The 57,179-nt window shown below is 72.4% G+C and carries 53 protein-coding genes (1 of these 53 only partly in view); 43 read left to right on the forward strand and 10 right to left on the reverse strand.

Features of this window, described 5'->3' with window-relative positions; all coding sequences use genetic code 11:
• The first annotated feature begins 103 nt into the window (after positions 1–103).
• From Sdi02f_RS29235 to Sdi02f_RS29250, 4 genes are all read left to right on the forward strand, one after another.
• Entirely contained in the window at positions 104–2,923 is a 2,820-nt protein-coding gene (locus Sdi02f_RS29235; protein WP_108934307.1) for a bifunctional acetate--CoA ligase family protein/GNAT family N-acetyltransferase, read from the forward strand.
• Between the two features lie 96 nt (positions 2,924–3,019).
• A complete protein-coding gene (locus tag Sdi02f_RS29240; RefSeq protein WP_030402578.1) occupies positions 3,020–3,616 on the forward strand; it encodes a DUF5998 family protein in 597 nt (198 codons plus the stop codon).
• Entirely contained in the window at positions 3,616–4,809 is a 1,194-nt protein-coding gene (locus Sdi02f_RS29245; protein WP_030402577.1) for an alkaline phosphatase family protein, read from the forward strand. Before Sdi02f_RS29240 ends, Sdi02f_RS29245 begins: the two co-directional genes overlap by 1 nt.
• 42 nt (positions 4,810–4,851) lie before the next feature.
• The gene (locus Sdi02f_RS29250) at positions 4,852–5,502 is read left to right on the forward strand and encodes a thymidine kinase (RefSeq protein ID WP_030402576.1); all 651 of its coding nucleotides are present in this window, start codon (positions 4,852–4,854) and stop codon (positions 5,500–5,502) included.
• A gap of 7 nt (positions 5,503–5,509) precedes the next feature.
• On the opposite strand, the gene Sdi02f_RS29255 is transcribed toward Sdi02f_RS29250, so the two are convergent.
• A complete protein-coding gene (locus Sdi02f_RS29255) occupies positions 5,510–6,313 on the reverse strand; it encodes a VOC family protein (RefSeq protein ID WP_108934308.1) in 804 nt (267 codons plus the stop codon).
• Positions 6,314–6,563: 250 nt separating this feature from the next.
• Here Sdi02f_RS29255 and Sdi02f_RS29260 point away from each other — a divergent pair, with 250 nt between their 5' ends.
• Complete coding sequence (locus tag Sdi02f_RS29260; RefSeq protein WP_108934309.1) at positions 6,564–7,415, forward strand: sulfurtransferase; 852 nt, start codon at positions 6,564–6,566, stop codon at positions 7,413–7,415.
• 77 nt (positions 7,416–7,492) lie between these two features.
• Here the strand turns inward: Sdi02f_RS29260 and sepH are convergent, their stop codons facing one another.
• The gene (gene sepH / locus Sdi02f_RS29265; RefSeq protein WP_031184970.1) at positions 7,493–8,551 is read right to left on the reverse strand and encodes a septation protein SepH; all 1,059 of its coding nucleotides are present in this window, start codon (positions 8,549–8,551) and stop codon (positions 7,493–7,495) included.
• Between the two features lie 472 nt (positions 8,552–9,023).
• Between sepH and Sdi02f_RS29270 the strand changes: the two genes are divergently transcribed.
• The gene (locus tag Sdi02f_RS29270) at positions 9,024–9,941 is read left to right on the forward strand and encodes a hypothetical protein (protein WP_108934310.1); all 918 of its coding nucleotides are present in this window, start codon (positions 9,024–9,026) and stop codon (positions 9,939–9,941) included.
• Here the strand turns inward: Sdi02f_RS29270 and Sdi02f_RS29275 are convergent.
• Both Sdi02f_RS29275 and Sdi02f_RS29280 read right to left on the reverse strand, forming a co-directional pair.
• Positions 9,865–11,214, reverse strand: coding sequence for a D-arabinono-1,4-lactone oxidase (locus tag Sdi02f_RS29275; RefSeq protein WP_108934311.1), 1,350 nt, complete (start codon positions 11,212–11,214; stop codon positions 9,865–9,867). The two genes, Sdi02f_RS29270 and Sdi02f_RS29275, sit on opposite strands and share 77 nt — an antisense overlap.
• Positions 11,144–12,412 carry an MFS transporter gene (locus Sdi02f_RS29280; protein WP_108934312.1) on the reverse strand — a complete coding sequence of 423 codons (1,269 nt, stop codon included), beginning with the start codon at positions 12,410–12,412 and terminating at the stop codon, positions 11,144–11,146. Before Sdi02f_RS29280 ends, Sdi02f_RS29275 begins: the two co-directional genes overlap by 71 nt.
• Positions 12,413–12,584: 172 nt before the next feature.
• Here Sdi02f_RS29280 and Sdi02f_RS29285 point away from each other — a divergent pair, with 172 nt between their 5' ends.
• Complete coding sequence (locus Sdi02f_RS29285; protein ID WP_053637977.1) at positions 12,585–13,712, forward strand: ferrochelatase; 1,128 nt, start codon at positions 12,585–12,587, stop codon at positions 13,710–13,712.
• A gap of 8 nt (positions 13,713–13,720) precedes the next feature.
• Positions 13,721–14,539 carry an inositol monophosphatase family protein gene (locus Sdi02f_RS29290; protein ID WP_030402568.1) on the forward strand — a complete coding sequence of 273 codons (819 nt, stop codon included), beginning with the start codon at positions 13,721–13,723 and terminating at the stop codon, positions 14,537–14,539.
• 332 nt (positions 14,540–14,871) lie between these two features.
• Here the strand turns inward: Sdi02f_RS29290 and Sdi02f_RS35980 are convergent, their stop codons facing one another.
• Positions 14,872–15,045 carry a hypothetical protein gene (locus Sdi02f_RS35980; RefSeq protein ID WP_007387792.1) on the reverse strand — a complete coding sequence of 58 codons (174 nt, stop codon included), beginning with the start codon at positions 15,043–15,045 and terminating at the stop codon, positions 14,872–14,874.
• Between the two features lie 425 nt (positions 15,046–15,470).
• Here Sdi02f_RS35980 and Sdi02f_RS29300 point away from each other — a divergent pair, with 425 nt between their 5' ends.
• The 4 genes from Sdi02f_RS29300 (at position 15,471) to Sdi02f_RS29315 (ending at position 19,047) form a co-directional block, all read left to right on the forward strand.
• On the forward strand, positions 15,471–16,124 hold the full coding sequence (locus tag Sdi02f_RS29300; protein ID WP_003993508.1) for a response regulator transcription factor: 654 nt from the start codon (positions 15,471–15,473) through the stop codon (positions 16,122–16,124).
• Positions 16,125–16,130: 6 nt separating this feature from the next.
• Positions 16,131–17,375: a sensor histidine kinase gene (locus Sdi02f_RS29305; protein WP_030402567.1), complete on the forward strand. Its 1,245-nt coding sequence runs from the start codon at positions 16,131–16,133 to the stop codon at positions 17,373–17,375.
• Between the two features lie 405 nt (positions 17,376–17,780).
• The gene (locus Sdi02f_RS29310) at positions 17,781–18,077 is read left to right on the forward strand and encodes a DUF4193 domain-containing protein (RefSeq protein ID WP_003993510.1); all 297 of its coding nucleotides are present in this window, start codon (positions 17,781–17,783) and stop codon (positions 18,075–18,077) included.
• 13 nt (positions 18,078–18,090) lie between these two features.
• Positions 18,091–19,047 carry a hypothetical protein gene (locus tag Sdi02f_RS29315; protein ID WP_108934313.1) on the forward strand — a complete coding sequence of 319 codons (957 nt, stop codon included), beginning with the start codon at positions 18,091–18,093 and terminating at the stop codon, positions 19,045–19,047.
• Between the two features lie 10 nt (positions 19,048–19,057).
• Here Sdi02f_RS29315 and Sdi02f_RS29320 read toward each other — a convergent pair whose 3' ends face one another.
• Entirely contained in the window at positions 19,058–19,519 is a 462-nt protein-coding gene (locus Sdi02f_RS29320; RefSeq protein ID WP_030402565.1) for a DUF3093 domain-containing protein, read from the reverse strand.
• Positions 19,520–19,576: 57 nt separating this feature from the next.
• Between Sdi02f_RS29320 and Sdi02f_RS29325 the strand changes: the two genes are divergently transcribed.
• From Sdi02f_RS29325 to Sdi02f_RS29360, 8 genes are all read left to right on the forward strand, one after another.
• Positions 19,577–20,161 (forward strand): PaaI family thioesterase, encoded by a 585-nt coding sequence (locus Sdi02f_RS29325; protein WP_030402564.1) that lies wholly within the window; start codon positions 19,577–19,579, stop codon positions 20,159–20,161.
• On the forward strand, positions 20,158–20,709 hold the full coding sequence (gene dut, locus Sdi02f_RS29330) for a dUTP diphosphatase (RefSeq protein WP_031082102.1): 552 nt from the start codon (positions 20,158–20,160) through the stop codon (positions 20,707–20,709). The genes Sdi02f_RS29325 and dut overlap by 4 nt, the downstream gene beginning before the upstream one ends.
• Position 20,710: 1 nt before the next feature.
• The gene (locus Sdi02f_RS29335; protein ID WP_030402562.1) at positions 20,711–21,463 is read left to right on the forward strand and encodes a DUF3710 domain-containing protein; all 753 of its coding nucleotides are present in this window, start codon (positions 20,711–20,713) and stop codon (positions 21,461–21,463) included.
• A gap of 186 nt (positions 21,464–21,649) precedes the next feature.
• A complete protein-coding gene (locus Sdi02f_RS29340; protein WP_108934314.1) occupies positions 21,650–22,342 on the forward strand; it encodes an ABC transporter ATP-binding protein in 693 nt (230 codons plus the stop codon).
• 133 nt (positions 22,343–22,475) lie between these two features.
• The gene (locus tag Sdi02f_RS29345; RefSeq protein ID WP_053637980.1) at positions 22,476–25,091 is read left to right on the forward strand and encodes an ATP-binding protein; all 2,616 of its coding nucleotides are present in this window, start codon (positions 22,476–22,478) and stop codon (positions 25,089–25,091) included.
• Positions 25,088–25,792 (forward strand): response regulator, encoded by a 705-nt coding sequence (locus tag Sdi02f_RS29350; protein WP_030402559.1) that lies wholly within the window; start codon positions 25,088–25,090, stop codon positions 25,790–25,792. The genes Sdi02f_RS29345 and Sdi02f_RS29350 overlap by 4 nt, the downstream gene beginning before the upstream one ends.
• 73 nt (positions 25,793–25,865) lie before the next feature.
• Positions 25,866–26,264 (forward strand): OB-fold nucleic acid binding domain-containing protein, encoded by a 399-nt coding sequence (locus Sdi02f_RS29355; RefSeq protein ID WP_076976707.1) that lies wholly within the window; start codon positions 25,866–25,868, stop codon positions 26,262–26,264.
• A gap of 3 nt (positions 26,265–26,267) precedes the next feature.
• Positions 26,268–27,086, forward strand: coding sequence for a DUF3159 domain-containing protein (locus Sdi02f_RS29360; protein WP_053637981.1), 819 nt, complete (start codon positions 26,268–26,270; stop codon positions 27,084–27,086).
• 130 nt (positions 27,087–27,216) lie between these two features.
• On the opposite strand, the gene Sdi02f_RS29365 is transcribed toward Sdi02f_RS29360, so the two are convergent.
• Together Sdi02f_RS29365 and Sdi02f_RS29370 are read right to left on the reverse strand one after the other, a co-directional pair.
• Positions 27,217–27,897, reverse strand: coding sequence for a potassium channel family protein (locus Sdi02f_RS29365; protein WP_030402556.1), 681 nt, complete (start codon positions 27,895–27,897; stop codon positions 27,217–27,219).
• Positions 27,897–28,568 (reverse strand): potassium channel family protein, encoded by a 672-nt coding sequence (locus tag Sdi02f_RS29370; protein WP_030402555.1) that lies wholly within the window; start codon positions 28,566–28,568, stop codon positions 27,897–27,899. The genes Sdi02f_RS29365 and Sdi02f_RS29370 overlap by 1 nt, the downstream gene beginning before the upstream one ends.
• Before the next feature lie 546 nt (positions 28,569–29,114).
• Between Sdi02f_RS29370 and Sdi02f_RS29375 the strand changes: the two genes are divergently transcribed.
• The 20 genes from Sdi02f_RS29375 (at position 29,115) to Sdi02f_RS29470 (ending at position 51,362) form a co-directional block, all read left to right on the forward strand.
• A complete protein-coding gene (locus Sdi02f_RS29375) occupies positions 29,115–31,184 on the forward strand; it encodes an APC family permease (RefSeq protein ID WP_108934315.1) in 2,070 nt (689 codons plus the stop codon).
• A 50-nt stretch (positions 31,185–31,234) separates the two neighbouring features.
• Positions 31,235–32,575 (forward strand): class I SAM-dependent RNA methyltransferase, encoded by a 1,341-nt coding sequence (locus Sdi02f_RS29380; RefSeq protein WP_030402553.1) that lies wholly within the window; start codon positions 31,235–31,237, stop codon positions 32,573–32,575.
• Between the two features lie 497 nt (positions 32,576–33,072).
• Positions 33,073–33,402 (forward strand): TcmI family type II polyketide cyclase, encoded by a 330-nt coding sequence (locus tag Sdi02f_RS29385; RefSeq protein WP_030402552.1) that lies wholly within the window; start codon positions 33,073–33,075, stop codon positions 33,400–33,402.
• Positions 33,399–34,670 carry a beta-ketoacyl-[acyl-carrier-protein] synthase family protein gene (locus Sdi02f_RS29390; protein ID WP_031082067.1) on the forward strand — a complete coding sequence of 424 codons (1,272 nt, stop codon included), beginning with the start codon at positions 33,399–33,401 and terminating at the stop codon, positions 34,668–34,670. The genes Sdi02f_RS29385 and Sdi02f_RS29390 overlap by 4 nt, the downstream gene beginning before the upstream one ends.
• Positions 34,667–35,890, forward strand: coding sequence for a ketosynthase chain-length factor (locus Sdi02f_RS29395; protein ID WP_031184969.1), 1,224 nt, complete (start codon positions 34,667–34,669; stop codon positions 35,888–35,890). The genes Sdi02f_RS29390 and Sdi02f_RS29395 overlap by 4 nt, the downstream gene beginning before the upstream one ends.
• 97 nt (positions 35,891–35,987) lie before the next feature.
• A complete protein-coding gene (locus Sdi02f_RS29400) occupies positions 35,988–36,257 on the forward strand; it encodes an acyl carrier protein (protein WP_030402549.1) in 270 nt (89 codons plus the stop codon).
• Positions 36,258–36,266: 9 nt separating this feature from the next.
• On the forward strand, positions 36,267–37,055 hold the full coding sequence (gene fabG, locus Sdi02f_RS29405) for a 3-oxoacyl-ACP reductase FabG (protein ID WP_030402548.1): 789 nt from the start codon (positions 36,267–36,269) through the stop codon (positions 37,053–37,055).
• Positions 37,056–37,089: 34 nt separating this feature from the next.
• Positions 37,090–38,037 (forward strand): aromatase/cyclase, encoded by a 948-nt coding sequence (locus tag Sdi02f_RS29410; protein ID WP_108934316.1) that lies wholly within the window; start codon positions 37,090–37,092, stop codon positions 38,035–38,037.
• A gap of 1 nt (position 38,038) precedes the next feature.
• Positions 38,039–39,373: an FAD-dependent monooxygenase gene (locus tag Sdi02f_RS29415; RefSeq protein ID WP_108934317.1), complete on the forward strand. Its 1,335-nt coding sequence runs from the start codon at positions 38,039–38,041 to the stop codon at positions 39,371–39,373.
• 11 nt (positions 39,374–39,384) lie between these two features.
• Positions 39,385–40,074 (forward strand): antibiotic biosynthesis monooxygenase family protein, encoded by a 690-nt coding sequence (locus tag Sdi02f_RS29420; RefSeq protein WP_108934318.1) that lies wholly within the window; start codon positions 39,385–39,387, stop codon positions 40,072–40,074.
• A 5-nt stretch (positions 40,075–40,079) separates the two neighbouring features.
• Positions 40,080–41,570: an FAD-dependent monooxygenase gene (locus Sdi02f_RS29425; RefSeq protein WP_108934319.1), complete on the forward strand. Its 1,491-nt coding sequence runs from the start codon at positions 40,080–40,082 to the stop codon at positions 41,568–41,570.
• Entirely contained in the window at positions 41,567–42,019 is a 453-nt protein-coding gene (locus tag Sdi02f_RS29430; RefSeq protein ID WP_031082057.1) for a nuclear transport factor 2 family protein, read from the forward strand. The genes Sdi02f_RS29425 and Sdi02f_RS29430 overlap by 4 nt, the downstream gene beginning before the upstream one ends.
• Positions 42,020–42,228: 209 nt before the next feature.
• On the forward strand, positions 42,229–43,200 hold the full coding sequence (locus tag Sdi02f_RS29435; protein WP_245962248.1) for a methyltransferase: 972 nt from the start codon (positions 42,229–42,231) through the stop codon (positions 43,198–43,200).
• Positions 43,201–43,256: 56 nt separating this feature from the next.
• Positions 43,257–44,171: an LLM class flavin-dependent oxidoreductase gene (locus Sdi02f_RS29440; RefSeq protein ID WP_108934321.1), complete on the forward strand. Its 915-nt coding sequence runs from the start codon at positions 43,257–43,259 to the stop codon at positions 44,169–44,171.
• A gap of 86 nt (positions 44,172–44,257) precedes the next feature.
• The gene (locus tag Sdi02f_RS29445; protein WP_108934322.1) at positions 44,258–45,859 is read left to right on the forward strand and encodes an ABC transporter substrate-binding protein; all 1,602 of its coding nucleotides are present in this window, start codon (positions 44,258–44,260) and stop codon (positions 45,857–45,859) included.
• A gap of 12 nt (positions 45,860–45,871) precedes the next feature.
• Positions 45,872–46,831, forward strand: coding sequence for an ABC transporter permease (locus Sdi02f_RS29450; RefSeq protein WP_078869506.1), 960 nt, complete (start codon positions 45,872–45,874; stop codon positions 46,829–46,831).
• Positions 46,828–47,700, forward strand: a complete 873-nt coding sequence (locus tag Sdi02f_RS29455) for an ABC transporter permease (RefSeq protein WP_030402538.1) — start codon at positions 46,828–46,830, stop codon at positions 47,698–47,700. Before Sdi02f_RS29450 ends, Sdi02f_RS29455 begins: the two co-directional genes overlap by 4 nt.
• A 137-nt stretch (positions 47,701–47,837) precedes the next feature.
• Positions 47,838–49,499 (forward strand): dipeptide ABC transporter ATP-binding protein, encoded by a 1,662-nt coding sequence (locus Sdi02f_RS29460; RefSeq protein WP_245962251.1) that lies wholly within the window; start codon positions 47,838–47,840, stop codon positions 49,497–49,499.
• Positions 49,490–50,539 carry an LLM class flavin-dependent oxidoreductase gene (locus Sdi02f_RS29465; RefSeq protein WP_053664074.1) on the forward strand — a complete coding sequence of 350 codons (1,050 nt, stop codon included), beginning with the start codon at positions 49,490–49,492 and terminating at the stop codon, positions 50,537–50,539. The genes Sdi02f_RS29460 and Sdi02f_RS29465 overlap by 10 nt, the downstream gene beginning before the upstream one ends.
• Entirely contained in the window at positions 50,532–51,362 is an 831-nt protein-coding gene (locus Sdi02f_RS29470; protein WP_108934323.1) for a sulfurtransferase, read from the forward strand. Before Sdi02f_RS29465 ends, Sdi02f_RS29470 begins: the two co-directional genes overlap by 8 nt.
• A 10-nt stretch (positions 51,363–51,372) precedes the next feature.
• On the opposite strand, the gene Sdi02f_RS29475 is transcribed toward Sdi02f_RS29470, so the two are convergent.
• Both Sdi02f_RS29475 and Sdi02f_RS29480 read right to left on the reverse strand, forming a co-directional pair.
• Complete coding sequence (locus Sdi02f_RS29475) at positions 51,373–52,992, reverse strand: LLM class flavin-dependent oxidoreductase (protein ID WP_108934324.1); 1,620 nt, start codon at positions 52,990–52,992, stop codon at positions 51,373–51,375.
• A gap of 117 nt (positions 52,993–53,109) precedes the next feature.
• Entirely contained in the window at positions 53,110–54,558 is a 1,449-nt protein-coding gene (locus tag Sdi02f_RS29480; RefSeq protein WP_055468979.1) for an MFS transporter, read from the reverse strand.
• Between the two features lie 135 nt (positions 54,559–54,693).
• Between Sdi02f_RS29480 and Sdi02f_RS29485 the strand changes: the two genes are divergently transcribed.
• The 3 genes from Sdi02f_RS29485 to Sdi02f_RS29495 all read left to right on the forward strand — a co-directional run.
• The gene (locus tag Sdi02f_RS29485; RefSeq protein ID WP_053637995.1) at positions 54,694–55,185 is read left to right on the forward strand and encodes a MarR family winged helix-turn-helix transcriptional regulator; all 492 of its coding nucleotides are present in this window, start codon (positions 54,694–54,696) and stop codon (positions 55,183–55,185) included.
• Positions 55,186–55,360: 175 nt separating this feature from the next.
• Positions 55,361–56,116: a response regulator transcription factor gene (locus tag Sdi02f_RS29490; protein WP_030402531.1), complete on the forward strand. Its 756-nt coding sequence runs from the start codon at positions 55,361–55,363 to the stop codon at positions 56,114–56,116.
• A 214-nt stretch (positions 56,117–56,330) separates the two neighbouring features.
• On the forward strand, positions 56,331–57,179 hold the 5' portion of the coding sequence (locus Sdi02f_RS29495; protein WP_108934325.1) for an FAD-dependent oxidoreductase. 588 nt of this gene lie beyond the right edge of the window; only the first 849 of its 1,437 coding nucleotides appear in the window; its start codon is at positions 56,331–56,333; its stop codon lies off the right edge, out of view.

Raw genomic sequence — 57,179 nt, forward strand, 5'->3', positions numbered from 1 at the left:
TGCGCCGTCCCGTCCTGAGCCCGGACCGCGGCCTCGGTCCGGTTCCCCGTTGCCCACAGACTGCCCCGCGCCGTTGTCGTACGCGAGCCGTAGTCTGGGGCCCATGCAGACCTCGTCGGACCGGCACGAGTACCCCGCCCACTGGGAAGCCGACGTGGTGCTGCGCGACGGCGGCACCGCGCGCATCCGCCCCATCACCGTTGATGACGCCGAGCGCCTGGTCAGCTTCTACGAGCAGGTCTCCGACGAGTCGAAGTACTACCGCTTCTTCGCGCCGTACCCTCGCCTGTCCGCCAAGGACGTCCACCGCTTCACGCACCACGACTTTGTGGACCGGGTGGGACTCGCGGCCACCATCGGCGGCGAGTTCATCGCCACCGTACGCTACGACCGGATCGGCCCCGGCGGAACACCCGCCGCCGCCCCGGCCGACGAGGCCGAGGTCGCCTTCCTCGTCCAGGACGCCCACCAGGGACGCGGCGTCGCCTCCGCGCTCCTGGAGCACATCGCCGCCGTGGCCCGCGAGCGCGGCATCCGCCGCTTCGCCGCCGAGGTGCTGCCCGCCAACACCAAGATGATCAAAGTCTTCATGGACGCCGGGTACACCCAGAAGCGGAGCTTCGAGGACGGCGTGGTCCGCCTGGAGTTCGGTCTCGAACCCACCGACCGCTCCCTCGCCGTGCAGTACGCGCGCGAGCACCGCGCGGAGGCCCGTTCCGTCCAGCGGCTGCTGCAGCCGGGCTCGGTCGCCGTCGTCGGCACCGGCCGCACCCCGGGGGGCGTCGGCCGCAGCATCCTCGGCAACATCCGGGACGCCGGTTACACCGGCCGCCTGTACGCCGTGAACAGGGCCTTCCCCGAGGACCTGAAGGAACTGGACGGGGTACCGGCCTGCCGCTCCGTGCGCGACATCGACGGCTCCGTGGACCTCGCCGTCGTCACCGTGCCGGCCGCGCACGTCCCCGACGTCGTCGCCGAGTGCGGCGAGCACGGCGTGCAGGGACTCGTGGTGATCACCGCCGGTTACGCCGACAGCGGCCCCGAGGGACGCGAACGCCAGCGCGCCCTCGTGCGCCAGGCGCGTTCGTACGGCATGCGGGTCATCGGGCCCAACGCGTTCGGGATCATCAACACCTCCCCCGACGTGCGGCTCAACGCCTCCCTCGCCCCCGAGATGCCGCGCCCCGGCCGGATCGGCCTGTTCGCCCAGTCCGGCGCCATCGGCATCGCCCTGCTCTCCCGCCTGCACCGGCGTGGCGGCGGCGTCACCGGCCACACCGGCGTCTCCACCTTCGTCTCGTCCGGCAACCGCGCCGACGTCTCCGGCAACGACGTCCTCCAGTACTGGTACGACGACCCGGAGACCGACGTCGCCCTCATGTACCTGGAGTCCATCGGCAACCCGCGCAAGTTCACCCGCCTGGCCAGGCGCACCGCGGCGGCCAAGCCCCTGGTCGTGGTGCAGGGCGCCCGGCACGGCGGCGTGGCGCCCCAGGGGCACGCCGTACGGGCGACACGGCTGCCGCACGCGACGGTCTCCGCGCTGCTGCGGCAGGCCGGCGTGATCCGGGTCGACACCATCACCGACCTGGTCGACGCGGGACTGCTGCTGGCCCGCCAGCCACTGCCCACCGGCCCGAGGGTGGCCATCCTGGGCAACTCCGAGTCGCTGGGACTGCTCACCTACGACGCCTGCCTCTCCGAGGGGCTGCGCCCGCAGCCCCCGCTGGACCTGACCACGGCCGCCTCGGCCGACGACTTCCACGCGGCCCTGTCCCGGGCCCTGGCCGACGACACGTGCGACGCGGTCGTGGTGACCGCCATCCCGACGGTGGGGGAGGGGGCGGCCGGGGACGCCGCGCTGGCGGAGGCGCTGCGCTCGGCGGCGGCCGCGGTCCCCACCAAGCCGGTCCTCGTGGTCCACGTGGAGCTCGGCGGCCTCGCGGAGGCCCTGTCCGCGGCGGCGAGCACCGCGCCCCAGGCCGGCCCGGAGCGCGCCGGGGACGCCGGACCCGCCGCTCCGGCCCAGCAGCCGCCCGCCGTCCGGGCCCCGGCGGGGACCCACCTGATCCCCGCCTACCCCGCCGCCGAACGCGCCGTCCGCGCCCTCGGCGAGGCCGTCGCCTACGCCCGGTGGCGGCGCGAGGCCGCCGACCCCGGCAAGGTGCCCGAGTACGAGGACATCGACGAGAAGGGCGCCGCCGAGCAGATCGCGGACCACCTCGCGCGCGGGCAGGGGCTCACGCTCGGCACGCGGGAGACCTGCGAGCTGCTCGGCACCTACGGCATCCACGTCCACCGAGCCCTGCCCGCCCCCACCCCCGAAGACGCCGCGTCCGCCGCGCGGACCCTCGGCTACCCGGTCGCCCTCAAGGCCACCGCCCCCCACCTGCGCCACCGCGCCGACCTGGGCGGGGTGCGCCTCGACCTCGCGGACGAGGAGCAGCTGCGACGGGCCTACGCCGAGCTGACCGAGCTGTTCGGGCAGCCCGCGGAACTGCGTCCGGTGGTGCAGGGCATGGCCCCGCGCGGCGTGGACACGGTCGTACGGGCGGTCATCGACCCGGCGGCCGGCGCGGTGCTCTCCTTCGGCCTCGCCGGTGCCGCCACGCAACTGCTCGGCGACATGGCGCACCGGCTGATCCCGGTCACCGACCGGGACGCCACCGCGCTCATCCGCTCGGTCCGCACGGCACCCCTGCTCTTCGGCTGGCGCGGCTCGGCGCCCGTCGACGCCGCCGCGCTGGAGGAGCTGCTGCTGCGGGTCTCCCGGCTGGTCGACGACCACCCGGAGGTCGTCGCGGTCACCCTGGAACCGGTCGTGGTCGCCCCGCACGGCCTGAGCGTCCTCGGCGCCTCCGTCCGCCTCGCGCCCCCTCCCGCCCGCGACGACCTGGGCCCGCGGACGCTGCCCGCCTACTGAGCCGCGACGCTCCGGGACGCGGCCGGTGCCCACCCCGGATACGGCCCGGGACGGGTGGCGCAGGAGCGTCCCTCGCAGTCAGTGGGTCCCCGTAGGATGGACCGCATGGCCAAGACCAGTACGACGACCCAGGGGCTGCGAGCGGCGATCGAGCGCAGCGGCTACTACCCGGCCCTCGTGGCCGAGGCGGTGGAGGCCGCCGTGGGCGGCGAGCCCGTGCGGTCGTACCTGGTCCACCAGGAGACGACGTTCGACCAGAACGAGGTGCGGCGGCACGTGACCGTGCTGGTCCTCACCGGCAACCGCTTCATCGTCAGCCACACCGACGAGCAGGCCGCCGACGACACCTCCCCGACGCCGTACGCCACGACCTCCACGGAGTCCGTCAAGCTCGGCCGGATCTCGTCCATCGTCGTCAGCCGCGTCGTCGCCAACCCGGAGCAGTACAAGCCGGGCACGCTGCCCCGTGAGATCGTGCTGACCATCGGCTGGGGCGCCGTCTCCCGCCTCGACCTGGAGCCCGCCGCCTGCGGCGACCCCAACTGCGAGGCCGACCACGGCTACACGGGCAGCTCGACCGCCGACGACCTCAGCCTGCGCGTCAGCGAGGCGGGGGACGGGCCCGAGACGGTGCGCCAGGCGCTCGCCTTCGCCCAGGCCCTCTCCGAGGCGACCGCGGACTCCGCCCGCTGATGGTGCAGCACACCGCCTGGGACACCCACCCGGAACCGCTCCCGGTCGACTCCGCGCCCGTCCCCCAGTACGGCACGGGTTCCCTCGCCGACCTCCTGCCCACCCTGGCCGCCGGGCTGGGCGTCCCCGGCATGACCGCGGGGATCGCCGAGCTGACCCCCGCCGACCGCACCTGCGTCTTCCTGATCGACGGCCTCGGCTGGGAGCAACTGCGCGCCCACCCGGACGACGCCCCCTTCCTCAGCTCCCTCCTGGGCAGCTCGCGCGGCGGCACCGGGCGCCCGATCACCGCCGGGTACCCCGCCACCACCGCGACCTCCCTCGCCTCCGTCGGCACCGGACTCCCGCCGGGCGCCCACGGCCTGCCGGGCTACACGGTGCGCGACCCCGCCACCGGCGCGCTGATGAACCAGCTGCGCTGGCAGCCCTGGACCGAGCCGGGCCCCTGGCAGCCGTACCCCACCGTCTTCGGCCTCGCCCACGAGGCGGGCGTCCACGCCGCCCAGGTCTCCTCGCCCACCTTCGCCCACACCCCGCTGACCAAGGTCGCGCTGAGCGGCGGCGAGTTCCACGGACGCCTGTCGGGCGAGGACCGGATGGACTGCGCCGCCGAGCAACTGGCCCGCGCCGACCGCGCCCTCGTCTACACGTACTACTCCGAGGTCGACGGCGCCGGCCACCGCTTCGGCGTCGACTCCGACACCTGGCGCGGCCAGCTCGGTCACGTCGACCGGCTCGCCCAGCGCCTCGCCGAGCAACTGCCGCCGCGCAGCGCCCTGTACGTCACCGCGGACCACGGCATGGTCGACGTGCCATTCGACGAGGAGCACCGCATCGACTTCGACGAGGACTGGGAGCTGAAGGCGGGCGTCGCCCTCCTCGGCGGCGAGGGCCGCGCCCGCCACGTCTACGCCGTGCCCGGTGCCCACAGCGACGTGCTGACCTGCTGGCGCGAGGTGCTCGGCGAGCAGTTCTGGGTGGCCTCGCGGGACGAGGCGATCGCGGCCGGCTGGTTCGGCCCCCGCATCGACGACCGGGTGTACGCCCGCATCGGCGACGTGGTCGCCGCCGCACGCGACGACGTCCTGCTCATCGCCTCCGAGCGCGAGCCCAAGGAATCGGCGATGGTCGGCAACCACGGTTCGATGACCCCCGCCGAGCAGCTCGTCCCGCTGCTCGAAGTACGCTCCTGACCCCCGCAAGCCTCCCCCTTGCCGAAAGGTGCCCAACCCCTCATGCCCGAGCTGGTGTTCTTCTCCGGAACGATGGACTGCGGGAAGTCGACACTGGCTCTCCAGATCGAGCACAACCGCTCGGCGCGCGGACTGGCCGGCATGATCTTCACCCGCGACGACCGCGCGGGCGAGGGCAAGCTCTCCTCCCGCCTCGGCCTCGTCACCGACGCGGTCGAGGTCGGCGACGGCCAGGACCTGTACGCCCACGTCGTCGACCACCTCTCGCAGGGCGGGCGCGTGGACTACGTCATCGCGGACGAGGCGCAGTTCCTCGCGCCGGACCAGATCGACCAGCTCGCCCGCGTGGTCGACGACCTCGACGTCGACGTGTACGCCTTCGGCATCACCACCGACTTCCGCTCCAAGCTCTTCCCCGGCTCCCAGCGCCTGGTCGAACTCGCCGACCGGGTCGAGGTGCTCCAGGTCGAGGCCCTGTGCTGGTGCGGCGCCCGTGCCACGCACAACGCCCGGACCGTGGGCGGCGTCATGGTCGTCGAGGGCGCCCAGGTGGTCGTCGGTGACGTCGCCCAGTCCCCGGACGAGATCGGCTACGAGGTGCTGTGCCGCCGCCATCACCGCCGGCGGATGACGAGCGCCACCGCGAGGGCGGCGGCGCTGTCGCCCGACGTGCTGCCCGTCTCCCCCGGCTGACGCGCTCTCAGCGGGGGCGGCGCAGCAGCGTGAACCGCGCCCCCTCCGGATCCGCCACCGCCACCGTCCGGCCGCGCGGGGTGTCCCGGGGCGGTGCGAGGACGTGTCCGCCCAGGCCGGTGAGCAGTTCCACCGACGCCTCCGTGTCGGCCACCTCGAAGTACGTCATCCAGTGCGGACCCCGGTCGCGCGGCAGGGCGTCCCCGACGCCGCGGATGCCGGCGACGGGCCGGCCGTCGAGACGCAGGGTGACGTAGTCGCGGCCGGTGGAGGTCTCCGGGACCGGCTCGAAGCCGAACACCGACGCGTAGAACTTGGCGACGCTCGTCGACTCGTACGTCAGCAGCTCGTTCCACGCCGGCGTGCCGGGGACCCCGGCGACGGCCGTGCCCAGGTGCGCGGCCGCCTGCCAGACGCCGAAGACGGCACCCGCGGGGTCGGAACCGAGTGCCATGCGGCCCGCCTCGCCCGCGTCCAGGGGGCCGACACCGACCGTGCCGCCGCACCGGCCCACCGTTCCGGCGGTCCCGTTGACGTCGTCCGAGGCGAAGTACGGCGTCCAGGCGGTGGGAAGGTGCCGGTCCGGGGGGAGCTGTCCGATGCCGGCCACCTCGCGCCCGTCGAGCAGTGCCCGCGCGTACGGGCCCAGTTGCTGGGGGCCCGGCCGGAACTCCCAGCCGAACAGGGCCCGGTAGAAGTCGTGGGCGGCGGCCGGTCCGTGCACCATCAGACTCACCCAGCAGGGCGTGCCGGGCGTGCGCCGGGCGTTCGTCTCGCCGATCCGGCTGTCCGATCCCCGTGCGTCGGTCATCGTCACCCTCTTCTCGGCCCTCCTGGGGCCGTGCGTCCGCTTCCGCTCCGACGGGCCTGCGCGGCTTGCGCCCCGAAGCCGGTACCGGATCCGGTGCGGCGCTTGGGATGGGGTCGCGCTCGTGAGGCAGCCCGCCTGCCCGGGCAGTACAGCATGTGGCCGAACCCGTACGCCTCGTGATCGGTACTGTCCGGCGGGCAGAGTAGCCCGACATCGACGCCTCGGCCACTCGGTACGTCAGGATGGGGCCATGAACGCCATCATCTCCGCATCCGAACTGGTCGACGAGCTGGCGGGCGCCCACCCGCCCGTCCTCCTGGACGTCCGCTGGCAGTTGAGCACCGCGAAGGCGGCCGGTGCCCCGCCGTTCGACGGCCGGGCCGAGTACGAGGCCGGGCACCTGCCCGGTGCGGTCTACGTGGACCTGGACAGGGAACTCGCCTCCGCGCCCGGCGCGAACGGCAGGCACCCGCTGCCCGACATGGCGGAGTTCGGCGCGGCGATGCGCCGCGCGGGCGTGTCGCAGGGCCGCCAGGTCGTCGTCTACGACGGTGGGCAGGGGTGGGCGGCGGCCCGTGCCTGGTGGCTGCTGAGCTGGACAGGCCACCGGAACGTGCGAGTCCTGGACGGCGGGTTGACGGCCTGGGAGGCGCCGCTGTCGACGGAGGTCCCGACGCCGGCGGAGGGCGACTTCACGCCGGCGCCGGGCGCCGCGGGACTGCTGGACGCGGACCGGGCGGCCGCGCTGGCGCGGTCGGGCGTGCTGTTCGACGCCCGCGCGGGGGAGCGCTACCGCGGCGAGGTCGAGCCGATCGACCGGGTCGGCGGCCACATCCCCGGCGCCGTGTCCGCGCCCACGACCGCCAACGTGGCAGCCGACGGACGCTTCCTGCCGGCCGAGGAACTCCGGGCGCGGTTCACGTCCCTGGGCGCCACGGAGGACGGCGCGGTCGGCGTGTACTGCGGTTCGGGCGTGTCGGGCGCCCACGAGGTGCTCGCCCTGGCGGTGGCGGGCATTCCGGCGGCGCTGTACGTGGGTTCGTGGTCGGAGTGGTCGTCGGACCCCGACCGGCCCGTCGCGGTGGGACCGGAGCCGCAGTAGGGCACACGGCAGAGGCCGGGGGCCGCACCCGCACGGGCGCTGCCCCTGGCCTCTTCGGCCCGCCTCGGCGGAGCCGGTTACTCCTGCTTCTTGCGCCGCGTGCCGAACACGATCTCGTCCCAGCTCGGCACCGCCGCGCGGCGGCCCGGCCGGACGCCGTCGGCCTCGGCCTGGCGGTCGGTGGAACCGGTGAGACGGTCGCGGTGGCTGGCCACCGAGCGCGGCATGAGCACGTCCGCGTAGGCGGAACCGGCCGACGCCGCGGGCGCGGGGGGCTCCTCCACCTCGGGCTCCTCGACGGGCTCCTCCACCGGTTCCGGAGCGCGCTCGGGCACCACCAGGTCGCCGCGGAAGCTCGGTACGGCCTCCAACAGGCTGGTGAGCGAGTCGCGTTCGCGTTCGCCCGAGGCGGTGGCGGCGGTGTCCTCGGCCGGTTCGGACGGCGGCGGGGGCAGGCTCGGACGCTCCCGCTGCTCCCGGTCGAGGGTGCGGTCCAGCGGCCGGTCGCGCGGCAGCCGGGCGATGCGCGGCACGAACGGGAAGCTGGGCTCGGGCGCGGCGAGGTCGTCGGACTCGCCGATCAGCGCGCGTGCCTCCGAGTCGACGGCCTGGACGAGCCGTCTGGGCGGGTCGTACGTCCAGCTCGCCGAGTGGGGTTCGCCCGCGACCAGGTAGACCAGCAGGACCTCCCAGGTGCCGTCGTCGCGGCGCCAGGAGTCCCACTGCACGGTGTCCTTGTCGGCGCCGCGCAGCAGCAGCCGCTCCTGGACGGCCTCACCGAGGGGCGGACCGGAGTTCTCACCGGGGCGACGGACGGGCGTCTTGCGGGCCCGCTCCGCCATGAAGGCGCGCTCGGCCAGCACGGGGCCCTCGAAGCGCCGTACCCGGTCGACGGGGATGCCGGCCATCTGCGCGACCTCTTCCGCGGTCGCGCCGGCTCGTATACGCGCCTGGATGTCGCGGGGGCGGAGATGGCTCTCCACCTCGATCTCGATCTGGCCGAGGCGGGGACGGTCGCCGCGAACGGCGGCCCGGAGCCGCTCGTCGATCGGAAGCGTGTACTCCGTGCTGTCCGCAGCCTTCAGCACCAGCCGTGTGCCGTCATTCGAGACGGCCACGACACGCAGTTCGGGCATGGGGACCTCCCGGGTGGTGCCTGCCGACGTCACGTGCGTCGCTGCTTCCGCTCTGTCGAGTGTGGCCTGCCCGGGTGCAGCCTGCCACAACCTTGCCGAGTTGCCCGGCGTGTCGGGCACGGGCCCTGGATCGCCGTTATGGCACGGTTACCTGTTCGCAACGCTAAGTGACCAACTCCGTCACCCTGTGCAACTAGCCCCCTCCCGGCGGTCCTTCAAGGTGCCGGACACCCTGTCGGGAGACCGGCTCCAGGGCTCGCAACAGTACTCCATTCGGGCCACGTGCGTGGATTGGCACGCCGCCCAACTTCTGGCAAGAGGGACCGTCCGGCCGTCCCCGGCGCGATTTCCGCGATCTTGGACGTGGCGTACTTCACGCAATCACCAGAAACGGAACTAATGGTTTCGGCCGCGCGTCCCTTTGTCGTGCAGTTGATCGCTCCCGTGCCGGAAAGGAAGGCAAGGTCCGAGGATGCGTGAAAGGTCCGATGGCGCAGGTGAGGCGGACGTGAGTTCCAAGGGTGAGTCCAGGCGGATCGACCTGAGCGTGCCCCAGGTCGCGGGCAGCGCCCTGGCCGCGGTGGTGGCCGCCAAGCTCGCCTCCTCCTTCGGCGTCTACGGCACGATCGTCGGCGCCGGTCTGATCAGCGTCGTCGCCACCTGCGGGGGCTCGGTGCTCCAGCACTTCTTCAAGCGCACCGGGGAGCAGATCCGGGTGAAGCGCACCGTCGCCGCGGTACGGATCGGCGGGCGAACCGCCTCCGTTCCCGCCGCGGTGCCCGCCTCGGCGCAGGGGCCGTCTCCGGTTTCCGGCCCGGGGTCGGGCGCGGGCTCGGGCTCGGGCGGCTTCACCGAGGGGACCGTCTACCGCGCGAGGGCCAAGGGGTGGCGGCGCCCGGTGATCGCGGCGGCCCTCGTCTTCGGGATCACCATGGCCGGGATCACCGTGTACGAGGTCGCCTCCGGCCAGAACCTGAGCGGCGGCCGCAGCACCACTGTGGGGAGCGCCTTCACCGGGCACAACAAGTCGGCGCCCGATTCGGGCGATTCGGGCGAGTCCGGCGGCTCCGGCGGCTCCGGCGGCTCCCAAGACACGCAGGACGGCCGGGACCCGGGGAACTCCGGCGGCCCCACCGACCCCGGGTCCGGGAACGACGCCCCCGCGTCCACCCCCTCGGCGAGTCCGGACGGCGGCGCCGCCGAGGGCGGCGGTACGCAGGACGGGGGTACGGCCACGAGCCCGGCGCCCACCCCGGACGCCACGGGCGACGACGGCACCGGTGACACCGGAGCCCCCGACCCGGGAGCCTCGGCTACGACCCCAGCACCCGGCGCAAGTAGTCGTTCTGGAACAGACGGTCCGGGTCAAGACGGTCCCGCAGCGCCGTGAACTCGCCGAAGCGCGGATACACCCGGGAGAAGTACGCGGCGTCCCGGGTGTGGATCTTCCCCCAGTGAGGCCGGCCCTCGTGCGCGGTGAAGATGCGCTCGGCGGCGGTGAAGTACGCCTGGTAGGGCGTGCCCCGGAACATGTGCACGGCGATGTAAGCGCTGTCGCGGCCCGAGGCGGTGGACAGCGCGATGTCGTCGGCCGGGGCCGTGCGCACCTCGACCGGGAAGCTGATCCGCAGCCGTGAGCGGTCGACCATCGCCCTCAGCTCGCGCAGCGTCTCGACGACGGCCTCGCGCGGAACGGCGTACTCCATCTCCACGAACCGCACCCGGCGCGGGGATGTGAAGACCTTGTAGGGAGTGTCCGTGTACGTCCGCGCGGAGAGCGCCCTGCTGGAGACCCGGGCGATCGCCGGGATGGTGCCGGGCACCGCGCGGCCGACCCAGTTGGCCGCCTGGAAGACGCCGTTGGAGAGGAACTCGTCGTCCAGCCAGCCCTGGAACCGGCCCACGGGCTGCTCCGGACCGGCACTGCGGTTGTTGCGCTTGGTGTTGGTGCTGCCGGTGTGCGGGAACCAGTAGAACTCGAAGTGCTCGTTCTCCGACCAGAGCGCGTCGAAGTCGGACAGGACCCGGTCGAGGGGCATCGGCTCCTCGCGGGCCGTGAGCAGGAAGACCGGCTCCACCGCGAAGGTGATCGCCGTGACCACGCCCAGCGCCCCGAGACCGATCCGCGCGGCGGCGAACACCTCGGGGTTCTCGTCCTCGGAGCAGGTCAGCACCGAGCCGTCCGCCGTGACCAGCTCCAGGGCCCGGATCTGGGCGGCGATCGAGGCGGAGTCGCGGCCGGTGCCGTGGGTGCCGGTACTGGTGGCCCCGGAGACGGTCTGCTCCATGATGTCGCCCATGTTGGTCAGCGACAGGCCCTCCCGCGCGAGCGCCATGTTGAGCCTCTTGAGCGGGGTGCCGGCCTCGACCGTGACCGTCATGGCGTCGCGGTCAATACTGCGGATGCCCGTCAACAGGTGAGGGCGGATCAACAGACCGTCCGTCGCGGCTATCGACGTGAACGAGTGTCCCGTGCCGACCGCCTTGACCCGCAGCCCGTCCTCGGCCGCGCCGCGCACCGCGTCGGCCAGTTCGTCGACCGAGGCGGGAGCGACCTCCCGCGCGGGGCGCGCCGAGATGTTGCCGCCCCAGTTACGCCACGTGCCGTTCCGGCCGTTCGGCCGTCCGTTCGCCCTGCCGCTCACCGTGCGTGTGGTGCTCAACGGTCCCTCCCCGACGCGGTTCCGGCCGCTTGAGCCGGCGGTACCCGAGGAAACCGACCGCGACCGCGACGGCACCGGCCACCGCCGGAACCCCGTACCCGGCACGCGCCCCGGAGGCGTCGATCACCCAGCCGCCCGCGGAGGAGCCGAGCGCGACCCCGACCGCGAGTCCGGTACTCACCCAGGTCATGCCCTCGGTGAGCTGCGTGCGTGGTACGTGCTCTTCGATGAGGGACATCGTCGTGATCATCGTGGGAGCGATGGACAGACCCGCAACGAACAGCGCCACGGCCAGAAACGGCAGGTTCCCGACCAGTAGGAGGGGGATCATACTCACGGCCATCGCACACACGCCCAGAAGCCAGCGGCGTTCCGGCGGCCCGGCGAAGCGCAGCAGCCCGAAAATCATCGCGGCCGTGCACGAACCCGCCGCGTAGAGGGCGAGGACGAGGCTGGCGGCGGCCTTGTGCCCCTCCTCCTCGGCGAACGCCACGGTGACCACGTCGATGGCCCCGAAGATCGTCCCCGTGGCCGCGAAGGTGCCGACCAGGACCTGGAGGCCCCGGGAGCGCAGCGCCGTGCCGCCGCCCTTGTGCTCGCGCGGGTGCGGTTCGGGCTCGGTGGCGCGCTGCGAGGTCAGCCAGAACACGCCCGTCGCCAGGAAGCAGGCGGCGAGCAGCGGCCCGGCCTCCGGGAACCAGGCCGTGGACAGGCCGATGGAGATGATCGGGCCGAAGATGAAGCAGATCTCGTCCACCACGGACTCGAAGGAGTACGCGGTGTGCAGTTGCGGCGTGCCCCGGTACAGCGCAGCCCAGCGGGCCCGGACCATCGCACCGAGGCTCGGCACGCAGCCGATGCCCACACAGGCCACGAACAGCACCCAGTCCGGCCATCCGTAGTGCGCGGCCACCAGCAGCAGTGCCGCCGCGGTCAGCGACACCAGGGTCGCCGGGCGCAGCACCCGGCGCTGCCCGTACCGGTCCACCAGCCGGGAGACCTGCGGTCCCGCCACGGCGGCGGCCAGCGCGACGGTCGCCGACAGGGCCCCGGCCAGTCCGTACCGCCCCGTGAGCTGGGAGATCATCGTCACCACGCCGATGCCCATCATCGACAGCGGCATCCGGCCGAGGAAGCCCGCGGCGGAGAAGGCCCTGGTGCCGGGGGCGGCGAACAGGGCACGGTAGGGACTGGCCAACGAGGTCTCCGGACGGCTCGGCGACGGCGTGGTGGCGACTGGGTAAGGTGCGATCGCAGTCGATACAGCTTACTCGTCGTCGCGGCTGGAAACACCCCCTCGGACCTGGTGAAACGCACGGTCGGTGCCCCACCGTTTCCCCGCTGTCAGTGCCGGGTGGCAGGATCGAGACATGCCAGACGTGCTCGATGCCAGCCCCTACGACGCCCTGCTCCTGCTCTCGTTCGGCGGCCCGGAGGGCCCGGACGACGTGGTCCCGTTCCTGGAGAACGTGACCCGGGGACGCGGCATCCCCAAGGAACGCCTCAAGGAAGTCGGACAGCACTACTTCCTCTTCGGCGGGGTCAGCCCCATCAACGCCCAGAACCGCGCCCTGCTGGACGCCCTGCGCAAGGACTTCGCCGAGCACGGCCTGGACCTGCCGGTCTACTGGGGCAACCGCAACTGGGCGCCGTACCTGACCGACACGCTGCGCGAGATGGTCCGCGACGGCCGCCGGCGCATCCTGGTCCTCGCCACCAGCGCCTACGCGTCGTACTCGGGCTGCCGCCAGTACCGCGAGAACCTGGCGGAGGCGCTCGCCACCCTGGAGGCGGAGGGCCTGGAGCTGCCGAGGATCGACAAGCTCCGGCACTACTTCAACCACCCCGGCTTCGTCGAGCCCATGGTCGACGGGGTCGTCCGCTCCCTCGCCGAACTGCCCGAGGAGGTCCGGGACGGCGCGCACATCGCGTTCTGCACCCACTCGATCCCCAACTCGGCCGCCGACACCTCCGGCCCCGTCGAGGAGCACGGCGACGGCGGGGCGTACGTGCGCCAGCACCTGGACGTGGCGGAGCTGATCGCGGACGCGGTGCGCGAGCGCACCGGCGTCGACCACCCCTGGCAGCTCGTGTACCAGTCGCGCTCGGGCGCGCCGCACATCCCGTGGCTGGAGCCCGACATCTGCGACCACCTGGAGGAGCGGCACGCGGCCGGTGTCCCCGCCGTGGTCATGGCCCCCATCGGGTTCGTCTCCGACCACATGGAGGTCCTGTACGACCTCGACACGGAGGCCACCGCCAAGGCCGAGGAGCTGGGGCTTCCGGTGCGCCGCTCGGCCACCGTGGGCGCCGACCCGCGGTTCGCCGCGGCCGTCCGCGACCTGGTCCTGGAGCGTGCGGGCGACGAGCGCGGACAGGAGGTCGCGCCGTGTGCCCTCGGCGCGCTCGGCGCGAGCCACAACCTGTGCCCGGTCGGCTGCTGCCCCGCCCGTGCCCCCCGCCCCGCCGCCGCGGGCGCCGACAGCCCCTACGCGTGAGGAGTCCCGTGACCGACGTGAAGCCCGACCCGCTCCATGCCGAGCTGCTGACGATCGCCCAGGAGGCCGCCGGGCGCGCGGGCGAGCTGCTGCGGGACGGTCGCCCGGCCGACCTCGCGGTCGCCGCCACCAAGTCCAGCCCGATCGACGTGGTCACCGAGATGGACATCGCGGCGGAGAAGCTGATCACCGGGCTGATCGCCGACCGCCGCCCCGACGACGGCTTCCTCGGCGAGGAGGGCGCCGCCGCGGAGGGCACCAGCGGTGTCCGGTGGGTCATCGACCCGCTCGACGGCACGGTGAACTACCTGTACGGACTGCCCACCTGGGCGGTCTCCGTCGCCGCCGAGCAGGACGGCGAGCGGGTGGCCGGCGTGGTCGTGGCCCCGATGCGGGGCGAGACGTACCAGGCGGTGCTGGGCGGCGGAGCCTGGGCGACGGGTGCCTGGGAGGGGGAACGCAGGCTCGCCTGCCGGTCCGCGGCCCCGCTGGACCAGGCCCTGGTCTCCACCGGCTTCAACTACGTCGCCGACGTCCGCGCGGAACAGGCCGAGATCGCGCGTCGGCTGATTCCGCTGGTCCGCGACATCCGGCGCGGCGGCTCGGCCGCCATCGACCTGTGCGACGTGGCCGCGGGACGCCTGGACGGCTACTACGAGCGGGGCCTGCACCCCTGGGACCTCGCGGCGGGCGACCTGATCGCCCGGGAGGCGGGCGCGCTGACCGGCGGACGCCCCGGTGAGCGCCCCACCGGCACCCTGGCCATCGCCGCCACCCCGGCCGTCTTCGAACCGCTCCAGCGGCTCTTGACGGACTTCGGAGCGTAGGTCTCCGGCGATCGGACGGACGAGGGGGCGCCGGTGCGTGCGGGGGAGCGCCGTCGGCGCCGCGCGGGCCACGCCCGGGGCGGGGCCCGCGACAGCCCCTGAGGGGAGGGACGCAGTCCTCGGGCACGGGCCGCGCAGCCCCCGAGGCACGGGCCCGCCCCGGCCGGCCGTGCCGCCCTCCCCCTTGCTCCCGCCTTGCCCCGCGCGGTCGGCGTCGGCCGTCGCGCCCCGGCAGGCCCCGCGACCGCCTCCGGGCGCCCACCGCCGGACGGCACGCACACGGCGAGGCCCCGGCGCTGGATCCCGCCGGGGCCTCGTCCTCCGTGGGCCGGTCAGGCGTTGGTCGCGCTGACCTCCACACCGTGCTCGGCAGCGAGACGGCGCAGATCGTCGAGCTCGCCCAGCTCCACCTCGACGAGGAACTCGTCGCCCTCGTCGCGGGCCCGGGAGAGGTCGGACTCCGTCGTCTTTATGCGCTGCAGAAGTCCTGCGGTGAAAGCGTCCATGCTGCGCCCCCTCGTCCTGGGTCGTGGGTCGTTGGCACGGGGGTGTGCCGATCGGAAGGGACGATCACGTCTCCGGTGGAGTGCCCAGCGCTGCCCCACCGGGCGGCGACGGTGCCGGACACCCACGCCCGCTCTGCGGAAGCGGACCGCGGCGTACCGCGCGGTAACGCGGTACAGGCAGAGCGTGATCGCGGGGTGTAAAGCCGTCCTCCCCCTGCTCCCCTTCGCGGAAACCTCAACCGCGCGAGAAAATCCCGCATTCCCGCTTCCGCAGCCTTTTCGCACCCGTCTTCGTCACCGGCCCCTCACTCGGCTTACAGCCGACTTATGGCCGAAAAGGGCAGGATGGAGGCAACACCCACCAGACCCCTGCCCCCGTGCGTCCGAGAAGCGCTACGCGGGTGGACACAGGAAGGACAAGCGACGTGCGCGTACTCGTCGTCGAGGACGAGCAACTGCTCGCCGATGCGGTGGCCACCGGACTGCGCCGGGAGGCCATGGCCGTCGACGTCGTGTACGACGGTGCGGCCGCCCTGGAGCGCATCGGCGTCAACGACTACGACGTGGTCGTCCTCGACCGCGACCTCCCCCTCGTGCACGGCGACGACGTGTGCCGCAAGATCGTCGAGCTGGGCATGCCCACGCGCGTGCTCATGCTCACGGCCTCCGGCGACGTCAGCGACCGGGTCGAGGGCCTGGAGATCGGCGCCGACGACTACCTGCCCAAGCCCTTCGCGTTCAGCGAGCTGATCGCCCGCGTGCGCGCCCTGGGCCGGCGCACCAGCGTGCCCCTGCCGCCCGTGCTGGAGCGGGCCGGGATCAAGCTCGACCCCAACCGCCGCGAGGTCTTCCGCGACGGCAAGGAGGTTCAGCTCGCGCCCAAGGAGTTCGCCGTGCTCGAGGTCCTCATGCGCAGCGAGGGCGCCGTGGTCTCCGCCGAGCAGCTGCTGGAGAAGGCCTGGGACGAGAACACCGACCCGTTCACCAACGTCGTGCGCGTGACCGTCATGACCCTGCGCCGCAAGCTGGGCGAGCCGCCCGTCATCGTCACCGTCCCCGGCTCCGGGTACCGGATCTGACCGGCCGTGGCGACGACACCCGCGCCCCCCGGGGCGCCCCCCAAACCCACGTGGGACCCGCGCTCGGCCACCCCCCTGCCGTGGCTGCGGCCCACCATCCGGATAAGGCTCACGCTGCTGTACGGCGGCATGTTCCTGATCGCCGGCATCCTGCTGCTGTCGATCATCTACCTGCTCGCCGCCCAGGCGGTGCGCACCGGCAACGAACCGCTGTACAAGATCGTCGACTTCACCGACCTCAAGGTCTCCAGCAGCACCTGCCCCGTGGTCGACAACGGCGGCCTGTCGCTGTCGGACTTCAACGCGGCGATCAGCGAGTGCATGGACCACCAGCGCAAGGTGGCCCTGGACAACCTGCTCAGCCGCTCCCTGCTGGCGCTGCTCGGCCTCGCCGTGATCGCCTTCGCCTTCGGCTACGCCATGGCCGGCCGCGTCCTGTCCCCGCTGGGCCGGATCACCCGCACCGCGCGCGCGGTGGCGGGCTCCGACCTCTCCCGCCGGATCGAGCTGGACGGCCCGGACGACGAGCTCAAGGAGCTGGCGGACACCTTCGACGACATGCTGGAGCGGCTGCAGCGGGCCTTCACCGCCCAGCAGCGCTTCGTCGGCAACGCCTCCCACGAGCTGCGCACGCCCCTGGCGATCAACCGCACCCTCCTGGAGGTGCACCTGTCCGACCCGGGCGCCCCGGTGGAGCTCCAGCAGCTCGGCAAGACCCTGCTGGCGACCAACGAACGCAGCGAGCAGCTCGTCGAGGGACTGCTGCTGCTGGCCCGCAGCGACAATCAGATCGTCGAGCGCAAACCGGTGGACCTCGCCGAGGTGGCCGGCCAGGCCATCGACCAGGTGCACGCCGAGGCCGAGAGCAAGGGCGTGGAGCTGCGCGGCACCCGCGAGGCCGCGGTGGTCCAGGGCAACGGCGTCCTGCTGGAGCGCATCGCCCTGAACCTCGTCCAGAACGCCGTGCGCTACAACGTGGCGGAACAGGGCTGGGTGGAGGTCACCACGGCCGTGGAGGGCGGACAGGCGGTCCTGGTGGTCACGAACACGGGCCCGGTCGTCCCCGCGTACGAGGTGGACAACCTCTTCGAGCCGTTCCGGCGGCTGCGCACCGAGCGGACGGGCAGTGACAAGGGCGTCGGGCTCGGTCTGTCCATCGCGCGGTCCGTGGCCCGGGCGCACGGCGGGCACATCTACGCCCAGCCGCGCGAGGGCGGAGGGCTTGTGATGCGCGTGACGCTGCCCATCTGAGATCATGACCCCGACATCTCACCGAGACCCGAGGATGTTCGCTTTGAGCGGAATTTCCAGGCCGCCGGCCCGGAAGTCGCGTGTGTGATCGATCACAACGAAGGCTTTCCCGCCCTCCACTCTCCGTGATCATGCACCCTGGCGGAAAGCCGGGAAAATCCCGGTTTTCGGGGGTCCGGATCACGGGAAGTACACGGTGAGACGCCTTTGGCGTGCGGCATTCGGACCGTGTACGGTCCCCATCGCCATCCAAGCCGATCACTCATGAGAGGTCCGGTTGGGTGTCGATTGAGTAACAGACCTTGATGTGAGGCAAAATCTCCGCCTCGGGTCGGGCACAAGTCCGGCCCCTCACGCGTTACGTGCGCTGAAGACACCGCAGACACCCAGAGGGGGAGAGCGACCATGGCAACCGATTACGACACTCCACGCAAGACCGACGACGACGTCGACTCGGACAGCCTCGAAGAGCTGAAGGCCCGGCGGAACGACAAGTCCGCCTCGGCCGTCGACGTCGACGAGTTCGAGGCCGCGGAAGGCCTCGAACTTCCCGGCGCCGACCTCTCGAACGAGGAACTGGCCGTCCGTGTGCTGCCCAAGCAGCAGGACGAGTTCACCTGCATGAGCTGCTTCCTGGTGCACCACCGCAGCCAGCTGGCCCGCGAGAAGAACGGCCAGCCGATCTGCCGCGACTGCGACTGAGGCGGGGTCGGCCGTGACCACCGGCTCGACCCCTCCCTGGAAGCGCCGTTCCTCCCGGCGAGGAGCGGACCAAGGGCCGTCCGACGGTCCGTACAGCGCGCGTGACGACGAGCGGGGCCCGACCGACACGGGGAAGGCCCCGCTCGAGCCCGTGGCCGACCGGAGTGACCTCCCGGCGACCGCGCGGCCACCGGCGCCCGCTGCCCGCCGCCGGGCAGCGGCGTTCCGCGAGAAGGCAGGACAGGGCGTCCGCAACGGCGGCGCCCGCGCCAGGGCCGCCCTGGCACACCTCGCCGACCGGGTCATCGACCTGGCACCCCGCGTCCCCGTGCGCGACCTGGCGACGCTGCGCAGCCAGTTCCCCGGCCTCGGTCCCGAGGAACTCGCCGACCGGCTCGTGGCCGGCGCGGCCAAGGCCACGGCGACCGTGGGAGCCGGCGTCGGAGCGGCGGCGATGCTGCCCGTACCGCCCGCCATGCCCACCGAACTGGCCGCCGAGATCACCGGCGTCGCTGCGATCGAGCTGAAGCTGATCGCCGAACTCCACGAGGTCTACGGCGTACGCCCGCCCGGCAGCCTCACGCAGCGCAGCACCGCGTACCTGAACGCGTGGTCCGACGAACGCGGCGTCGACGTGTCCAAGCCGTCGACCCTCGGCTCCGCGATGAACAGCCACATGAAACGGCAGTTGCGCCAGCAGATCATGAAGCGGATGGTGCGCGACCTGCCGAACCTGATGCCCTTCCTGGTGGGTGCGGCCGTCGGCGCCGTCATGAACCGCCGCGACACCAGAAAGCTGGCCGCCAGGATCCGCACCGACCTGCGCCGGCAGCAGGTCGCCTGGAGCGCCCTGGCCGGCCTTCCCGCGCTGGAACGCCCCGAGAACGTCCTGGACATGGGCGAGATCACCAGGGGGACGGGCCCCGGCCGCCCCGGCCGCTGGAAAAACTTCGGCAAAGACGGCCACTGACCCCGAGGGGCTACGCCGCCGCCTTCGCCGCCGTCAGCGCCTCGATGAGCCGCTCCGGCTCGCGCGTCGACAGGTACAGGTACGGAGTCGGGTCCTGCGGGTCGGTGACCACCACGCGCACGGCCCGCGGGATGTAGGCGCGCAGCAGCAGGAAGGCCCGGGCGTCGGCCTTGTAGGTGCGCCAGGCGCGGGCCTCCTCCGGGTCGAGGATCTCCGCCTCGCCCAGCGCCGAGACCGGCACCCTGGCCTCGCCCGCGATCAGCGAGTCGCCCACGACCCGGATGCGGACCGCGCCGTACGAACTGGCCGCCACCGCCGCCACCGCCGTACCGCCCGCCAGGCCGCCCAGCATCGGCAGCGTGCCGAAGGGCAGCAGGATCAGCGCGAACGCCAGCCCCACCAGGAAGGAGACGAGCCACCAGGAGCGGGGCGCGGTGAGGCGTTCTTCGTACGGGGCCGTGGAGAGCTGCATGAACCAAGCTTGGCACGGGATCGGCGTTCGGCCGACGCACGGGTAAGGTCTGCGCCTGTGAGTGGTACTTCCCCAGGTCTTCAGCCCCCCGCCGACGCCGTGAAACCCGTACGGCACCCCGACGCGCCCGCCCCCGGCGAGCTGCTCGGCGCGCACTACGGCCAGTGCTTCGGCTGCGGCGGCGACCAGCCCCACGGACTGCACCTCCAGGCGCGGGCGGGCGAAGGCGTGTCGATCACCGCCGAGTTCACCGTCCGCCCCGCCCACCAGGGCGCCCCCGGTCTGGCGCACGGCGGCGTGCTGGCCACCGCCCTGGACGAGACGCTGGGCTCGCTCAACTGGCTGCTGCGCACCATCGCGGTGACCGGACGGCTGGAGACCGACTTCCGGCTGCCGGTGCCCGTGGACACGACGCTCTACCTGGAGGCCGAGGTGACCGCGGTCGCCGGCCGGAAGATCTACTCCACCGCCACCGGCCGCATCGGCTCTCCCGACGGCCCGGTCGCCGTCCGTGCCGACGCCCTGTTCGTCGAGGTCAAGGTCGAGCACTTCGTCCAGAACGGCCGCGAGGAGGAGATCCGCGCCGCCATGGACGACCCCGACCAGCTCCGCCGCGTCCGCGCCTTCGAGGTGAACCCGTGAGCGGCGCCGGCCTCGAGGTCCTGATCCGCCGCGTCGACCCCGACGTGCCGCTGCCGGAGTACGCGCAGCCCGGCGACGCGGGCGCCGACCTGCGCACCACCGTCGACTGCGAGCTGGCGCCCGGAGAACGCGCCGTTCTGCCCACCGGGGTGTCTGTGGCGCTCCCGGAGGGGTACGCGGGCTTCGTGCACCCACGTTCCGGTCTGGCCGCCCGCTGCGGTGTCGCCCTCGTGAATGCCCCGGGGACGATTGATGCCGGGTACCGTGGGGAGATCAAGGTGATCGTGGTGAATCTCGACCCGCGCGAGAGCGTGCGGTTCGAGCGCTTCGACCGGATTGCCCAACTGGTCGTCCAGCAGGTCGAGAGGGTCCGCTTCCGTCAGGTCGCGGAGCTTCCCGACTCGGCGCGGGCCGAGGGGGGCTTCGGGTCCACCGGCGGCCACGCCGGGTTGGACCGTGCAAGCGGCACAAGCGGTCAGGTCGCCGACGGCGGCCCGACGGGTGGGAATCGATACGCTTCGGTCGTATCCGACCGGGAAGGACAGTGACGTGTTCGGACGTCGCAAGAAGAGGGATGCCGCCGAGGACGCGGCCGGCGAGACCGAGCAGGTCGTCGACAGCGTCGACACCGAGGCGGACGAAGAGCGCGAACGCGTGCGGCTCGAGCCCGAGCCGCGCCCCGACGGGCCCTGGGACAGCACCGAGGTCCGCGACCCGGGCGAGGGCCGCGTCGACCTGGGCGGACTGTTCGTCCCCGGGGTCGAAGGCATGGAACTGCGGGTGGAGGTCGCGGGCGACGCGATCGTCGCCGCCACCGTCGTCCTGCGCGACAGCGCCATCCAGCTCCAGGGCTTCGCCGCGCCCAAGCGCGAGGGCATCTGGGGCGAGGTGCGCGAGGAGATCGGCTCCGGCATCACCCAGCAGGGCGGCATCATCGACGAGGTCGAGGGTCCGCTGGGCTGGGAGCTGCGGGCGCAGGTCCCGGTGCAGCTCCCGGACGGCACGGGCGGCTTCCAGGTCGTGCGGTTCGTCGGTGTGGACGGGCCCCGCTGGTTCCTGCGCGGTGTGATCTCGGGCCAGGGCGCGGTGCAGCCGCAGGCCGCCGGCCTGCTGGAGCAGATCTTCCGGGACACGGTCGTCGTCCGCGGCGACGGCCCGATGGCCCCCCGCGACCCGATCGTCCTCAAGCTGCCGAACGACGCCCAGATGGTTCCCGAGGGCGTCCAGCAGGAAGAGGGCTCCCGCTTCGCCGGCGGCATGGGCCAGCTCCAGCGCGGACCGGAGATCACCGAGGTCCGTTAGGCGACGACGACGTACGGCCTCGGGCCGTACGCGCGGCACGAGGGCCGCGTCCCCGGCGGGACGCGGCCCTTTCGCCGTACGGGGGAGCGGGCCGCGCCGGAGGGTCGGGTCCCGGCCGTTGCCCCCGCTCGCCTCCGGCGGTGATACTGGCGCCGGTTCACGACGGACGGCGGGGGAGGGCACGACATGAGCCAGGTGGCCACCGAGACCATGGTGCGCGTCGAGGGCGTACGGAAGTCGTACGGTCGCGACGGCGCCGCCGTGCACGCCCTGCGCGGCGTCTCCTTCGACGTGCCGCGCGGTGAGCTGGTCGCCCTCAAGGGGCGGTCGGGCTCCGGCAAGACCACCCTGCTCAACATCGTCGGCGGCCTGGACGCCCCGGACGCCGGACGGGTCGAGGTGGACGGCCGGAACCTCGCGGAGCTGGACGAGGACGGACTGCTCGCCCTGCGCCGGGACCGGGTCGGCTTCGTCTTCCAGTCCTTCGGGCTCGTCCCGATCCTCACCGCCGCCGAGAACGTCGGCGTACCGATGCGGCTGCGCCGGGCCGCGCCGCGCGAACGCGAGGAGCGCGTCGAGCTGCTGCTCGCCCTCGTGGGCCTCGCGGACCACGCCGCCCAGCGCCCCGGCGAGCTGTCCGGCGGCCAGCAGCAGCGGGTCGCCATCGCCCGCGCCCTCGCCAACAACCCCGCGCTGCTGATCGCCGACGAGCCCACCGGCCAGCTCGACGCGGAGACCGGGCACTCCGTGATGGAGCTGCTGCGGGCCGTCGTGCGCAGCGAACGGGTCACCGCACTGGTCGCCACCCACGACGCCACCCTGCTCGACCTCGCCGACCGGGTGCTGGAGCTGCGCGACGGGGAGATCGTCCAGGGCTGACGCCACCGGGAGCGGGCGGCCGTCAGAGTTCCGTCAAGGACGACCGTCATCCGCACCCCCGTCCCCTTTGTCGCGATTGCGGGTCGTAGGGTCGACGCTGCGCACTCGGCGCCGACCGGAAGACAATGAGGCCATGGGACGCGGCAAGCTTCGGATCTACCTCGGCGCGGCGCCGGGCGTCGGCAAGACGTACGCCATGCTCTCCGAGGCGCACCGGCGCGTCGAACGGGGCACCGACTGCGTGGTCGCCTTCGTCGAGCACCACGGCAGAGCGCGCACCGAGGTGATGCTGCGGGGCCTGGAGCAGGTGCCGCGCCGGGAGGTCGAGTACCGGGGCGCCGTCTTCACCGAGCTGGACCTGGACGCGGTCCTGGCCCGCGCCCCCCGGGTCGCCCTGGTGGACGAGCTGGCCCACACCAACGTCCCCGGCGTGCGCCACGCCAAGCGCTGGCAGGACGTGGAGGAACTCCTCGCCGCCGGGATCGACGTCGTCTCGACCGTCAACATCCAGCACCTGGAGTCCCTCGGCGACGTCGTGGAGTCGATCACCGGCGTACGGCAGCGGGAGACCGTCCCGGACGAGGTGGTGCGGCGCGCGGACCAGATCGAACTGGTCGACATGTCGCCCCAGGCGCTGCGCCGGCGCATGGCCCACGGCAACATCTACCAGCCGGACAAGGTCGACGCGGCCCTGTCCAACTACTTCCGCCCGGGCAACCTCACCGCCCTGCGCGAACTGGCGCTGCTGTGGGTGGCGGACCGGGCCGACGAGTACCTCCAGGAGTACCGCAGCGAGCACCGCGTCTCGAAGATCTGGGGCTCGCGCGAACGCATCGTGGTCGGCCTCACCGGCGGCCCCGAGGGCCGGACGCTGATACGCCGGGCCGCACGCCTGGCCGAGAAGGGCGCCGGCGGCGAGGTGCTGGCCGTCTACATCGCCCGCAGCGACGGGCTGACCTCCGCCTCGCCGAAGGAGCTTGCGGTGCAGCGCACCCTGGTGGAGGACCTCGGCGGCACCTTCCACCACGTGCTCGGCGAGGACATTCCGGCCGCCCTGCTCGACTTCGCCCGCGGCGTCAACGCCACCCAGATCGTCCTCGGCTCCTCGCGCCGCAAGGCATGGCAGTACGTCTTCGGACCCGGCGTCGGCGCCACGGTCGCCCGGGAGTCCGGACCCGACCTGGACGTCCACATCGTCACCCACGAGGAGGTCGCCAAGGGGCGCGGGCTGCCGGTGGCCAGGGGCGCGCGGCTCGGGCGTTCCAGGATCGTCTGGGGCTGGTTCGCGGGCCTGGGCGGCCCGGTGCTGCTGACGCTGCTGCTCAGCACCGTCCACCTCGGCCTCGCCAACGACGTGCTGCTCTACCTGGCACTGACGGTGGCGGCCGCCCTGCTGGGCGGGCTGTACCCGGCGCTGGCCTCGGCCGCGGTCGGGTCGCTGCTGCTGAACTGGTTCTTCACGCCGCCCGTCAACCGGATCACCATCGCCGACCCGAGGAACATGCTTGCGCTCGCCATATTCGTCGGCGTCGCGCTGTCCGTCGCCTCGGTCGTCGACCTCGCGGCCCGCCGTACCCACCAGGCCGCCCGGCTGCGCGCCGAGTCGGAGATCCTCTCCTTCCTCGCCGGCGACGTGCTGCGCGGCGAGACCAGCCTGGAGACGCTGCTGGAGCGGGTGCGCGAGACCTTCGGCATGGAGTCGGCCGCCCTCCTGGAGCGGGAGGGCGACGTGGCCCCCTGGACCTGTGCGGGCCGCGCCGGGTCGGGGCCGCCGGTGGAGCGCCCCGAGGACGCGGACGTGGACATGCCCGTCGGTGACCACATGGCCCTCGCGCTGACCGGCCGCGTCCTGCCCGCCGAGGACCGCCGGGTCCTCGCCGCCTTCGCCGCCCAGGCCGCCGTCGTCCTGGACCGGCGCCGCCTGCGCGAGGAGGCCGACCGGGCCCGGACGCTCGCCGAGGGCAACCGCATCCGCACCGCCCTGCTGGCCGCCGTCAGCCACGACCTGCGCACCCCGCTGGCCGGGATCAAGGCGGCGGTGAGCAGCCTCAGGTCCGACGACGTGGCCTGGTCGGAACAGGACCAGGCGGAGTTGCTCGAAGGCATCGAGGAGGGCGCCGACCGCCTCGACCACCTCGTGGGCAACCTCCTCGACATGTCCCGCCTCCAGACCGGCACCGTCACCCCGCTGATCCGCGAGATCGACGTCGACGAGGTGGCCCCGATGGCGCTCGGCGGGGTGCCCGAGGGAAGCGCCGAGCTGGACATCCCGGAGACGCTGCCCATGGTCGCCGTGGACGCCGGGCTCCTGGAGCGGGCGATGGCCAACCTGGTGGAGAACGCCGTCAAGTACAGCCCGGACGACCGGACCGTCCTGGTCGCGGCCAGCGCGCTCGCGGACCGCGTGGAGGTGCGGGTCGTCGACCGGGGGCCGGGTGTGCCCGACGACGCCAAGGACCGCATCTTCGAGCCCTTCCAGCGGTACGGCGACGCCCCGCGCGGGGCGGGTGTCGGCCTCGGTCTCGCCGTGGCCCGCGGTTTCGCCGAGGCGATGGGCGGCACCCTGAACGCCGAGGACACTCCTGGCGGCGGCCTCACCATGGTCCTCAGCCTCCGCGCGGTGCGCTCCTCGGCGCCCGGCGCGTCCGGCGCGCCCGGCGCGTCTGCCGCCGGGAACGCCTCCGCCGCGGGCAATGCCTCCGCCACGACCCTCCGCCCCGCGACCGCAGAAAGGCAGACCGCCGGATGACCCGCGTCCTCGTGATCGACGACGAACCGCAGATCGTGCGGGCCCTCGTGATCAACCTCAAGGCACGGCACTACGAGGTCGACGCCGCCCACGACGGCGCCACCGCCCTCCAGCTCGCCGCCGCCCGCCACCCCGACGTGGTGGTGCTGGACCTGGGCCTGCCCGACATGGACGGCGTCGAGGTGATCAAGGGACTGCGCGGCTGGACCCGGGTGCCCATCCTGGTGCTGTCCGCCCGGCACTCCTCCGACGAGAAGGTCGAGGCGCTCGACGCGGGCGCCGACGACTACGTCACCAAGCCCTTCGGCATGGACGAGCTGCTGGCCCGGCTGCGGGCCGCCGTCCGCCGGTCCGAACCGGTCCCGGGCGGTGAGGACGGGGTCGTCGTGGACACCGCGGAGTTCACCGTCGACCTGGCCGCGAAGAAGGTCAACCGGGGCGGCAGGGACGTACGCCTGACGCCCACCGAGTGGCACCTGCTGGAGGTGCTGGTGCGCAACACGGGGCGCCTGGTGAGCCAGAAGCAGCTCCTGCAGGAGGTGTGGGGGCCGTCGTACGGGACGGAGACGAACTACCTGCGGGTCTACATGGCCCAGTTGCGCCGCAAGCTCGAGGCGGACCCCGCGCATCCGCGGCACTTCATCACCGAGCCGGGCATGGGGTACCGCTTCGAGAAGGGAGAGGGAGCGCACGGGAAGTGAGGGGGACGTGAGCCTCGCCATCCCGCCCCGAGAGGGGTGCATGGCTGTCGGCGGGCCCCGGTACGCTTCAGATATGAGTGCTGCTCCGCGTTCCGACAAGCCGGTGGGCCGGTTCCGGCGCATGTTCGACCGGCTCTCCTCGTCCCAGGAGGACCTGGAGTCGGAGGAACTGCGCGAGGACGCCGACACCGCCGGCTGCACCCGTATCGGAGACTGCCAGGACCGGCAGGTCGTGTCGGTAACTGGTACCTTGCGCACGGTCACCCTGCGACCGCGTGCGGGCGTTCCGGCCCTGGAGGCCGAGCTGTTCGACGGCTCCGCCGCCCTGGACGTGGTGTGGCTGGGCAGACGCTCCATCGTGGGCATAGAGCCGGGGCGCAAGCTCATCGCATCGGGCCGGATCTCGATGAGTCACGGCCGCCGGGTGCTCTTCAACCCGAAATACGAACTGAGACCCCTCGGACGGGAGTAGCCGGTGACGTCGCTCGACAAGCCGACCGAAGAGACGACAGAGGCCGACGACGCCCGGGCGGTGACGGAGGCCGCGCTGTTCGAGGCGTTCGGCGGCGTGCGCGGCATGGTCGAGACGGTGCTGCCGGGCCTGCTCTTCGTCACCATCTTCACGCTCAACAACGACCTGCACATGTCGGCGATCGCGGCCCTGGCCGTGTCGGTGGTGCTGGTCGTGGTCCGGCTGGCGATGAAGGACACCGTCAAGCACGCGTTCAGCGGGGTCTTCGGCGTCGCCTTCGGCGTGGTCTTCGCGATGATGACCGACAACGCCAAGAACTTCTACCTGCCGGGCATGCTCTACACCCTGGGCCTGGCACTGGCGTACATCGTCACCTCGCTGGCCGGAGTGCCGCTGATCGGCCTGATCCTCGGCCCGGTCTTCAAGGAGAACCTCTCCTGGCGCACCCGCAACCCGGGCCGCAAGAAGGCGTACACGAAGGCCAGCTACGCCTGGGGCTTCATCCTCCTCGCCAAGTCCGCGATCCTCTTCCCGCTGTACTGGTGGGCGGACACCGAGCAGCTCGGCTGGGTCCTGGTCACCCTGAAGATCCCGCCCTTCCTGCTCGCCGTCTGGCTGACCTGGGTCTTCCTGGCCAAGGCACCGGCGCCCATCGACGTGTTCGCGGAGATGGAGGCGGCGGAGGAGGCCGAGAAGGCGGAGAAGGCGGAGAAGGCCGAGCGTGACCGACGCTGGCAGGACGCGGACGGCACGCCGGCGGTGTCGTCCGAGGCCGACGGGGAAGCCGCGGACCCGCGCGGCGGCAGGCACCGCAGGGCCTGACGGCGCCAGGGGACGAACGGCACGGCACGAGTGGGGCCGGTACGGCGGTGGGGCGCCCGGAGATCTCCGGGCGCCCCACCGCCGTACCGGCCCGTTCCGCCGACGCACCGGCCGGCGGGTCCGCCGAGGGTCAGACCAGTCCGTCGGGCCGCCGCCGTGCCGACAGCAGGTCCTCCAGCTGCTCCTCACGGGCCTGCGCGGCGACGAAGAGCAGTTCGTCGCCCGCCTCCAGGGAGTCCTCCCGGGAGGGCGTCAGCACCCGGGTGCCACGGATGATCGTCACCAGCGAGGTGTCCTCGGGCCACTGGACGTCACCGACCTGCGTGCCGGCCAGGGCCGACTCCTCCGGCAGCGTCAGCTCGACGAGGTTGGCGTCGCCGTGGCTGAAGCGCAGCAGCCGGACCAGGTCGCCGACGCTCACCGCCTCCTCCACCAGGGCCGACATCAGCCGCGGGGTGGAGACGGCGACGTCCACGCCCCAGGACTCGTTGAAGAGCCACTCGTTCTTCGGGTTGTTCACGCGCGCGACGACGCGCGGGACGCCGTACTCCGTCTTGGCCAGCAGGGAAACGACCAGGTTGACCTTGTCGTCGCCCGTCGCCGCGATGACGACGTTGCAGCGCTGCAGCGCCGCCTCGTCCAGGGACGTGATCTCGCACGCGTCGGCGAGCAGCCACTCCGCCATCGGGACGCGCTCGACCGAGATGGCCGTCGGCGCCTTGTCGATGAGCAGGATCTCGTGGCCGTTCTCCAGCAGTTCGCCCGCGATCGAACGGCCGACCGCGCCGGCTCCGGCAATGGCGACCCTCATCAGTGACCGCCCTCCTCTTCGGGACCCTTGGCGAACGCCGCCTCGACCTTGTGCACCTCGTCGGTGCGCATCATCACGTGCACGAGGTCGCCCTCCTGCAGGACGGTCTGCGAGGAGGGCAGAATCGCCTCCCCGAGCCGGGTGACGAACGCCACCCGCACGCCCGTCTCCTCCTGGAGCCGGCTGATCTTGTGACCGACCCAGGCCGCGGAGGTGTGCACCTCGGCGAGCTGGACACCCCCGGTGGGGTCCCGCCACAGCGGCTCGGCGCCCGAGGGCAGCAGCCGGCGCAGCATCTGGTCGGCCGTCCAGCGGACGGTGGCCACGGTGGGGATGCCCAGGCGCTGGTAGACCTCGGCGCGGCGCGGGTCGTAGATGCGGGCGGCGACGTTCTCCACACCGAACATCTCGCGCGCCACCCGGGCGGCGATGATGTTGGAGTTGTCGCCGCTGGAGACGGCGGCGAAGGCGCCGGCCTCCTCGATGCCCGCCTCCCGCAGGGTGTCCTGGTCGAAGCCGATGCCGGTGACCCGGCGCCCGCCGAACGAGGAACCGAGACGCCGGAAGGAGGTGGGGTCCCGGTCGATCACGGCGACCGTGTGCCCCTGCTGCTCCAGGGTCTGGGCGAGCGCGGAGCCCACGCGCCCGCAGCCCATGATGACAATGTGCATCGCCTCACACCGCGCTTCCTGCGGGCCCGCCGGTCTTGGTGGATGTCGTCATGTCTCTCTTTCGGCTCGCCTGGCGACACGTCGCGGCCAGTGTGCGGGCCGCAGAGGAACATCATGCCGGTGCGCACCGCGGCCGATGCCGCTAGGTCCCCGGAAGCCGGGTTCCCCCGTGCGGACCGTACGTCCGGATGTCCGGCCCCAACGTATCGGCAAGCCTCCGGGGCCCGCAGGAGCCGTCTCACCCCCTGGCCGACGACCCCCGGCGGCAGATGCTGCGGATGCTGGCGCGGGTCAGGAAACCGAGGCCGACGAGGGTGGCGGCGCCGCCGATCAGCTCTGCGCTCAGGTGCATGGGACCTCCAGGGGCGGCGACGGCCGGAAAGCGGCAGGGCTTGCCGGGGTAAGCAGTCATATAGGCATGCGAACCCCGTCACCTGCGGAATCCCCAGCCGGAGAACCCTCCGAATTCACCCGTAGAGCAGACGGCGGACGGATCGGGGGTGGCGGTTGGGCGGGCGCCCGTTCGAACGCTTACGATCCTCTGTTGTGTCCAAACTGACCGACGTGCCCAAACGGATCCTGATCGGGCGCGCACTGCGCAGCGACCGGCTGGGCGAAACGCTCCTGCCGAAGCGGATCGCCCTTCCCGTCTTCGCGTCCGACCCGCTGTCCTCGGTGGCGTACGCGCCCGGCGAGGTGCTGCTGGTCCTGTCCATCGCGGGCGTGTCGGCCTACCACTTCAGCCCCTGGATCGCGCTCGCGGTCGTCGTCCTGATGTTCACCGTGGTCGCCTCGTACCGCCAGAACGTGCACGCCTACCCGAGCGGCGGCGGCGACTACGAGGTGGCCACCACCAACCTGGGCCCGAAGGCCGGCCTGACCGTGGCCAGTGCCCTGCTGGTCGACTACGTCCTGACGGTCGCCGTCTCCATCTCCTCCGGCATCGAGAACCTGGGCTCGGCGATCCCCTTCGTCGTGGAGCACAAGGTCCTGTGCGCGGTCGCCGTCATCCTGCTGCTGACCCTGATGAACCTGCGCGGGGTCAAGGAGTCGGGCACCCTCTTCGCCATCCCGACGTACGTCTTCGTCGCGGGCGTCTTCATCATGATCGTGTGGGGCGCCTTCCGCGGCCTGGTCCTCGGCGACACCATGCGCGCCCCGACGGCGGGCTACGAGATCAAACCGGAGCACGGCGGCCTGGCCGGCTTCGCCATGGTCTTCCTCCTCCTGCGCGCCTTCTCCTCCGGCTGCGCAGCCCTCACCGGTGTCGAGGCGATCTCCAACGGCGTCCCGGCCTTCCGCAAGCCCAAGTCCAAGAACGCGGGCAACACCCTCGCGCTGATGGGCCTGCTCGCCGTCACCATGTTCTGCGGCATCATCGCGCTGGCCACCGCCACCGACGTCCGCATGTCCGACAACCCCGCCACCCAGCTCTTCCACAACGGGGTCGCGGTCGGCGCGGACTACGTCCAGCACCCGGTGATCTCGCAGGTCGCCGAGGCGGTCTTCGGCGAGGGCAGCTTCCTGTTCGTCGTCCTCGCCGCCGCCACCGCGCTGGTCCTCTTCCTGGCCGCCAACACCGCCTACAACGGCTTCCCGCTCCTCGGCTCGATCCTCGCCCAGGACCGCTACCTGCCGCGCCAGCTGCACACCCGCGGCGACCGGCTGGCCTTCTCCAACGGCATCGTGCTCCTCGCCGGCGCGGCCATGCTCCTCGTCGTCGTCTACGGCGCCGACTCGACCCGGCTGATCCAGCTCTACATCGTCGGCGTCTTCGTGTCCTTCACGCTCAGCCAGATCGGCATGGTCCGCCACTGGAACCGCAACCTCGCCGCCGAACGCGACCAGGCCAGGCGCCGCCACATGGTGCGCTCCCGCGCGATCAACGCCTTCGGCGCCTTCTTCACCGGACTGGTCCTGGTCGTGGTCCTGGCCACGAAGTTCACCCACGGTGCCTGGGTCGCCCTGCTCGGCATGTGCATCTTCTTCGCGACGATGACGGCCATCCGCAAGCACTACGACCGCGTCGCCGAGGAGATCGCGGCCCCGGAGGACCCCGAGGAGGCGCAGAGCGACGACATGGTGCGCCCCTCGCGGGTCCACTCGGTGGTCCTGATCTCCAAGATCCACCGCCCCACGCTGCGCGCCCTCGCCTACGCCAAGCTCATGCGCTCCGACAGTCTGGAGGCGCTCAGCGTCAACGTCGACCCGGCCGAGACCAAGGCGCTGCGCGAGGAGTGGGAGCGCCGCGGCATCGCCGTACCCCTGAAGGTCCTGGACTCGCCCTACCGCGAGATCACGCGGCCGGTCATCGAGTACGTCAAGAGTCTGCGCAAGGAGTCCCCGCGCGACGCGGTCTCGGTCATCATCCCCGAGTACGTGGTCGGCCACTGGTACGAGCACCTGCTGCACAACCAGAGCGCCCTGCGCCTCAAGGGCCGCCTGCTGTTCACGCCGGGCGTCATGGTCACGTCCGTCCCGTACCAGCTCGAGTCCTCCGAGGCCGCCAGGCGCCGGGCCCGCAAGCGCCAGGACTGGAGCGCACCCGGCGCGGTGCGGCGCGGCCCGGCCCAGCAGCCCCAGGACCGGTCGAAGGACTCCTCGTCGTCCACGTAGACTGGACGGCTGTTGTCCTTGTCGCCCCCGTTCTCTGGAGTCACCCCGCCATGCAGGCAGAACCGAAGAAGTCGCAGGCGGTCTCACTGGTGGGTGAGGAGTACGAGGTCGAGGTCGGCCCCGTCGCCCACGGCGGCCACTGCATCGCCCGCACCGCCGAGGGCCAGGTGCTGTTCGTCCGGCACACCCTGCCCGGCGAGCGGGTCGTGGCCCGGGTCACGGAGGGCGAGGAGGGCGCCCGCTTCCTGCGCGCGGACGCGGTCGAGATCCTGGACGCCTCCAAGGACCGCGTCGAGGCGCCCTGCCCCTTCTCGGGCCCCGGCCGCTGCGGCGGCTGCGACTGGCAGCACGCCAAGCCGGGTGCCCAGCGCCGCCTGAAGGGCGAGGTCGTCGCCGAGCAGCTCGCGCGTCTGGCGGGCCTCACGCCCGAGGAGGCCGGCTGGGACGGCACGGTGATGCCGGCCGAGGGCGACAAGCTGCCCGCCGGGCAGGTCCCGTCGTGGCGCACGCGCGTGCAGTACGCCGTGGACGCCGAGGGCCGCGCGGGCCTGCGCAGGCACCGCTCCCACGAGGTCGAGCCGGTCGACCACTGCATGATCGCGGCGGAGGGCGTCAGCGAGCTGGGCATCGAGCGCCGTGACTGGCCCGGCATGGCGACGGTCGAGGCCATCGCGGCGACGGGCTCGCAGGACCGCCAGGTCATCCTGACCCCGCGCCCCGGCGCCCGCCTCCCCCTCGTCGAACTGGACCGCCCGGTCTCGGTCATGCGCGTCGGCGAGAAGGACGGCGGCGTCCACCGCGTCCACGGCCGACCCTTCGTCCGCGAGCGTGCCGACGGCCGCACGTACCGGGTCGGCTCCGGCGGCTTCTGGCAGGTCCATCCGAAGGCCGCCGACACCCTGGTCACCGCGGTCATGCAGGGCCTGCTGCCCCGCAAGGGCGACATGGCCCTCGACCTCTACTGCGGCGTCGGCCTCTTCGCCGGTGCCCTTGCCGACCGCGTCGGCGACCAGGGCGCGGTCCTCGGCATCGAGTCCGGCAAGCGCGCCGTCGAGGACGCCCGCCACAACCTCGCCGCCTTCGACCGCGTCCGCATCGAGCAGGGCAAGGTCGAGTCCGTCCTGCCCCGCACCGGCATCGACGAGGTCGACCTCATCGTCCTGGACCCGCCCCGCGCGGGCGCCGGCCGCAAGACGGTCCAGCATCTGTCCTCCCTGGGCGCCCGCAGGATCGCCTACGTCGCCTGCGACCCGGCGGCCCTGGCCCGGGACCTGGGGTACTTCCGGGACGGGGGGTACCGGGTGCGGATGCTGCGGGTGTTCGATCTGTTTCCGATGACGCATCATGTGGAGTGCGTGGCGATTCTCGAGCCTACGCAAAAGGGGCTCTGACCTGCGGTTTTCTCGGGTTCTTCAGGTGCTGGCGGTGGTGTTCGACCTGTTTCCCGAAGTGCACGACGTAGACCGTGTCCTGGGGCGGGGGGAGTCAGCTTGACCTGTGGCTTCGTCGCCGTCTCGGGAGACGACGGACGCGGGCCGGTCGGGGTGCTGTCGCACGTCCGGTCGCCTCGCCGTGACCGTACCGGTTGCGGCCAGCCGTACCGCTCGGAGCACCCCCTGCGAAGTCCCCACCCCCTCATGACGATCGTCTGACCCGCCCCGCAGTCCCCTGTCCCGCCCGCACACCTCTCTGTCGTTGACCCACGCCCGTCTGACCTTTCCGTGCAGTTCTCCGACAACCCTGACAGAGCCCTGAACCGGTCTCCCTTGAACGCGATCCCCGCACCCCGGAGGCTTGAAGCCGCGGGTCGGCGTGGGCGTTTGAGGCAAGCCGGACGCGAAATGTAGCGCGGATATGTCATGCACATTGCAGGCAGGGGAGAGTTCGCATGCACAGCACCTTGATCGTCGCCAGGCTGGAACCGGGCGCGGGCGCGCACGTGGCCGACCTGTTCGCCGATTTCGACGCGACCGAGATGCCGCACAGGATGGGGACCAGGCGGCGCCAGCTCTTCCACTACCGGGGGCTGTACTTCCACCTCCAGGACTTCGACGAGGACAACGGGGGAGAGCTGATCGAGGCGGCGAAGACCGACCCCCGGTTCGTGGGGATCAGCAACGACCTGAAGCCGTTCATCGAGGCGTACGACCCGGCGACCTGGCGCTCACCGGCGGACGCGATGGCGACGCGGTTCTATGCGTGGGAGGCGGCCGCGTGAGCGCGCGTCGCGTCGTCATCACGGGGCTCGAGGTTCTCGCGCCGGGCGGCGTGGGCGCCAAGAACTTCTGGAGCCTGCTGAGTGAGGGACGCACGGCGACTCGGGGAATCACCTTCTTCGACCCCACGCCGTTCCGCTCCCGAGTCGCCGCCGAGATCGACTTCGATCCGTACGAGCACGGCCTCACCCCGCAGGAAGTGCGCCGCATGGACCGGGCCGCCCAGTTCGCGGTGGTCGCCGCGCGCGGCGCGGTCGCGGACAGCGGGATCGAGTTCGCCGGACTCGACCCGTACCGCACCGGCGTCACCATCGGGAGCGCGGTCGGCGCCACGATGGGCCTGGACGAGGAGTACCGCGTCGTCAGCGACGGCGGCCGGCTCGCCCTCGTCGACCACGCGTACGCGGCGCCGCACCTCTACGACCACCTGGTGCCCAGCTCCTTCGCCGCCGAGGTCGCCTGGGCGGTCGGCGCCGAGGGCCCCGCCACCGTCGTGTCCACCGGGTGCACCTCGGGCATCGACTCCGTCGGGTACGCCGCCGAGCTGATCCGCGAGGGAGCGGCGGACATCATGGTCGCCGGCTCGTCGGACGCGCCGATCTCCCCGATCACCATGGCCTGCTTCGACGCGATCAAGGCCACCACTCCCCGCCACGACGACCCGGCCCGTGCCTCGCGCCCCTTCGACGGCACCCGCAACGGCTTCGTGCTCGGCGAGGGCGCGGCCGTGTTCGTGCTGGAGGAACTCGACAGCGCCCGCAGACGCGGCGCGCACATCTACGCGGAGATCGCCGGGTACGCGACCCGCTCGAACGCCTACCACATGACCGGACTGCGCCCCGACGGCGCGGAGATGGCCGAGGCGATCCGGGTCGCCCTCGACGAGGCGCGACTGCCCGGCGAGGCCGTCGACTACATCAACGCGCACGGCTCGGGCACGAAACAGAACGACCGCCACGAGACGGCCGCGTTCAAACGCGTCCTCGGCGCGCACGCCTACCGCACCCCGGTCAGCTCGATCAAGTCGATGGTGGGCCACTCCCTGGGCGCGATCGGCTCCATCGAGATCGCCGCCTCGGTCCTGGCCATGGAGTACGACGTCGTCCCGCCGACCGCCAACCTTCACTCTCCCGACCCCGAGTGCGACCTCGACTACGTGCCGCGGGAGGCCCGCGACCAGCTCACCGACACGGTACTCACCGTCGGCAGCGGCTTCGGCGGGTTCCAGAGCGCGATGGTGCTGACCGAGCCGGAAAGGAAGCAGGTGTGAGTACGGCGACCGTCGTGGTGACCGGACTCGGCGTCGCCGCGCCGACCGGGCTCGGGGCCCGCGAGCACTGGGCAGCCACCCTCGGGAGCCGCAGCGGCATCGGCCGCCTCACCCGCTTCGACCCGTCCGGCTACCCGGCGAAACTCGCCGGTGAGATCACCGGGTTCACCGCCGAGGAGCACCTGCCGGGCCGGCTCGTCCCGCAGACCGACCGGATGACCCGGCTCGCCCTCGCCGCCGCCGACTGGGCGCTGGCCGACGCGAGCGTACGCCCCGACGAACTGGCCTCCTTCGACATGGGCGTGGTCACCGCGAGCGCGTCCGGCGGCTTCGAGTTCGGCCAGAACGAGCTGCGCAAGCTGTGGAGCCAGGGCAGCCAGTACGTGTCCGCATACCAGTCCTTCGCCTGGTTCTACGCCGTCAACAGCGGCCAGATCTCCATCCGCAACGGCATGAAGGGCCCCAGCGGCGTCGTCGTCAGCGAACAGGCCGGCGGCCTCGACGCGGTCGCCCAGGCCCGCCGGCAGATCCGCAAGGGCACCCGTCTCGTCGTGTCCGGCGGCGTCGACGCCTCCCTGTGCCCCTGGGGCTGGGTCGCGCAGCTCGCCGGCGGCCGGCTCAGCACCAGCGAGGACCCCGCCCGGGCCTACCTCCCCTTCGACCGCGACGCCTGCGGCCATGTGCCCGGCGAAGGCGGCGCGATCCTGATCCTGGAGGCCGCCGAGTCCGCCCGCGAACGCGGCGCCCACTCCTACGGCGAGATCGCCGGGTACGGCGCCACCTTCGACCCCAAGCCCGGCAGCAGCCGCCCGCCCGGTCTGCGCAAGGCCGTCGAACTCGCCCTCGCCGACGCGGGAGCCCAACCCGCCGACGTGGACGTCGTGTTCGCCGACGCGGCCGGTGTCCCCGACCTGGACCGTGCCGAGGCCGCCGCGCTCAGCCAGGTCTTCGGCCCGCACGGCGTCCCGGTCAGCGTGCCCAAGACGATGACCGGCCGCCTCTACTCGGGCGCCGCCCCCCTCGACCTGGCCACCGCCCTGCTCGCCCTGCGCGACGGGATCGTCCCCGCCGCCGTCAACGTCAAGCTCTGCCCCGAGTACGGCATAGACCTCGTCGTCGACCGGCCGCGCCGCCTCGGCCTGCGGACCGCGCTGGTGCTGGCCCGGGGATACGGCGGCTTCAACTCCGCCGTCGTCCTGCGGGCGCCCGCACCGCACTGACCGTTCCGCCCAGAAGGACCGTTTCCCCGCACGTGCCGTGAAGCCCCGCACGTGCCCCCACCCCACCCCAGCCCAGCCCTGACCGGAAGGACCTCCCGTGCCCGCCGACCCGTTCACCCTCGCCGATCTCACGCGCATCCTCCTGGAGGCCGCCGGCGCCGAAGAGGGCGTCGACCTCGATGGAGACGTTCTGGACACCGAGTTCACCGCGCTCGGCTACGAGTCGCTGGCTCTCCTGGAGACCGGCAGCCGGATCGAGCGCACGTACGGCATCGCCCTCGACGACGACCTTCTGACCGACGCGCTGACCCCGCGTGCCCTCATCGGTGTCGTCAACGACCTGCTGACCGTCTCCCGCACCGTCTGAGAGGCCGCCATGACCACGACCACCACCGACCGCGTCGCTCTCGTCACCGGCGCCACCAGCGGCATCGGCCTGGCCGTCGCCCGCCTGCTCGCTGGCCAGGGGCACCGCGTGTTCATCGGCGCCCGCGACGCGGAGAACGTCGAGGCCACCGTCAAGGAACTCCTCGCCGAGGGGCTCGACGTGGCCGGTACGACCGTCGACGTCCGCGAACCCGAGTCCGTACGTGGCTTCGTGCGGGCCGCGCTGGAGCGGTTCGGGACGATCGACGTGCTCGTCAACAACGCGGGCCGGTCCGGCGGCGGCGTCACCGCCGACATCGCCGACGAGCTGTGGGAGGACGTCATCGAGACGAACCTCACCAGCGTCTTCCGGCTCACCCGCGAGGTCCTCACCACGGGCGGGCTGCGCCACAAGGACCGGGGCCGCATCATCAACATCGCCTCCACGGCGGGCAAGCAGGGTGTTGTCCTGGGCGCCCCCTACTCAGCGTCGAAGCACGGCGTCGTCGGCTTCACCAAGGCACTCGGCAACGAACTCGCGCCCACCGGCATCACCGTCAACGCGGTCTGCCCCGGGTACGTCGAGACCCCGATGGCACAGCGGGTCCGGCAGGGGTACGCCGACGCCTACGGCACCAGCGAGGACGCGATCCTGGAGAAGTTCCGGGCGAAGATCCCGCTCGGCCGGTACTCCACCCCGGAAGAGGTCGCGGGCCTGGTCGGCTACCTCGCCTCCGACACCGCCGCCTCCATCACCGCACAGGCCCTCAACGTCTGCGGCGGCCTCGGCAACTTCTGACCAGGACCCACGACCATCACGAAGGAGCCCGACCATGACGACCCGTGAGGTCGAGCACGAGATCACCGTCGGCGCCCCCGCGGCGGCCGTCTACCGCCTCATCGCCGACGTGGTGAACTGGCCCCGGATCTTCCCGCCGACCATCCACGTCGACCGGGTCGAGCACGCCGGCGCCGAGGAACGCATCCGGATCTGGGCCACGGCACGCGGCGAGGCCAAGAACTGGACCTCCCGCCGCACCCTGGACCCGGCGGGCCTGCGCATCACCTTCCGGCAGGAGATCAGTACCCCTCCGGTGGCCGCGATGGGCGGTGCCTGGATCATCGAACCCCTCGGTGACAACCGGGCCCGGGTCCGGCTCACGCACGACTACCGCGCGGTCGACGACGACCCGGAAGGGCTCGCCTGGATCGACGAGGCCGTCGACCGCAACAGCCGTTCCGAGCTCGCCGCGCTGCGCACCAACGTCGAAGCCGCCCACGCGGCTCAGGACCTGACGTTCTCCTTCACCGACAGCGTCACCGTCGCCGGCGCCGCGAAGGACCTCTTCGACTTCGTCAACGAGGCCGGCCTGTGGGCCGAACGGCTCCCGCACGTCGCGTCCGTACGCCTCGCCGAGGACACCCCGGGACTCCAGACCCTGGAGATGGACACCCGTGCCAAGGACGGTTCCACGCACACCACCAAGTCGTACCGCGTGACCTTTCCCCACCACCGCATCGCCTACAAGCAGGTCACCCTGCCCGCGCTGCTGACCCTGCACACCGGCGTGTGGACCTTCGAGGAGACCGGAGAACGCGCCGTCGCCTCCTCCCAGCACACCGTCAGCCTCAACACCGACAACATCCCCGGCGTGCTCGGTCCCGAGGCGACCGTGGCCGACGCCCGGACGTACGTCCACACCGCCCTGTCCACCAACAGCCTCGCCACGCTCGGCCACGCCAAGGCGTACGCCGAGACGCTCGCGGGGGAGCGGGACTGACGTGCTCGACACACAGGTCGTGGTCGTCGGCGCAGGACCCGTCGGGCTGCTGCTCGCCGGGGAACTGCGCCTCGGCGGCGCCGACGTCGTCGTACTCGAGCGGCTCGAAGAGCCCACCACCGAGTCGCGGGCCTCGACCCTTCACGCCCGCACGATGGAGATCCTCGACAGCCGGGGGCTGTGGGACGGGGCAGACAGCCCGGCGAGCGACTCGCGCGGGCACTTCGCCGGGATCCCGGTCGACCTGACACTGCCCGGCAGCCGGCCGGGGCTGTGGAAGGTGCCCCAGTTCGACACCGAACGGCTGCTCGCGCGCTGGGCAGCCGGGCTCGGCGCCGACGTGCGGCGCGGCCAGGAGGTGCGGGCGGTCACCGACACGGGCGCGTACGTCGAGGCCGGGACCGACGACCACGTCGTACGCGCCGCCTGGCTCGTCGCCTGCGACGGCGAGGACAGCACCGTACGCCGCCTTCTCGGCGCGGACTTCCCCGGCCACGACGCGCGGCGCGAACTGCTGCGGGCCGACGTCGCCGGGATCGAGGTCCCCGACCGGCGCTTCGAACGGCTGCCGGACGGGCTGGCCGTCGCCGCGCGCCGGGCCGACGGGGTCACGCGGGTGATGGTGCACGAGCACGGCGCGCCGGTGCCCGCACGGACCGGGCCGCCCGCCTACGACGAGATCGCGCGCGCCTGGAAGCGGGTCACCGGCGAGGACGTCGGCGACGGCACCCCGCTGTGGGTGAACGCGTTCGACGACACGACCCGCCAGCTCACCCACTACCAGCACGGCCGCGTCCTGTTCGCCGGCGATGCCGCGCACCGCCAGCCGCCCATCGGCGGCCAAGCCCTCAACCTGGGCCTGCACGACGCCTTCAACCTGGGCTGGAAACTCGCCGCCGAGGTCACCGGACGCGCCCACCCCGGCCTCCTCGGCACCTACCACGCCGAACGCCACCCGGTCGGCGCCCGCACCCTCTCCACCATCGAGGCGCAGGCGCTGCTGCTGTTCGGCGGCCCCGGGGTGGAACCCGTTCGCGCCCTGCTCACCGAACTCGTCGGCCACGAAACCGTCCGCGCCCACCTCGCCGCGGCGATCGGCGGCCTCGACGTCCACTACGACGGCGTCGGCGCCCGCCTGCCGCACAGCACCGAACTCCTGCGGGCCGGCCGGGGGCTGCTCCTCGGCCCCACCGCGATCCCGAGCGGCGGCATCCCCTGTGCCCCCGCCGAGCACTGGACCCTCGTACGGCCCGACGGGCATGTCGTCTGGGCGGATCCGTCCGACCCGCCGCCGCAAGAAGTGCTCGCCCGCTGGTTCGGCCCACCCACCACGTAAGGAAACCCGCCATGCCCCTGATCTCGCCCGACGACGGCTACCTGACCGTCTTCAACCTCTTCGAGACGGACACCCGGCCCCTCCAGGACGACGTGCTCGACGCCATGCGCGACATCATCGACCACGCCGACTACCCCGGCTGGATCTCCTCGACGCTGCACTCGGGCGTGGACGAGCCGGGAACCGTCAACTACATCCAGTGGCGCAGCGCCGCCGACCTCCAGGCCCGGTACGAGGGACAGAAGTTCCGGCAGAAGACCGTGCCGCTGTTCCACAAACTCGCCCGGACCGTACGCCTGCTGAAGACCGAACTGGCCTTCACCCAGCACCACCCCGCGCTGGAGCGGGGCATCGAGATCTCGCCGGAACGCGACGACCACACCGTCGTGATCGTCTTCGACACGCGCCCCGAGGACCAGAAGGACCTCCTGGAGACCCTCGCACAACCGGACGAGTGGATCACGACCGTGCCCGGCTACCGCTCGCACAGCTACTTCCGGGGCGTGGACGGCACCTACGTCGTCAACTACGCCCAGTGGGACAGCAAGGAGGCGTACGACGCGTTCCACACCCTTCCCGAGGAGCAGCGGCCGGCCGACATCCGCCGGGGACGGGAGCGGGCGCGGTCCCTCGTCACCGGGCGGCAGGCCAACACCTACCGGGTGACACACTCCCGGTCGGCTCTGCCGGCGAAGGACTGACCGGCATGGCCGACACCGACGTCATCGTCGTCGGCGCGGGGCCGACCGGGCTGACGCTCGCCGGTGAACTGCGCCTGGGCGGCGCGCGCGTGACGGTCGTGGAGCGGCTCGCCGAGCCCACCGGGCAGTCCCGGGGGCTGGGGTTCACCGCCCGCGCCATGGAGGCGTTCGACCAGCGGGGGTTGCTGCCTCGTTTCGGAAGTCCGGAGATCAGCCCCGTCGGCCACTTCGGCGGGGTGCGGTTCGACTACACCGTCCTGCCGGGCGCCCACTTCGGGGCCCGGGGGATACCGCAGTCGCGCACCGAGGCGGTGCTGGAGGAGTGGGCGGTCGAACTCGGCGCGGTCGTCCACCGGGGGTGGGAGTTCACCGGGCTCGAAGCCGGTGACTCGGTGGTGGAGATCACCGTACGTACCCCCGAAGGGCCGGGGCGGCTGCGCGCCGCCTACCTTGTGGGCGCCGACGGCGGCCACAGCCCCGTGCGGGAGGCCGCCGGGATCGCCTTCCCCGGCACCCCGGCCGCCCGTGTCATGTACCTCGCGGACGTGGTGGGTCGCAGGCTGCGGCCCCGGCCGCTCGGGGAACGGCTGGAAGACGGCATGGTGATGGCGGCGCCCCTGACCGACGAGGTCGACCGCATCATCGTCTGTCCGGACGGCACCCCGCCCCGCGAGGACGCCGCGCCCGTCACGTTCGCCGAGGTCGCGGACACCTGGCGACGGCTCACCGGCGAGGACATCGCCGACGCCGGCACCGAGTGGGTCAGCTCCTTCACCGACGCCACCCGGCAGGCGGCCACCTACCGCGCGGGCCGGGTCCTGCTCGCCGGGGACGCCGCCCACATCCACCTTCCGGCCGGCGGCCAGGGCATGAGCACCGGCATCCTGGACGCGGTCAACCTGGGCTGGAAGCTCGCCGCCGAGGTCACCGGGCGCGCCCACCCCGGCCTCCTCGACACCTATCACGCCGAACGCCATCCGGTCGGCGCGCGCGTGCTGCTGAACACCCGTGCCCAGGGCGCGGTCTTCCTCGGCGGCCGGGAGTCCGACCCGCTGCGCGCACTGTTCGCCGAACTCATCGCGTACGACGACGTCAAACGCCATCTCGCCGGCGCGGTGAGCGGTATCGACGTCCGGTACGACCTCGGCGGCAGTCACCCGCTGACCGGCGGGCGCGTCGCACCCCGCGCCCTGACCGGGCCCGCCGGGGAGACCAGCACCGCCCGACTGCTGCACCCCGCGCGCGGGGTCCTGCTCGACCTCGCCGACGACCCGGAGATCCGCACGGCCGCCGCCCCCTGGCACGACCGGGTGACCGTCACGACCGCCAAACCGGCCGACGACCCGCACGACGAACTGGCCGGTCTGCACGCTCTGTTGATCCGCCCCGACGGGCACGCCGCGTGGGTGTCGGCGGCGCCCGGCGGCGAGGGGCTCACCGACGCCCTGCACCGCTGGTTCGGACCCGTCACCGATCGAGAGGCAGTACCGGCATGAGTGAAGAGACCCTCGCCGACCTGCGGGACAGGGCCGACCTCACCGCCCTCGCCGACCGCTACGTCACCCACCTCGACCGCGACCGGCACCGCGACGACTGGTTCGGTGAAATCTTCACCGACGACGTCCACCTCACCTTCCCCATGGGCGAGTACAAGGGGACCGCCGGCCTCACCGAGTTTCAGGAGATGGCCCGTACGACCTTCGAGCGCACCCACCACACCGCGTCCAACTACTCCATCGACCTCGAAGGCGACCGGGCCACGATCCGCGCGCACCTGACCGCCGTGCACGTGCGCAAGGCCGCCGAGCCCGGCGTCCACTTCGCCATCGGCGGGCACTACGAGGCCGGTGCGGTGCGGACCGCCGACGGCTGGCGCATCGACCGGTTCGTCTTCGACCTGGTGTGGCACCAAGGGCAGGGCCCGCAGGGCGCTCCGGGGCACTGACCCGGCGGCTTTGCAGAGATCTGACGTACCGCGCAAAGACCTGACATCAGCACGGCTTGTACCGCCCGACCGGCGTCGACACACTTCAGATGGGCCTGTCGGCGTGTCCCGGTCCCACCCCCACCGGCCAACCCCGCCGCCAAGGAGGAAGCTCCGCCATGCCCCCAGGCTCCGATCAACTTCCCTTGCACGCACAGGTGTTGAAGCTCGTGACCGCAGGATGGCTCGCCCAGGCGGTCAGCGCGACCGCCGAACTCGGCGTCGCCGACGCGCTCGCCGACGGCCCCCGGCCGCTCGCCGAACTCGCCGGCGCGACCGACACCCACGCGCCCAGCCTCTACCGGCTGCTGCGGGCCGGCGCCGACATCGGGCTGTTCACCGAACACGACGGCCGGGTCTTCGAACTGACCGTGCTGGGAGACGCGTTGCGCGCCGACAGCCCCGTCAGTCTGCGCAACTTCGCGATCTGGACCGGGCTGCCCGCCGAACGGCACGCCTGGGCCGGCCTCGCCGACGCCGTACGCACCGGGCACACCGCCTTCCCCGAGGTGTTCGGCAAGCCCGTCTGGGACTACCTGCACGACCACCCCGACGTGCTCGGCGTCTTCGACCGGGCCATGACCGAGGCGTCTCGGCAGATCATCGCCCCGGTCGTCGCCGCGTACGACTTCGGACGGTTCTCGACGATCGTCGACGCGGGCGGCGGGCGGGGCGCGCTGCTGGCCGCCGTCCTCGCCTCCGCGCCCGGGACGCGGGGGATTCTGTACGACCGGCCCGAGGTCATCGCCTCGGCCGGACAGCCGCTGCGGGACGCCGGGGTGGCCGACCGTGCGGAGCTGGTCGCCGGGGACTTCTTCGAGTCCGTGCCGGGCGGCGGTGACGCCGTGATCCTGTCCAACATCATCCACGACTGGGACGACGAGCAGTCCCGGCGCATTCTCACCAACGCGCGTGCCGCGCTGCCCGACGGGGGGCACGTGCTGCTGGTCGAGGCCGTGCTGCCGGACCGGCCCCGGCCGTCGCCGACGGTCTCCCTGATGGATCTCGACATGCTGGTCGTCGCCGGGGGACGGCAGCGGACGGCCGACGAGTTCGAGGCGCTGCTGGCGGACTCGGGGCTCAAGCTGACGCGGGTCGTGCCGGGCGGGCACTGCAGCGTGGTCGAGGCCGTGCGGGTCTGACACGGGGTGCGTCTCCCGCAAGGCCCACTGACATCCGTACCGAGGGAAAGAAGCAGATGACAGAACGGCTCGTACGCAAACTGTGGTTCGGGATCGGACCGGGGGTCGCCGTCGACGACGCGCCGGAGGTCGTACGCCGGGTCGAGTACGCCGACCGGGCGGGGCTCGACTTCTTCGCCTTGTCCGACCACCCGTACTACGGCGACCGACTGGAGGCGTACGGCGCGCTCGGTCTGCTGCTCGGCCGGACCCGGACCATCACCGGCGTCACGACCGTCACCAACCTGCCGACCCGGCCGGTGCCGCTGCTGGCCCGCACCCTGTCGACGCTGTCCGCGCTCTCCGGGGGCCGGGTCGTCCTCGGCATCGGCGCGGGCGGCTACTGGGACGACATCGCCCGATTCGGGGTCACCCGGCTCGACCCCGCGGCCGCCGTACGCGCCCTGGAGGAGGCCATCGGCCTGGTGCGGGCGCTGTCCGGCGGCCCGGCCCCGGTCACCCTGGACGGCGAGTTCACCCAGGTCGTCGGACTGGACCCGGCGCCGGTGCCCGCGCCGCCCGTCTGGACGGGATCGGTCGGGCCCAAGTCCCTCGCCGTCACCGGCCGTTCGGCCGACGGGTGGATCCCCGGCAACGCGGCGGACTGGCACAGCGAGCGGTACCGCGGCTCACGGCCGCTGGTCGAGGAAGCGGCGCGCTCCGTCGGCCGTGACCCCGCGGACATCGCGACCGTCTTCAACCTGCCGGCCCGCATCACCGACGCCCCCGTCAACGCCCCGCGCGACTCGTCCGGGCGGTGGCTGGGCGGCTCCGTCGACCAGTGGATCACCGAACTGACCGAGGCCGTCCTCGAACACGGCGCGTCCGGGTTCGTGTACTTCGCGTCCGGTGACCCCTCGGGGCAGGTCGGCCTCGGCCGGTGGGCCGAGGAGATCGTGCCGGCCGTGCGGGAGGCGGTGGCCAAGGGCTGACGACCGCGACCGCGTCCGCCGTCCCACCCGCCCTCCCGTCCCCCGCAGTTCTTCGAGACCCGTGTTCCGTCCAGAAAGGTCCTGAGATGCCCACCAGAACCATCCGTCCGCGCCGTCGGCTCCGTCGCGCGGGCGCGCTGCTCGCGGTCGTCCTGCCCGTCGCCGCGTGTTCGGGCGGCGGGCAGGACGCGGGCGGGACCGGCAAAGCGCCGCGCGACGGGGGCACGCTGCTGGTCGGGGCCGAGGCCGACCCGGGGTGCCTGGACCCGCAGCAGACCGGGCAGATCAGCGCGATCGACGTGACCCGGTCCGTGGTCGACTCGCTCACCGCCCAGGACCCCGAATCCGGCAAGATCGTGCCGTGGCTGGCGAAGTCGTTCACGACCAGCGCGGACGGCAGCGCGTTCACGTTCGTGCTGCGTGACGGCGTCACCTTCAGCGACGGCAAGCCCGTCGACGCGGCGGCGGTGAAGGCCACGTTCGACAACCTGGTGAAGCTGCCCGCGAACGGCGCCCCCAGCTATCTGATCGGCTACCGGGGCACGACCGTCACCGACGCGCACACCTTCACCGTCACGTTCGCGACGGCCAACGCCCAGTTCCTCCAGGCGACATCGACCGTCGGCCTGGGGATCCTGTCGCCCGCGTCGTTCACGGCCTCGGCCGCCGACCGCTGCCGGGGCAAGTTCATCGGCTCGGGTCCGTACGTCCTGGACCACTACACCACCAACCAGGAAGCCGTACTCAAGAAGCGGGCGGACTACGCCTGGCCGTCGTCCCTCGCCACGCACAAGGGCGCGGCCCGCCTCGACGAGGTGAAGTTCACCTTCATCCCGGAGGCCGGCGCCCGCACCGGCGCCCTCTCCTCCGGCCAGGTCGACTTGGCCAAGGCCCTCCAACCCACGGACGAGGCCCAGTTCAAGGGCAACGGCTTCCGCGTCCTGTCGGCGCCGGGACCCGGGATTGTACCGCCGCTCTCCCTCAACCACCGGGGGATCCTCGCCGACCGGAAGGTCCGCGAGGCGCTCGTCAAGGGCATCGACCGGCAGGGGCTCGTCGACTCGGTGTTCAGCGACTCGTACAAGCCCGCCACGAGCGTGCTGTCCTCGACGACGCCGTACTACGAGGACTTCTCCGACAGACTCCGCTACGACCCGCAGGGCGCCGAAGCCCTGCTGGACAGCGCGGGCTGGCGGGAGGGCAAGGACGGCATCCGCGAGAAGGACGGCAAGCCGCTCGCCCTCACCTGGCTGATCCCCGCGCCGATGCCGCCCGCGAACGAGGCCGTGCAGCAGCAGCTCCGCAAGATCGGCGTCGACGTGAAACTGAAAGCCGTCGCCCCCGCCGTCTACGTCGAGCAACAGCAGAAGGGCAACTTCGACCTCACCGCCGTCGGTGTCACCCGCGCCGACCCGGACGTCCTGCGCAACATCTTCTACACCAAGAGCGCCAACCTCTGGCACCTGCCGCCGAGCAGACTCGACACCTACCTGGAGCAGGAGGTCGCAGCGACCGACCCGAAGACACGCCAGAGGGCCGTGTCCGACGCGGTCCGCTGGATCCTCGACCACGCGGACACCGTCCCGCTGTACGAGGGCGCTCAGGTCCACGGCGTCTCCGACAAGGTCAAGGGCTTCACGCTCGACGCCTCCAACCGGTTCGACCTGTACGACACCTGGCTGGGCTGAGGGAGGCCGACTGTGCACACGGCCCTGTACGCGGCCACCCGGACACTGCGCGCGGTGTTCGTCGTCTGGGCCGCGTTCACCCTCACCTTCGTCGCGCTGCGGCTGCTGCCCGGCGACCCGGTCGCGCTCATGCTCAGCGGACGCGGCGGCTTCGCCGAACTGACAGCGCAGCAGGTCGCCCAAGCGCGCACGGAACTCGGCCTCGACCGGCCGCTGATCGTCCAGTACGGCTCCGCGCTCGCCGACGCGCTCCACGGCGACCTCGGCGCGTCCCTCCAGACCGGGCAGCCGGTCTCCCGCATGATCGCCGACGCGCTCTTGCCGACCTTCCAGGTCGGCACCCTCGCACTGCTGCTCGCGCTGATGCTGGGCACGCTGCTCGGGGTCGCCGCGAACCTCACGGCGAGCCCTCTGCTGCGGCAGCTCCTTCGCTCACTGCCGTCGGTCGCGGTGTCCCTGCCCTCCTTCTGGGTGGGGCTCGTCCTGATCCAGTTCCTCTCCTTCCGCTGGCACCTCTTCCCCTCCCTCGGCGACAGCGGTTTCGACAGCGTGATCCTGCCGGCCTGCACCATGGCGATCCCGGGAGCCGCACTCGTCGCCCAGGTCCTCGGCAAATCCCTCCACACGACACTCCAGGAGCCGTACGCCGACACCGTCCGGGCCACCGGAGCGGGCCGGGTTCGGCTCCTGTTCGGCCATGGACTGCGCAACGCGGCCATCCCGGCCGCGACCGTCGCCGGGATGCTCGTCGGCTCGCTGATCGGCGGCGCGGTCGTCGTCGAGACGGTCTTCTCACGGCCCGGCATGGGCCGCATCACCCAGTCCGCCGTCTCCGCGCAGGACCTGCCGGTCGTACAAGGGGTGGTGGTGGTCGCCGCTCTGGCCTTCGCGGTGGTCAACCTGCTGATCGACCTGCTGTACCCGGTGCTCGACCCCCGCATCCGCGCCACGGGACGGCTGGTGACCACATGACGACGCCGAGTCCACTGCCCGTCGAGCCGGCCGAGGAGCCCGCACGGCTTCACCGCGTGTTCCGGGTCCCCCTCCGCTCACCCGGCGTCACGTTGTCCGTCCTCGTCCTCGTGCTGGTCCTCGGCTGGGCCCTCGTACCGGACTGGTTCAGCTCCCGCAGCCCCCTCACCGGCCTGCCGGCGGACCGCTTTCAACCGCCGAGTTCCCATCACTTCTTCGGAACGGATCACATGGGCCGCGACATCTACGCCCGAGTGGTCCACGGCGCGGCCCTGTCGCTCCGCGCCACCGCCCTGGCCATCCTCATCGCCCTGGGCGGCGGGGTGATCCTCGGGCTCGTAGCCGGGTTCTTCGGCAGCTGGGCGGACGCGGTCATCATGCGGGCCGTCGAGGTCACGATGTCCGTTCCACCGCTCCTGCTCTCGCTCACCCTCGTCACCGCGCTCGGCGTGGGCACCGGCCAGATCGCCGTCGCCATCGGGGCGACCAGCGTCGCCGCGTTCACCCGAGTCATGCGGGCGGAGGTGCTGCGGGTGCGGGCCGCACCGTATGTCGAGGCCGCGATCCTCTGCGGGGCGCGATGGTGGCGCATCCTGCCCCGCTACATCCTTCCGTCCGCCTTCGGTCCCGTGCTGGCCCTGGCCGCACTCGACTTCGGCCTCGTCGTCCTCGCGGTCTCCAGCCTGGGCTTCCTCGGCTACGGCGAACCGCCACCGGCCCCCGAATGGGGCTCCCTCGTCGCCGACGGCCGCAACTACCTCGCGACGGCCTGGTGGCTGACCACTCTGCCCAGTCTCACGGTCGCGGTCGTCGTCCTCGCGGCGAACCGGCTGTCACGGGTGTTCGAAGCGGAAGGGGGGCATCGGTGAATCCGGTGGAGCCGGTGCGTGATCACGAGTCGGCGGGGGTCCGGGGCTCCCGTGTGGCGACCGGGTACGGCGACGGCGCGGCCGGGAGCCCCGGTGCCCGCGCCGCGGTTCCCCCTGAGGAGTCGGGCGGGGAACCGCTGCTGGACGTTCGAGGGCTGCGGATCGGGTACCGCGCCGCGAGAGGTACGCGCCTCGCCGTGGACGGGCTCGATCTGAAAGTGGCGGCCGGGGAGATCACCGCCGTGGTGGGGGAGTCCGGGTCGGGGAAGAGCAGTACCGCTCATGCGCTGGTCGGGCTGTTGCCGGCCGGGGGCGTGGTACTGGGCGGTTCCGTCCGCCTCCAGGGCGAGGAGCTGACCGGGCTCGGGGAGCGGGCGTGGCGGGAGGTGCGGGGCCGGCGCATCGGTTTGATCCCGCAGGACCCCGGCGTCAGCCTCGACCCCGTCAAGCCGGTCGGCGCGCAGGTCGCCGAGGTGCTCCGGGTACACGGCCTGGCCACCCGCAGGGACGCCCCCGCCCGAGCCGTCGGCCTCCTCGCCGAAGCCGGACTGCCCGACCCGGACCAACGTGCAAGCCAGTACCCCCACGAACTCTCCGGTGGCATGCGCCAACGCGTGCTCATCGCCATCGCCACCGCCGCCCGCCCCCGCCTCCTCGTCGCCGACGAACCCACCTCGGCCCTCGACGTCACGGTCCAACGCCAACTTCTCGACCACCTTCAGGAAGTCGTCACCACCACGGGCACCGCCATGCTCCTGGTCACCCACGACCTCGCGGTGGTCGCCGACCGGGCGCAGCACGTGGTGGTCATGTCCCAGGGGCGGGTGGTTGAGGCGGGGCCCGCGGGGCGGGTACTCGCGGACCCCCGACACCCGTACACACGCGAGCTGCTGGCGGACGCGCCGACCCTCGCGGCCCGGCCCCCACGTGGCCGTCCCGGCACGGCGGGCTCCGCCCCGGTGACGGTGCCCGGTCCCGCGTCGGCGGATGCGGCACCTCTGTTGAGGGTCACCGGTCTCACCCGGGCCTTCCCCGTCCGGGGGCCGGTGCTGTCAAGGCGCCGTACACGCACCGCCGTCGACGGGGTCGGGTTCGAGCTGGGCAGGGGGGAGACCCTCGGGGTGGTGGGGGAGTCGGGGTCGGGGAAGTCGACGACCGCTCGGATGATTCTCGGGCTGGAGCGGGTCGACAGCGGCACGGTGCTCCTGGACGGCGTCGACGTCACCACCGTGCGGGGAGCCGCGCGGCGGGCCCTCCACCGTCGTATCCAGCTCGTTTATCAAAATCCGTACGCCTCGCTGAACCCCCGTTTCACGGTCGGGGAGCTGCTGACCGAGCCGTTGCGCAATCACGGGATCGGGAGCAGGGCGGAGTGGGGCGGGGAGGTGCGGCGGCTGCTCGACGATGTGGCACTGCCGGCCGGGGTGGAGCGGCGCAAGGCGGCCGAGTTGTCCGGCGGGCAGCGGCAACGGGTCGCCATCGCGCGAGCCTTGGCACTCGGTCCGGAAGTGCTGGTGTGCGACGAGCCGGTGTCCGCGCTCGACGTCAGCGTTCAGGCCCGGATCCTGGAGCTGCTCGTTGGGCTTCAGGAGCGGCATGGGCTGAGTTATCTGTTCATCTCCCACGATCTGGCTGTCGTCGCGCAGGTCAGTGACCGGATCGCGGTCATGCGCGGCGGCCGGATCGTCGAGAGCGGGCCGGCGGCGGAGCTGCTGCGGGCGCCGCAACACCCCTATACCCAACAGCTGCTGGCCGCCGTGCCCGGCCGCAGCACGACGGAGGACACTCCATGCAGATAGGGCTCATCACGTTCGGCAGTCTTCTGCCCGACCCGCTCACCGGCAAGACCCTCACCCAGCGGCAGCGGCTGCGGGACGTGGTGCGCGCGGCGGCGGAGGCGGAGGACGCCGGGTTCGCCTGGTACACCGTCGGCGAGCACCACTTCGGCGAGCGGGACGTCATCTCCTCACCCCCGCCGGTGCTGGCCGCGATCGCGGAGCACACGTCGACGATCAGGCTGGCGACGGGGACCACCCTCGTCGCCAACCGCGACCCTGTCCTCGTCGCCGAGGACTACGCTCTCGTGGACCTGTTGTCCGACGGCCGACTCGAACTCATCGCGGGCGGCTCCTTCTTCCCCGAGCCGTACGCGGTGTTCGGCCAGTCCCTCGAGTCGAAGGCGGCGCGCAAACGGGAGAACACAGAGCTGCTGATCCGGTTGTGGACCGAGGAGCGTGTCACCTGGCAGGGCGAGTTCAGGCCGCCGCTGGACGAAGTCACCGTACAACCGCGGCCGTCGCAGCCGAAGCCGCCACTGTGGATCAGCGGCGGTGTCGGGTCGGAGTCGGTGCAACTCGCGGTGGAACACGGGCTGCCGCTGGTCGTCGGGACCACCGCGCGTGAACCCCGCACGTTCGTTCCGGTCTTCGACGCCTACCGCACCCTGTGGCAGGAGAGCGGGCGCACCGACCCGCCCGGCAGGCTCGGCGCCGCCAGTCACGTCTTCGTCGCCGAGTCCTCCCAACGGGCGCGCTCCGTGTGGGCCTCCTACATGAACAACTACCTGACCGTGAAGAAGCCGGGCACCACGCATTTCACGACCCCGCCGGACTTCGGCACGTACATCGGCGACAACGGGCCCGCGATCTGCGGCAGCCCCGCCGAGGTCGTCGACAAACTGGGTCGCCTGCACGAGTTGTGGGGCCACGACCTGCACCTCCTCGCCATCGACGTCGGCGGCATCCCGTACGGGGAGGTCCAGGCGGCCACCGAACTGACCGCCGCCGAGGTCCTTCCGCAGGTCGCCGGGCTCGGCTCCGAGGCGGTGACCGGTGCCTGAACTGCCGCCCGTGGTCGACGCCGGATGGGTGAGCGACCACCGCGACACCCTGGTCCTCGCCGACGTCCGCTGGTTCCTGGACGGCCGCAGCGGCTACGACGCCTACCTCACCGGCCACCTGCCGGGCGCGGTCTGGGTCGACGTCGACACGGTGCTGTCCGCCCCGCCCGACGAGACCGGCGGACGGCACCCCCTGCCCGAACCGGCCGCGTTCGCACGAGCGCTGGGTGCCCTCGGCATCGGGGACGGTACAACCGTGGTGGCGTACGACGCCGACGGCGGCCCGTACGCCGCCCGGCTGGTGTGGTTGCTGCGCCGCACCGGACGGTCCGCCGCACTGCTCGACGGCGGGCTGACCGGCTGGGCCGGTGACACCGAGACCGGCGCCGTCGTACTGCCCGAGGCGCGGATGACGCCGGTGAAGTGGCCCCGGGAAGCGCTGCGGAGCGCCGATCAGGTCGCGTCGGGCGACGCGATCGTCCTTGACGCCCGTGCCGCCGAACGGTACTCCGGTGCGAACGTCCTTCCGACGGACATCCGTTCCGGCCACATTCCAGGCGCCCGCAGTGCCCCCTGGAGCGGGAACCTCAGGCCGGACGGAACGTTCCGGTCACCCGCTGAACTGCGTGTGCGCTACCGGGCATTGGGGGTCGACGGAGACAGCGACGTCATCGTCTACTGCGGCAGCGGAGTCACCGCCTGCCACGACCTGCTCGCCCTCGAGCACGCCGGCATCAGCGGCACGGCCCTTTACCCGGGCTCCTGGTCCGCCTGGTCCGCGGACCTGTCCCGGCCGGTGGCGACGGGCGTGGAGCCCGGGTAGGGGCCGGCGTTCACCAGCCGGTCCCCCACCTTGCCATCGGTTCGATCAACTCCCGCTCCTCGTACGCGAGGTGCGACAGGAGCGCGTCGGTGAGCAGGTCCAGTGCCGCCTGCAACGCGTCTCGTGCCTGCTCGCCGCCCTCCTCTCGGACGAAGGCGACCAGTTCGCGGTCGATGCGCTCGATCAGTGCCTGGATGACGTGGTGTTCTTCGGTGAGCCGGTCCAGCACCTCGCCGAGCCGGGGGTCGGAACGGCGCAGGTAGGGAAAGAGGTCCTCGTCCTCACGGGTGTGGTGCAGGGTGGTGATCCGGCAGTACGACGCGCAGTACGCACCGAGCGTCCAGGAGTTCTGCCGCAGGCCCAGCCGCTGGATCTCCGCTCGCGCCTCCCCGGGGGCGAGGGTGTCGGCCAGCACCTCGCGCACCACCTCCCGGAGCCGGTCGAGGTCGGCGCGGAGCTGGTCGTGCGCGGCGACGAGATTGCGGGCCGGCTCCTGCTCGCGACGCGGATAGCGCCGCTCCGGGTCGGCGGGCGGCCCGACCGGGCGCGTCGACTCGTCCCACAACCGCTCGGCGGACCGCCGGACATCCGGGGGCGGGGTGGGCCGTACGGTCAGCTCCTCGGGGGAGGCGGCTCGGGGGCGGTCCGGGCCGGAGGCGGCCGGGACCGGGACGTCGGCCACACCCGTACGCCGCCCCCTGCCGCCCCGAGCACGTGCGGGGCCCGAGCCGTCCGCCGATCTCGGCGCGTCCGCCGCGCGCTTGCGTTCCGCCGTCACCAGTTCCCGTGTCGCCGGTGCCACTTCCGCCGCGAACCCCTCCAGCAGGGCCGGCCGGTGGGCGGGAAGCAGGAAGCCGCTGGTGCCGTGTTCCAGGGCGAGCGCGGCGAGTTGCTCGGGCCAGGCGTCGAGCGGACCTTGTGGGAAACCACCCGGCCCCGGTGAGAGGTTGTACAGCCGGCGGACCTCGGAGGGGACGCGGCCCGCGGCGACCGCCGCCTCGTCGACGACCCGGTGCCCCGCGGCGAGGCGGCGCGGCGGTACGTGCGGAACGCTCGGCAGCCAGCCGTCCGCCGTCGCGCCGGTCAGCTTCAGCATGCGGGGGCCGACGGCGCCGACCCAGATTCCGATGGGGTGCGCGGGTGCGGGGCCCGCGGCGGCGCCCTCGAGCGCGTAGTGCTCGCCGGGCAGGCGGACCTGCTGGCCCTCGCGCCACAGCGCCCGGATGACGTCGATGGCCTCGCGGGTCGCCCGCACCGCCTCGCCCGGGCTGCGGCGCGGTCCGCCGTCGGCGGCGATGGCGTCCCAGTACGATCCGGCACCCAGTCCCAGCTCGACCCTGCCCCCGCTGAGCAGGTCCAGGCCGGCGGCGGTGCGGGCCAGCACGGCGGGCGGGCGCAGCGGGAGGTTCGCGACGTTGGGGAAGACCCGTACGCGGGTGGTGGACGCGGCGATCACCGCGAGCGCCATCCACGCGTCCAGCAGTTCCGGCCGGTAAGGGTGGTCCGGCACGCTCACCAGATCCAGTCCCGCCCGGTCGGCGACCCGGGCCAGCGTCACCGCGTCATCGGCATGCCCAGCACTCGGCACCAGAACGGCACCGAAGAGGAGGTCGTGTCCGTAGTCAGGCATCTGTGCGCGAACTCCCGTTCATCGGCGCGGCGTTGGTGCGGGGGAGCCCGGTGTCTCCCGGCAGGCGGGGGGCGGGCAGGGGTGGCAACCGGTCGGAGGAGCGGGGGGTGTGCCCCCTCAAGCCGCGGACCGCGACTGCTCCGTGGCCGGAGTCAGCGGCGCCGGAGCCCTGCCCCACAACTTGCCCGGCCCCGCCAGCGCGGCCAGCGTCGCGAGGCCCAGGGCGATCGCCGACATGACGAACGCGGTGGTGTAACCGGATTCGGCGGGCACCCGGGTGCCGGGGATCGTCTCGGAGGCGACGATCGACGCGGCGACCTGGGCGCCGAGGGAGCCGCCGATCGTACGCATGATCGTGTTGATGCCGGTCGCCTCGCCGGTCTGGCTGCGGTCGACCGCGCTGACGACGAGGTTCGCGAGGGCGGCGAAGGCGAAGCCGACACCGATGCCGAGGACCCCGGAGCCGACGTACATGGTCCACTCGGTGTCGTGCGCGCCCGCGTAGACCACGAAGCCGACGACGCCGATCAGGCAGGCCAGCACGAGCGGCAGCTTCCAGCCGAGGGCCGCGCCGATGCCCCCGGCGAGAGGGCTGGCGATCAGCATCGTCACGGCCATCGGCACCATGAACAGTCCGGCCTCGGTGACGGACGCGTCGAAGCCGTATCCGGCCTTGGGCGGGGTCTGGGCGAGCAGCGGCACCAGCGTGAACGCGCCGTACATGCCGAACCCGATGATGAGCGCGGTGATGTGGCTGGTCAGTACGGCGGGTCGGCGCAGCAGTTCGAGGTCGATGAGGGGCTCGCGGACCTTGCTCTCGGCGTACGTGAACACCGCGAGCAGCACGACGGCGGCGACGAACAGGCCGACGATCCCGCCGGACGTCCAGCCCCACGACTTGCCCTCGCTGATGGCGAGCAGCAGTGCCACGATCCCCGCGCTCAGCAGCACCACGCCGGCCCAGTCGATGCGCCCGGGGCTGGTGACCGAGGACTCCTGGATGAACGCGGTGACCGCGGCGATGCCGAGCAGGATGACGACCAGCCCCAGCCAGAAGATCCAGTGCCAGCCGAGGGCGTCGACGATCGGGCCGGGGATGACGAGCCCGACGCCGAAGCCGATGCCGAACGTGGACGAGATCAGGCCGATCGCCACCGGCACCCGCTCGCGCGGGAACTGGTCGCGCACGATGCCGAACGCCAAGGGGAAGGCGGCCGAGCCGACACCCTGCACCGCCCGCGCCGCGATCAGCAGGGCGAGTGAGTCGGACAGGGCGGCGAGCAGGGTGCCCGCGGCGAAGACGGCGAGGCTGGCGATCAGCACCCGGCGCTTGCCGAACATGTCGCCGACCCGGCCCAGCAGGGCCGTCGCCACCGACGCGGTGAGCAGGAACGCGCTGAGCACCCAGGAGACGGCCGTCGTTGAGGCGTCGAACTCGCGCTGGAGGTCGGGCAGCGCGGGTACGACCATCGTCTGCATCAGGGAGAAGGACAGGACGGCCAGGAGCAGGGCGGCGAACGGGGCGGCGGTGCCCCGCTGTGCGCCGGGGGCGGGTATGTCGGTCATGGAGCGGTCCTCCGGGGACGGGCGCCGCGGTCCGCTGTTTCGGAGCACGGAACGAGCGCCGAGTCAGTGTCGTCCTGGAATGATTACATGATGGCATCATTACGTCCAGTCAGTGCATTGCCCTATCGTGAACGCATGAGCGAAACCCCTGAATCAGCTGCCGACGCCACGGCGCAGGGCGGCGCGCCTCGCCCGCCGAGCCTGCTGGCGCTCCCGTCGTACCTCGCCGGGCACGTGGCGCGCATCGGCCACGACGCGCTCGTGGAGGCGGTGGGCCGGCACGGGCTGCGGCTGCCGCACTTCGCGACCCTGACCGCGCTCTCGGACTTCGGCCCGCTGCCCCAGCACGTGCTGGCCGACCGGCTGGGCTTCCAGCGCAGCCACCTGGGCGGCTACCTGGACGCGATCGAGGAACGCGGGCTGGTGCGCCGCAGCCGCGACCGCTCCGACCGGCGTCGGCAACTGGTCGAACTGACCGACGAGGGGGCCCGGTTGCAGCGCCGCCTGTGGCAGGTGGCCCAGGACTCCCAGGACTCCTTCCTCGGCTGCTTCACCCCCGAGGAACGGGACACGCTGACGACGCTGCTGCGCAGGCTGCTGGACGCCGACGACCGGTCACGCGCCTGAGAAACCCACCGCCGAACTTGGTAAAGACGATTTTGTGCGCCGAGTGACCGAGAATAGTTTCATACTGCTGCAACAGTAAATTCACTGCGACGGCTTGGAACGCGCGGCCCCGGTTTCATAGAATCGTGCACGAGTTTTACTTCGCGGGAGAGCATGTCTTACCGGGGGAGAGAGTATGACGCAAACGTCGGAGTTCTTGCGAGGTCCCCTTATATCGAACCAGTACGCGGAACTCCCGCCGGGTCCGGCACCCGTCGCGGTACCCGGCACCGCGGGCTGGCGCATCCTGCTCGTCGAGGGCGACGCCTCCGCGGCCGGTGCCCTGGAGGAGGCGCTGCGCCGGCACGGTCACGAGGTGGACGCCGCGGATCGGGGCAGCGTCGCCCTGGCCGCCCATGAGGGGGTGGACCTCGTGCTGATGGAACTCGAACTGCCGGACCTGGACGGCCTCGAGGTGTGCAAGGCCATCCGCGCCGTCAGTGGTGTCCCGCTGATCGTCGTCACCGCGCGCGGCTCGGAGCTGGACAGGGTCCTCGGGCTCCAGGCCGGCGCGGACGACTATCTGGTCAAGCCGTACGGCTTCCGCGAGTTGATGGCCCGCATCGACGCGGTCATGAGGCGTGTGCGCATCCAGAGCAGGCAGGGCCCGGCGATCGACCACGGCCCGCTGCACATCGACGTGAACTCCCGCGAGGTCTGCGTGGACGGCCACGGCGTGGACCTGACCCGCAAGGAGTTCGACCTCCTGTGCCTGCTCGCCTCCCACCCCGACACGGTCATCTCGCGCAAGCGCCTGCTCCAGCAGGTGTGGGGCGACTCCTGGTCCCGGCGGACCGTCGACACCCACGTCAGCAGCCTCCGCAGAAAGCTCGGCAACAGCGGCTGGGTCGTCACCGTACGCGGCGTCGGATTCCGGCTCGGACACGCCTGAATTTCCGCTCACGGCAATACGCGGAGCTACCTGCGGACTTTTTGCCGTGATATTTTGCCGTGACTTTTCCGCCGCGACCGCATAGATCGAGGCGGCCGACCGAAAATTACTCGCGCGGTGCCGGTCCTGAAATGGATTCCGGTACCACCGCGTTTTTCCGACCCCCTTCAGGAGGGGGCGGACTCCGATTCCCCCCGACGGAAGCGAGTCGCGGATGTCTCCCACGCACGAGTCCCCGGTCGTTGTCGCCGGCGCAGGCCCCACCGGGCTGCTGCTCGCCGGTGACCTCGCGGCGGCCGGCGTCGACGTCGTCGTACTGGAGAAGCGCCCGAAGGGCATCAGCAACCTGACCCGCGCCTTCGGCGTACACGCCCGGACGCTCGAACTCCTCGACGCCCGGGGGCTCGCCGACGAACTCGTCCTCACCGGTCAGACCATCCGCGAGCTGCGGCTGTTCGGGGCGGTGCCGTTCGACATCGGCGGCCTGCCGTCCCGGTTCCCCTTCCTGCTGGTCACCCCGCAGTACGAGGTGGAGAAGCTGCTGCTGCGCCGGGCCCTGGAGAACGGCGCGGTCATCCGGTACGGCACGGAGGTCGCCGGTCTGGAGCAGGACGGCGACGGCGTCACCGTGTCGGTGCGGACGGACGCGGGCGACACGACCGTACGGACCGGGTATCTCGTTGGCGCCGACGGGGCGCGCAGCGCGGTGCGGGAGTCCCTCGGGCTGCCCTTTCCCGGCAAGGTGGTGATCCGGTCGGTCGCGCTCGCCGACGTGAGGTTCACCGAGGAGCCGCCCCTCGTGGTGCGGGTCCACGGCACCGGCGGCGCGTTCGGTTTCATCGCCCCCTTCGGTGACGGCTACTGGCGGGTCGGCGGCTGGGACCGCGCGCATCGGGGCCAACCCGACGACGCCCCGGTCGAGTTCGAGGAGCTGCGCGAACTCGTCGAGCGGGCCTTCGGCTCCGACTTCGGGATGCACGACCCGCGCTGGCTGTCCCGCTTCCACAGCGACGAACGCCAGGTCCCGGACTACCGCGTCGGCCGCGTCCTGCTGGCCGGCGAC

This window comes from Streptomyces ardesiacus, from assembly GCF_003112575.1.
Lineage (GTDB): Bacteria > Actinomycetota > Actinomycetes > Streptomycetales > Streptomycetaceae > Streptomyces > Streptomyces ardesiacus.

Bases quoted from the DNA above. Each gene is read 5' to 3' on its own strand.
- Sdi02f_RS29235 (WP_108934307.1), top strand. From the start codon at position 104: ATGCAGACCTCGTCGGACCGGCACGAGTACCCCGCCCACTGGGAAGCC.
- Sdi02f_RS29240 (WP_030402578.1), top strand. From the start codon at position 3,020: ATGGACCGCATGGCCAAGACCAGTACGACGACCCAGGGGCTGCGAGCG.
- Sdi02f_RS29245 (WP_030402577.1), top strand. From the start codon at position 3,616: ATGGTGCAGCACACCGCCTGGGACACCCACCCGGAACCGCTCCCGGTC.
- Sdi02f_RS29250 (WP_030402576.1), top strand. From the start codon at position 4,852: ATGCCCGAGCTGGTGTTCTTCTCCGGAACGATGGACTGCGGGAAGTCG.
- Sdi02f_RS29255 (WP_108934308.1), bottom strand. From the start codon at position 6,313: ATGACCGACGCACGGGGATCGGACAGCCGGATCGGCGAGACGAACGCC.
- Sdi02f_RS29260 (WP_108934309.1), top strand. From the start codon at position 6,564: ATGAACGCCATCATCTCCGCATCCGAACTGGTCGACGAGCTGGCGGGC.
- sepH (WP_031184970.1), bottom strand. From the start codon at position 8,551: ATGCCCGAACTGCGTGTCGTGGCCGTCTCGAATGACGGCACACGGCTG.
- Sdi02f_RS29270 (WP_108934310.1), top strand. From the start codon at position 9,024: ATGCGTGAAAGGTCCGATGGCGCAGGTGAGGCGGACGTGAGTTCCAAG.
- Sdi02f_RS29285 (WP_053637977.1), top strand. From the start codon at position 12,585: ATGCCAGACGTGCTCGATGCCAGCCCCTACGACGCCCTGCTCCTGCTC.
- Sdi02f_RS35980 (WP_007387792.1), bottom strand. From the start codon at position 15,045: ATGGACGCTTTCACCGCAGGACTTCTGCAGCGCATAAAGACGACGGAG.
- Sdi02f_RS29310 (WP_003993510.1), top strand. From the start codon at position 17,781: ATGGCAACCGATTACGACACTCCACGCAAGACCGACGACGACGTCGAC.
- Sdi02f_RS29320 (WP_030402565.1), bottom strand. From the start codon at position 19,519: ATGCAGCTCTCCACGGCCCCGTACGAAGAACGCCTCACCGCGCCCCGC.
- Sdi02f_RS29340 (WP_108934314.1), top strand. From the start codon at position 21,650: ATGAGCCAGGTGGCCACCGAGACCATGGTGCGCGTCGAGGGCGTACGG.
- Sdi02f_RS29345 (WP_053637980.1), top strand. From the start codon at position 22,476: ATGGGACGCGGCAAGCTTCGGATCTACCTCGGCGCGGCGCCGGGCGTC.
- Sdi02f_RS29350 (WP_030402559.1), top strand. From the start codon at position 25,088: ATGACCCGCGTCCTCGTGATCGACGACGAACCGCAGATCGTGCGGGCC.
- Sdi02f_RS29355 (WP_076976707.1), top strand. From the start codon at position 25,866: ATGAGTGCTGCTCCGCGTTCCGACAAGCCGGTGGGCCGGTTCCGGCGC.
- Sdi02f_RS29365 (WP_030402556.1), bottom strand. From the start codon at position 27,897: ATGAGGGTCGCCATTGCCGGAGCCGGCGCGGTCGGCCGTTCGATCGCG.
- Sdi02f_RS29370 (WP_030402555.1), bottom strand. From the start codon at position 28,568: ATGCACATTGTCATCATGGGCTGCGGGCGCGTGGGCTCCGCGCTCGCC.
- Sdi02f_RS29380 (WP_030402553.1), top strand. From the start codon at position 31,235: ATGCAGGCAGAACCGAAGAAGTCGCAGGCGGTCTCACTGGTGGGTGAG.
- Sdi02f_RS29385 (WP_030402552.1), top strand. From the start codon at position 33,073: ATGCACAGCACCTTGATCGTCGCCAGGCTGGAACCGGGCGCGGGCGCG.
- fabG (WP_030402548.1), top strand. From the start codon at position 36,267: ATGACCACGACCACCACCGACCGCGTCGCTCTCGTCACCGGCGCCACC.
- Sdi02f_RS29410 (WP_108934316.1), top strand. From the start codon at position 37,090: ATGACGACCCGTGAGGTCGAGCACGAGATCACCGTCGGCGCCCCCGCG.
- Sdi02f_RS29420 (WP_108934318.1), top strand. From the start codon at position 39,385: ATGCCCCTGATCTCGCCCGACGACGGCTACCTGACCGTCTTCAACCTC.
- Sdi02f_RS29425 (WP_108934319.1), top strand. From the start codon at position 40,080: ATGGCCGACACCGACGTCATCGTCGTCGGCGCGGGGCCGACCGGGCTG.
- Sdi02f_RS29430 (WP_031082057.1), top strand. From the start codon at position 41,567: ATGAGTGAAGAGACCCTCGCCGACCTGCGGGACAGGGCCGACCTCACC.
- Sdi02f_RS29440 (WP_108934321.1), top strand. From the start codon at position 43,257: ATGACAGAACGGCTCGTACGCAAACTGTGGTTCGGGATCGGACCGGGG.
- Sdi02f_RS29445 (WP_108934322.1), top strand. From the start codon at position 44,258: ATGCCCACCAGAACCATCCGTCCGCGCCGTCGGCTCCGTCGCGCGGGC.
- Sdi02f_RS29455 (WP_030402538.1), top strand. From the start codon at position 46,828: ATGACGACGCCGAGTCCACTGCCCGTCGAGCCGGCCGAGGAGCCCGCA.
- Sdi02f_RS29465 (WP_053664074.1), top strand. From the start codon at position 49,490: ATGCAGATAGGGCTCATCACGTTCGGCAGTCTTCTGCCCGACCCGCTC.
- Sdi02f_RS29475 (WP_108934324.1), bottom strand. From the start codon at position 52,992: ATGCCTGACTACGGACACGACCTCCTCTTCGGTGCCGTTCTGGTGCCG.
- Sdi02f_RS29480 (WP_055468979.1), bottom strand. From the start codon at position 54,558: ATGACCGACATACCCGCCCCCGGCGCACAGCGGGGCACCGCCGCCCCG.
- Sdi02f_RS29485 (WP_053637995.1), top strand. From the start codon at position 54,694: ATGAGCGAAACCCCTGAATCAGCTGCCGACGCCACGGCGCAGGGCGGC.
- Sdi02f_RS29490 (WP_030402531.1), top strand. From the start codon at position 55,361: ATGACGCAAACGTCGGAGTTCTTGCGAGGTCCCCTTATATCGAACCAG.